The organism is Actinomyces respiraculi, from assembly GCF_014595995.2.
Classification (GTDB): Bacteria; Actinomycetota; Actinomycetes; order Actinomycetales; family Actinomycetaceae; genus Actinomyces; species Actinomyces respiraculi.
In genome coordinates this window covers 2,015,234-2,072,016 of sequence record NZ_CP063989.1, presented here as the reverse complement: position 1 = coordinate 2,072,016, position 56,783 = coordinate 2,015,234, and the positions used below count along the sequence as shown (strand labels likewise).

49 protein-coding genes, 6 tRNA genes and 2 pseudogenes (2 of these 57 running past the window's edge) are annotated in these 56,783 nt (G+C 70.2%); 43 read left to right on the top strand and 14 right to left on the bottom strand.

The window, feature by feature from the left end; translation table 11 throughout:
- Together ID810_RS08655 and ID810_RS08650 are read right to left on the bottom strand one after the other, a co-directional pair.
- Positions 1-1,309, bottom strand: the 5' portion of a protein-coding gene (locus ID810_RS08655) for a VaFE repeat-containing surface-anchored protein (protein WP_195858778.1). It extends 947 nt beyond the left edge of the window; 1,309 of the gene's 2,256 nt are visible here — the first part of the coding sequence; its start codon is at positions 1,307-1,309; its stop codon lies off the left edge, out of view.
- Positions 1,310-1,942: 633 nt separating this feature from the next.
- On the bottom strand, positions 1,943-2,200 hold the full coding sequence (locus ID810_RS08650; RefSeq protein ID WP_166856637.1) for a hypothetical protein: 258 nt from the start codon (positions 2,198-2,200) through the stop codon (positions 1,943-1,945).
- Positions 2,201-3,093: 893 nt separating this feature from the next.
- On the opposite strand from ID810_RS08650, the gene ID810_RS08645 reads away from it, so the two are divergent.
- Both ID810_RS08645 and ID810_RS08640 read left to right on the top strand, forming a co-directional pair.
- Positions 3,094-3,360 (top strand): helix-turn-helix domain-containing protein, encoded by a 267-nt coding sequence (locus ID810_RS08645; protein ID WP_166856639.1) that lies wholly within the window; start codon positions 3,094-3,096, stop codon positions 3,358-3,360.
- Positions 3,341-4,570 (top strand): type II toxin-antitoxin system HipA family toxin, encoded by a 1,230-nt coding sequence (locus tag ID810_RS08640; protein ID WP_243856610.1) that lies wholly within the window; start codon positions 3,341-3,343, stop codon positions 4,568-4,570. Before ID810_RS08645 ends, ID810_RS08640 begins: the two co-directional genes overlap by 20 nt.
- Positions 4,571-4,699: 129 nt before the next feature.
- Here the strand turns inward: ID810_RS08640 and ID810_RS08635 are convergent, their stop codons facing one another.
- The gene (locus tag ID810_RS08635) at positions 4,700-5,434 is read right to left on the bottom strand and encodes a FadR/GntR family transcriptional regulator (protein WP_166856641.1); all 735 of its coding nucleotides are present in this window, start codon (positions 5,432-5,434) and stop codon (positions 4,700-4,702) included.
- Between the two features lie 226 nt (positions 5,435-5,660).
- Between ID810_RS08635 and ID810_RS08630 the strand changes: the two genes are divergently transcribed.
- The 17 genes from ID810_RS08630 (at position 5,661) to ID810_RS08550 (ending at position 26,998) form a co-directional block, all read left to right on the top strand.
- Positions 5,661-7,295, top strand: a complete 1,635-nt coding sequence (locus tag ID810_RS08630) for an ABC transporter substrate-binding protein (RefSeq protein ID WP_166856643.1) — start codon at positions 5,661-5,663, stop codon at positions 7,293-7,295.
- A gap of 213 nt (positions 7,296-7,508) precedes the next feature.
- The gene (locus ID810_RS08625; RefSeq protein WP_166856648.1) at positions 7,509-8,474 is read left to right on the top strand and encodes an ABC transporter permease; all 966 of its coding nucleotides are present in this window, start codon (positions 7,509-7,511) and stop codon (positions 8,472-8,474) included.
- Positions 8,474-10,615 (top strand): dipeptide/oligopeptide/nickel ABC transporter permease/ATP-binding protein, encoded by a 2,142-nt coding sequence (locus ID810_RS08620; RefSeq protein ID WP_166856650.1) that lies wholly within the window; start codon positions 8,474-8,476, stop codon positions 10,613-10,615. Before ID810_RS08625 ends, ID810_RS08620 begins: the two co-directional genes overlap by 1 nt.
- Complete coding sequence (locus tag ID810_RS08615; protein WP_166856653.1) at positions 10,615-11,439, top strand: ATP-binding cassette domain-containing protein; 825 nt, start codon at positions 10,615-10,617, stop codon at positions 11,437-11,439. The genes ID810_RS08620 and ID810_RS08615 overlap by 1 nt, the downstream gene beginning before the upstream one ends.
- 618 nt (positions 11,440-12,057) lie before the next feature.
- Positions 12,058-14,367, top strand: a complete 2,310-nt coding sequence (locus tag ID810_RS08610) for a sialidase family protein (RefSeq protein ID WP_166856654.1) — start codon at positions 12,058-12,060, stop codon at positions 14,365-14,367.
- A 65-nt stretch (positions 14,368-14,432) separates the two neighbouring features.
- Positions 14,433-15,815 (top strand): ABC transporter substrate-binding protein, encoded by a 1,383-nt coding sequence (locus ID810_RS08605; protein ID WP_166856656.1) that lies wholly within the window; start codon positions 14,433-14,435, stop codon positions 15,813-15,815.
- Between the two features lie 55 nt (positions 15,816-15,870).
- On the top strand, positions 15,871-16,758 hold the full coding sequence (locus ID810_RS08600) for a carbohydrate ABC transporter permease (protein WP_166856658.1): 888 nt from the start codon (positions 15,871-15,873) through the stop codon (positions 16,756-16,758).
- Positions 16,759-16,762: 4 nt separating this feature from the next.
- Entirely contained in the window at positions 16,763-17,599 is an 837-nt protein-coding gene (locus ID810_RS08595; protein WP_166856660.1) for a carbohydrate ABC transporter permease, read from the top strand.
- Positions 17,600-17,751: 152 nt separating this feature from the next.
- Positions 17,752-18,669: a dihydrodipicolinate synthase family protein gene (locus tag ID810_RS08590; protein WP_166856662.1), complete on the top strand. Its 918-nt coding sequence runs from the start codon at positions 17,752-17,754 to the stop codon at positions 18,667-18,669.
- Between the two features lies 1 nt (position 18,670).
- A complete protein-coding gene (locus ID810_RS08585; RefSeq protein ID WP_166856664.1) occupies positions 18,671-19,702 on the top strand; it encodes an ROK family protein in 1,032 nt (343 codons plus the stop codon).
- 124 nt (positions 19,703-19,826) lie between these two features.
- Complete coding sequence (locus ID810_RS08580; RefSeq protein ID WP_166856666.1) at positions 19,827-20,516, top strand: N-acetylmannosamine-6-phosphate 2-epimerase; 690 nt, start codon at positions 19,827-19,829, stop codon at positions 20,514-20,516.
- Between the two features lie 170 nt (positions 20,517-20,686).
- Positions 20,687-20,968 (top strand): HU family DNA-binding protein, encoded by a 282-nt coding sequence (locus tag ID810_RS08575; RefSeq protein WP_166856668.1) that lies wholly within the window; start codon positions 20,687-20,689, stop codon positions 20,966-20,968.
- 219 nt (positions 20,969-21,187) lie between these two features.
- Positions 21,188-22,012 carry an ABC transporter ATP-binding protein gene (locus ID810_RS08570; RefSeq protein WP_166856670.1) on the top strand — a complete coding sequence of 275 codons (825 nt, stop codon included), beginning with the start codon at positions 21,188-21,190 and terminating at the stop codon, positions 22,010-22,012.
- Positions 21,988-23,700, top strand: coding sequence for a transporter (locus tag ID810_RS08565; protein ID WP_166856672.1), 1,713 nt, complete (start codon positions 21,988-21,990; stop codon positions 23,698-23,700). Before ID810_RS08570 ends, ID810_RS08565 begins: the two co-directional genes overlap by 25 nt.
- Before the next feature lie 131 nt (positions 23,701-23,831).
- The gene (nagB, locus tag ID810_RS08560) at positions 23,832-24,569 is read left to right on the top strand and encodes a glucosamine-6-phosphate deaminase (protein ID WP_166856674.1); all 738 of its coding nucleotides are present in this window, start codon (positions 23,832-23,834) and stop codon (positions 24,567-24,569) included.
- A gap of 228 nt (positions 24,570-24,797) precedes the next feature.
- Complete coding sequence (locus ID810_RS08555) at positions 24,798-25,184, top strand: DUF3039 domain-containing protein (RefSeq protein WP_166856676.1); 387 nt, start codon at positions 24,798-24,800, stop codon at positions 25,182-25,184.
- Positions 25,181-26,998: a DEAD/DEAH box helicase gene (locus ID810_RS08550; protein ID WP_166856678.1), complete on the top strand. Its 1,818-nt coding sequence runs from the start codon at positions 25,181-25,183 to the stop codon at positions 26,996-26,998. The genes ID810_RS08555 and ID810_RS08550 overlap by 4 nt, the downstream gene beginning before the upstream one ends.
- 15 nt (positions 26,999-27,013) lie before the next feature.
- Here the strand turns inward: ID810_RS08550 and ID810_RS08545 are convergent, their stop codons facing one another.
- Positions 27,014-28,423, bottom strand: a complete 1,410-nt coding sequence (locus ID810_RS08545) for a nicotinate phosphoribosyltransferase (RefSeq protein WP_166856679.1) — start codon at positions 28,421-28,423, stop codon at positions 27,014-27,016.
- Positions 28,424-28,461: 38 nt separating this feature from the next.
- On the opposite strand from ID810_RS08545, the gene clpS reads away from it, so the two are divergent.
- The 5 genes from clpS to ID810_RS08520 are packed head-to-tail and all read left to right on the top strand — an operon-like array spanning position 28,462 to position 31,763.
- Positions 28,462-28,773, top strand: a complete 312-nt coding sequence (gene clpS / locus ID810_RS08540) for an ATP-dependent Clp protease adapter ClpS (protein WP_166856882.1) — start codon at positions 28,462-28,464, stop codon at positions 28,771-28,773.
- Entirely contained in the window at positions 28,770-29,465 is a 696-nt protein-coding gene (locus ID810_RS08535) for a DUF2017 family protein (RefSeq protein ID WP_166856681.1), read from the top strand. The genes clpS and ID810_RS08535 overlap by 4 nt, the downstream gene beginning before the upstream one ends.
- Positions 29,466-29,496: 31 nt before the next feature.
- A complete protein-coding gene (gene murI, locus ID810_RS08530; protein WP_218958477.1) occupies positions 29,497-30,297 on the top strand; it encodes a glutamate racemase in 801 nt (266 codons plus the stop codon).
- A gap of 48 nt (positions 30,298-30,345) precedes the next feature.
- Positions 30,346-31,176: an MBL fold metallo-hydrolase gene (locus ID810_RS08525; protein ID WP_166856684.1), complete on the top strand. Its 831-nt coding sequence runs from the start codon at positions 30,346-30,348 to the stop codon at positions 31,174-31,176.
- Between the two features lie 2 nt (positions 31,177-31,178).
- On the top strand, positions 31,179-31,763 hold the full coding sequence (locus tag ID810_RS08520; protein ID WP_243856612.1) for a DUF3054 domain-containing protein: 585 nt from the start codon (positions 31,179-31,181) through the stop codon (positions 31,761-31,763).
- Here the strand turns inward: ID810_RS08520 and rdgB are convergent.
- From rdgB to ID810_RS08505, 3 genes are all read right to left on the bottom strand, one after another.
- A complete protein-coding gene (gene rdgB, locus ID810_RS08515) occupies positions 31,753-32,439 on the bottom strand; it encodes an RdgB/HAM1 family non-canonical purine NTP pyrophosphatase (protein WP_166856686.1) in 687 nt (228 codons plus the stop codon). The two genes, ID810_RS08520 and rdgB, sit on opposite strands and share 11 nt — an antisense overlap.
- A 1-nt stretch (position 32,440) precedes the next feature.
- Positions 32,441-33,232, bottom strand: a complete 792-nt coding sequence (gene rph / locus ID810_RS08510) for a ribonuclease PH (protein WP_268916220.1) — start codon at positions 33,230-33,232, stop codon at positions 32,441-32,443.
- A 90-nt stretch (positions 33,233-33,322) separates the two neighbouring features.
- Positions 33,323-33,407 (bottom strand) — tRNA-Leu (locus tag ID810_RS08505).
- A gap of 81 nt (positions 33,408-33,488) precedes the next feature.
- Here ID810_RS08505 and ID810_RS08500 point away from each other — a divergent pair.
- On the top strand, positions 33,489-34,616 hold the full coding sequence (locus ID810_RS08500; RefSeq protein WP_166856690.1) for a Gfo/Idh/MocA family protein: 1,128 nt from the start codon (positions 33,489-33,491) through the stop codon (positions 34,614-34,616).
- 90 nt (positions 34,617-34,706) lie between these two features.
- On the opposite strand, the gene bcp is transcribed toward ID810_RS08500, so the two are convergent.
- The 4 genes from bcp to ID810_RS08480 form a co-directional block, all read right to left on the bottom strand.
- The gene (gene bcp / locus ID810_RS08495) at positions 34,707-35,183 is read right to left on the bottom strand and encodes a thioredoxin-dependent thiol peroxidase (RefSeq protein ID WP_166856692.1); all 477 of its coding nucleotides are present in this window, start codon (positions 35,181-35,183) and stop codon (positions 34,707-34,709) included.
- Between the two features lie 213 nt (positions 35,184-35,396).
- Positions 35,397-35,561, bottom strand: coding sequence for a hypothetical protein (locus ID810_RS08490; RefSeq protein ID WP_166856647.1), 165 nt, complete (start codon positions 35,559-35,561; stop codon positions 35,397-35,399).
- Positions 35,562-35,901: 340 nt separating this feature from the next.
- Positions 35,902-35,978, bottom strand: a tRNA-Lys gene (locus tag ID810_RS08485).
- Positions 35,979-36,014: 36 nt separating this feature from the next.
- A tRNA-Lys gene (locus ID810_RS08480) sits at positions 36,015-36,091 on the bottom strand.
- 205 nt (positions 36,092-36,296) lie between these two features.
- Between ID810_RS08480 and ID810_RS08475 the strand changes: the two genes are divergently transcribed.
- The 6 genes and pseudogenes from ID810_RS08475 to ID810_RS12710 all read left to right on the top strand — a co-directional run bounded on the left by ID810_RS08475 (position 36,297) and on the right by ID810_RS12710 (position 39,971).
- The gene (locus tag ID810_RS08475) at positions 36,297-37,223 is read left to right on the top strand and encodes an ATP-grasp domain-containing protein (RefSeq protein WP_166856694.1); all 927 of its coding nucleotides are present in this window, start codon (positions 36,297-36,299) and stop codon (positions 37,221-37,223) included.
- 87 nt (positions 37,224-37,310) lie between these two features.
- Positions 37,311-37,943, top strand: coding sequence for a hypothetical protein (locus ID810_RS08470; protein ID WP_166856696.1), 633 nt, complete (start codon positions 37,311-37,313; stop codon positions 37,941-37,943).
- The gene (locus tag ID810_RS08465) at positions 37,940-38,356 is read left to right on the top strand and encodes a hypothetical protein (protein WP_166856698.1); all 417 of its coding nucleotides are present in this window, start codon (positions 37,940-37,942) and stop codon (positions 38,354-38,356) included. The genes ID810_RS08470 and ID810_RS08465 overlap by 4 nt, the downstream gene beginning before the upstream one ends.
- A 115-nt stretch (positions 38,357-38,471) precedes the next feature.
- A complete protein-coding gene (locus ID810_RS08460; protein WP_166856700.1) occupies positions 38,472-38,855 on the top strand; it encodes a YccF domain-containing protein in 384 nt (127 codons plus the stop codon).
- 163 nt (positions 38,856-39,018) lie between these two features.
- Positions 39,019-39,171, top strand: a pseudogene (locus tag ID810_RS12715) (hypothetical protein); the annotation flags it as partial.
- 170 nt (positions 39,172-39,341) lie between these two features.
- Positions 39,342-39,971: a GNAT family N-acetyltransferase gene (locus ID810_RS12710; RefSeq protein WP_342355791.1), complete on the top strand. Its 630-nt coding sequence runs from the start codon at positions 39,342-39,344 to the stop codon at positions 39,969-39,971.
- Positions 39,972-39,987: 16 nt separating this feature from the next.
- Here the strand turns inward: ID810_RS12710 and ID810_RS08445 are convergent, their stop codons facing one another.
- Positions 39,988-42,684 (bottom strand): DEAD/DEAH box helicase, encoded by a 2,697-nt coding sequence (locus ID810_RS08445; RefSeq protein WP_243856614.1) that lies wholly within the window; start codon positions 42,682-42,684, stop codon positions 39,988-39,990.
- A 125-nt stretch (positions 42,685-42,809) separates the two neighbouring features.
- Between ID810_RS08445 and ID810_RS08440 the strand changes: the two genes are divergently transcribed.
- From ID810_RS08440 to ID810_RS08420, 5 genes are all read left to right on the top strand, one after another.
- Positions 42,810-44,303: an alanine/glycine:cation symporter family protein gene (locus ID810_RS08440; protein WP_166856702.1), complete on the top strand. Its 1,494-nt coding sequence runs from the start codon at positions 42,810-42,812 to the stop codon at positions 44,301-44,303.
- A gap of 53 nt (positions 44,304-44,356) precedes the next feature.
- Positions 44,357-45,799 carry an alanine/glycine:cation symporter family protein gene (locus ID810_RS08435; RefSeq protein ID WP_166856888.1) on the top strand — a complete coding sequence of 481 codons (1,443 nt, stop codon included), beginning with the start codon at positions 44,357-44,359 and terminating at the stop codon, positions 45,797-45,799.
- Between the two features lie 3 nt (positions 45,800-45,802).
- Positions 45,803-47,290 (top strand): alanine/glycine:cation symporter family protein, encoded by a 1,488-nt coding sequence (locus ID810_RS08430; RefSeq protein ID WP_166856704.1) that lies wholly within the window; start codon positions 45,803-45,805, stop codon positions 47,288-47,290.
- A 67-nt stretch (positions 47,291-47,357) separates the two neighbouring features.
- Positions 47,358-48,890 carry an alanine/glycine:cation symporter family protein gene (locus ID810_RS08425; protein ID WP_166856706.1) on the top strand — a complete coding sequence of 511 codons (1,533 nt, stop codon included), beginning with the start codon at positions 47,358-47,360 and terminating at the stop codon, positions 48,888-48,890.
- 9 nt (positions 48,891-48,899) lie between these two features.
- Positions 48,900-49,733 (top strand): fumarylacetoacetate hydrolase family protein, encoded by an 834-nt coding sequence (locus tag ID810_RS08420; RefSeq protein WP_166856708.1) that lies wholly within the window; start codon positions 48,900-48,902, stop codon positions 49,731-49,733.
- 70 nt (positions 49,734-49,803) lie between these two features.
- Here the strand turns inward: ID810_RS08420 and ID810_RS08415 are convergent, their stop codons facing one another.
- Complete coding sequence (locus tag ID810_RS08415) at positions 49,804-51,012, bottom strand: MalY/PatB family protein (RefSeq protein ID WP_243856615.1); 1,209 nt, start codon at positions 51,010-51,012, stop codon at positions 49,804-49,806.
- Between the two features lie 89 nt (positions 51,013-51,101).
- On the opposite strand from ID810_RS08415, the gene gltX reads away from it, so the two are divergent.
- A complete protein-coding gene (gene gltX / locus ID810_RS08410; protein WP_166856709.1) occupies positions 51,102-52,670 on the top strand; it encodes a glutamate--tRNA ligase in 1,569 nt (522 codons plus the stop codon).
- 16 nt (positions 52,671-52,686) lie between these two features.
- Here gltX and ID810_RS08405 read toward each other — a convergent pair whose 3' ends face one another.
- Positions 52,687-53,496 (bottom strand): hypothetical protein, encoded by an 810-nt coding sequence (locus ID810_RS08405; RefSeq protein ID WP_166856711.1) that lies wholly within the window; start codon positions 53,494-53,496, stop codon positions 52,687-52,689.
- A gap of 281 nt (positions 53,497-53,777) precedes the next feature.
- On the opposite strand from ID810_RS08405, the gene ID810_RS08400 reads away from it, so the two are divergent.
- From ID810_RS08400 to ID810_RS08375, 6 genes and pseudogenes are all read left to right on the top strand, one after another.
- Positions 53,778-53,849: transfer RNA gene (locus tag ID810_RS08400), tRNA-Gln, on the top strand.
- Between the two features lie 72 nt (positions 53,850-53,921).
- Positions 53,922-53,994 (top strand) — tRNA-Glu (locus ID810_RS08395).
- Between the two features lie 33 nt (positions 53,995-54,027).
- Positions 54,028-54,100, top strand: a tRNA-Glu gene (locus ID810_RS08390).
- A 182-nt stretch (positions 54,101-54,282) separates the two neighbouring features.
- A pseudogene (locus ID810_RS08385) lies at positions 54,283-54,408 on the top strand (ATP-binding cassette domain-containing protein); the annotation flags it as partial.
- A 113-nt stretch (positions 54,409-54,521) separates the two neighbouring features.
- Positions 54,522-56,156 carry a ribonuclease J gene (locus tag ID810_RS08380; protein WP_166856894.1) on the top strand — a complete coding sequence of 545 codons (1,635 nt, stop codon included), beginning with the start codon at positions 54,522-54,524 and terminating at the stop codon, positions 56,154-56,156.
- A 9-nt stretch (positions 56,157-56,165) separates the two neighbouring features.
- Positions 56,166-56,783, top strand: the 5' portion of a protein-coding gene (locus tag ID810_RS08375) for a PfkB family carbohydrate kinase (RefSeq protein WP_166856713.1). The gene runs 300 nt beyond the window's last position; 618 of the gene's 918 nt are visible here — the first part of the coding sequence; the start codon lies at positions 56,166-56,168; its stop codon lies beyond the right edge, outside the window.

Here is a 56,783-nt window from a genome sequence, read left to right as displayed (position 1 = left end):
CCTTGCCGTTGTGGGCGACGGACTCGAACATGACCACCGAGGAGCCGGCCAGGGCCTCGCCGGGCAGGGTCACGTCGACGACCGCGCAGTCGGCGGGGCCGGTGGGTGTGAAGGTGGCGGTGCCGGTGTAGGGGTTGCCGTCGGCGTCGGTGTAGGGCTCGCCGGTGGCGGGGTCCACGGCCGTGGCGGTCAGTGTGTACTCACGGCCGGGCACCAGGGGTGCGTCGGGGTCCTGGCAGACCTTGTCGGAGATGGTCACGGGGCCGCCGGGCTCGAGGACCTTGTCCCCGTCGGCCTTGTCGGTGGCGGTGGTGCCGATGCGGGCAGGACCGTAGATGACCTCGATGCGGCCCCGGGGACCCTCGACCCACTCGGAGTCGCTCTCGGGACGGTTGCCGTAGGTGATGGTGTCCTGCGTCTTGTGATCAGTGGCGCTGAGCAGGGTCAGCGTCTTGCGGGAGGTCTTGAACCACTGCTTGATGGTGACCTCGCCCTCGCCGGTGCCGGTCCAGGAGGCGGACAGGGCCTCGGCCGTGGTGGTGCCGGTCCAGGTGTTGGTGCCGGTGGCGTCGAAGACGGCCGGGCCCTCGAGGGTGATCTGGAAGGGGACCCCGGCGACGTTCTCGCCGGCCTCATTGGTCACGCGCACGCCCGTGATGTTGCCGTGACGGGTCTTGTCGCCCTCCACGACCATGGCCGTGAAGCCCTGCACGTTCGAGGCGCGGGCGGCCTCGACCATGACGCGGGCCTGCTCATAGATGTCGGGCGCGCCCGCCTTGACGTCGGCGATGAGCTGCGGGACGTAGTTCGACGGGTCGCCGTACTTGTCCGCCCCGGGGTCGCGCTCGAAGTTGGCGTGGATGAGCAGGGCGATCGCGGCGTTGTTGAGCGAGCGCACGTCGCCGGACTCACCTGTCGCCTCCACGTTGTAGGTCTTGAGGATCCAGGCCATCTGGGGCGTGGTCACGCTCATGGCCGTGTCAGTGTTGTAGCCCGTGGTCTCCTCCAGGGTGATGGGCGAGACCACGTCGTCGGCCGCGAGGTTTGATTTCCACATGTGCGCGCACCACACGTCGAAGCCCTGCTCGACGCCGCTGGGCGGCAGGTAGGGGCCCAGCCAGTAGCGGTTCGCACTCATAGAAGTGTGCACGTAGCGGCCGTAGGAGCCTTGGTAGTTCTGGTCGGCGTGGGCCTGAGGAGCCAGCACGGCAGAGACGGCGGTCACGGCGAAGGTGACGGCCAGCAGAACAAGAACGGTGAGCGTCTTACTTATCTGTGCGGGGTGGGGTGTGGTTGAGGTTGAGTTCAAGGTGGCTTCCTTTTGTCATGGGAGTGGTGTCAGTCGCAGGCGCCCCGCAGGCGTTGCCCTGTGCCAGCCTCCCAGCGGGTGTCCATCTCCTCAGTCACGACCCAAGCTCCTGTCGCCGTGGCTCTCGTCGAGCCCAACGTCACTCGTGTCGGCGTCGGTGGTAGGACGTCCTGCCTCAGGCTCAGCGGGAACTGCTGCTCCCGAGTAAGTATAGCCAGCCGGAGGTGTCTCCGGTGTTCGTGCCCGCACCACAGGTGCGAGAACCGTCACTGGGATGCGACCAGCTCGGGCCGGCGGGCCGGTCCGGGGCGTTGGCCTGCCCGGCCGAACCAATGGTGACCGACGCCGACGGGGCGCGGCGGGATCAGCGGTTGTCGAAGTGGGAGTCGAAGGCGGCGTCGGGCAGTCGTAGACGTGGCTCCGAGCGTACGCGAGGGCGAGGGGGCGCCGGTCAGGCGCTGGGCGCCGGTGCGCAGGATCGCGCGGATGGCGCAAGAGCGGCTCGCTCTTGGGCCCGCGCCGGGGCGTGGGTCTGCTGGGGCACGCGGCGGCGGGGCTCGTCGAGGGCCTGGGTGGCGAGCCTTGACGACATGGAAGGCGTCGAGCACCGCGGTAGCGTCGTCGAGCTGGTCGTCAGTCATCAATGGCGTTCTTGCAGCCCTGGAACGCTTCGAGGGCGGCGACCTTGACCCCGGAGCGAAAGTCCTGGCCACGCCCGGCCAGCCAGCTGCTGGCCTTGCCCGAGCCGCCGGGCACCAGACCCAGCCACCTGTCCCGCACGACGCCGTCAGCGCCAGGGGTCAGATCGACCATCCCGGCCAGGTGCTGGGGGCCAGGACCACCACGCTCCAGCGACAGCTCACGCACGTGGTGCCACACCTGCTCGTCCACACCCAGACGCTGCACACCGGCCAACCCCGGCCAACCGGCTCTCAATCGTCACCCATCACCACCAGCACAGGCTCGAGTGACCGACCACAGCGTGCTCCCCGTCGTGCCCAGCCACCCGGCCACGCCCGCCACCGAGGGCTGCCCGCGACGGATCTGGTCGACCGCCCACCAGCACGCCCGCACCGTCAGCAGCGCACACGGCCGGGCCACCCGCTCGTCCTGCTCAGCAAACACACCCGTCGCGCACCCCGGCCCAGCACACCTCCGGGTCCTCGTGCGCCACACCAGCCGCACCGGCCCGCCCAAGCACGGCGCGTCGACAAGCACCACCTCACAGCGCCCATGGCAGCAACCACACCACACCGCACACAACCCACCAACGAGCGCGCTGGCTCCACGCCCACAACCAGCACCCCAGCACCGTCACCGACCTCCCCCCCCCTCACCCCACAACCACGCCCACACCGGCACGCCGCCCACCCCCACCACAACTCGAAAGAGCCGGGATTCCGCGGAATCTGACAGACGCCGGGGAGTCTGAGCGTGCATGAGCCTGCGACCCGGACCGAACGAGCAGGTCCTCGTGGGAACCTCCAAGACACCGCGGGAGTCGCCCCGTACGGCCGAATTGGAGCAGAGTAGGGTGGTGTAGCACCCGGGTGGCCGTGGTTGCAGGTCCGACGGCCTCGGACGATCTCGTGGGGCTGGGTGTCGGGCGGGTGAGCGTCGTGCGCTACCGGAGAGCATGTGCGCGAAACCTGGACAGCACCGGTCCTCACGGGGGCTGCCGCGCGGCGTGCCCGCCCTTGTGACGTCACTATCGGAGTCAGGTAGGATGACTTCGATATCGAAGTCGATTCTCCCGTGGTCGGCACAGTGAGGCGAGGTGTCGTATGCAGTACCAAGGCAAGGTGTCGGGGCCGGAGTCGCTTGGGCGTATTTTGCAGCAGGCGCGCTTGCTGGCCGGGCTGACGCAGCGTGAGCTGGCCAACCAGCTGGGCACCACTCAGAAGTACATCTGGGAGATGGAGGCCGGCAAGCCGTCCATCTTCACGGACCGCTTGTTCGCAGCCATGGAGGCGACCGGCATGGAGCTCACGGCCACTATCACCGTCCCCGATGATGAGGATGTTGCGCGTGATGAGGCTGACCATGGGTGACCTCGTCGTCGAGCTCTACGGCCACCGGCTCGGTGTGCTGCGCGGCGACTGGCGCACCTTCGACCTGGTGCCGGATCCTGCTGCTGCGCTTCACTTCGGTCTTGATTCGACGGTGATGTCGATCGCCGTTCCCCTGCAGGCGCGGTCGAGCCGTTCGCGGGCGCCCATCCGACGCAACTTCTTCGCTGAGCTGCTGCCCGAAGGGCGGATGCGAACGAGGCTGGCACAGACCGCCGGAGTGCAGGAGCATGACGTTATCGGTCTGCTCCGCCAGTTCGGGCGCGACGTGGCAGGCGCCTTGCAGATCTGGGATCCGCAGCTGCCCGGCGAGCCCAAGAGCCCTCGGTATGAGCCCCTGGAGCAAGGCGACGTGGCTCGCATGCTGGCAGCCGTATCGGAGGAGCCGCTGGGGAACAAACCGATCGGCGGCAAGACGTCGCTGGCCGGCGTCCAGGACAAGATCGTCCTGGCTCGCAGGACTGACAACGGGTGGAGCCGAGTGGTCGACGGCGCCCCGTCGACCCACATTCTCAAGCCCCTTCAGACTCGATATCCGACGCTCATCTACGACGAGGAATACGGTGCCCGACTGGCGCGAGCCGTCGGATTGACCAGTTACGCCACCTGGGTCGAGGAGTTCGAGGGGATCCCGGCCGTGGTGATCGAACGCTACGACCGTGACCCTCTGGCACCTCAAGGGCGTGTGCACCAAGAGGACGGTAACCAAGTGCTCGGGGCTTCCGGCGTGCAGAAGTACCAACGAGAGGGTGGGGTCGTCACTCTGGAGCGACTGGCGCGCGCCTTCCAGGGGGCAGGCGGCATCCGGATGGTGGAGGCCCTGTTCGGACAACTCGTGGTGGCGGTGGCCGTCGGGAACCTTGACATGCATGCCAAGAACGTGTCTGTCCTTCATCCGCCGGACGGCACCTGTCGACTCGCCCCCGTCTACGACATGGTGCCGCAGACTCACCTGCCCACCGACGGGGAGCTGGCGCTGGCGGTCAACGGCGTGTACCGGCATGCCTCGGTGACGGGCGCGGACCTGGCGGCTGAGGGGGAGCGGTGGGGGATCGCCGACGCGGCTGCGTGTGCCGAGGCGATCCTTGCCGACCTGTCCGCAGCACTCGACACCGAAGCGCCGCTGCCGGGGGCGCACCCTGGCCTGGTGGATGACATCGGAGGCTTCATTGAGCGGCTTCGCCAGGGCTGATCGGAACGGGAAGCGCTTCTCCCAGTGTCGCGCCTCAACAACTGGCTCGTCACAGCTGAGGCTGTAGCGGGCCAGGAGGGCGATGAGCGTGAGCAGGGCCGAGGCAGGCGTGGCGCCGGGCCCTGCGCCCTACGCCTCGCGGTTGGCCTCGAGGGCCTGCAGGAGCGGTGCGTAGTGGTCGGTGATCGCGCTGCGGTAGGCCTCGACGTCGCCGGCGCGGGCGGCCTCGAGCATGGCGCGGTGAGCCTTGGCGGTGCGCTGGATGTCCTCGGGGGTCGGGGCATCCAGCAGCGGCACGGTGAGGGTGTGGACGGCCCAGAAGGCGTTGATGAGGTGGTGGAAGAGCTGGTTGGGCAGCGGCTCCAGAAGCATGGAGTGGAACTGGTGGTCCTGCTCGGTGAAGGTGCTGTTGGTGGCGGCGAGCTCCTCCATCTCCTCGACGACGGCGTCGATCATGGAGTCCTCGCGGCCCTTCCAGACGGTGATCACCTCCTCGGCGAGGGCGGAGTCCAGGGTGGCGCGGACCTCGACGATGTCGCGCAGGGACCGAAAGTCGTCCCCAGGCTTGAGCAGCCCGCGGAAGACGAGGGACTCGACCATGGGGCGCATGGAGACCTGGCCCACGAAGGTGCCGTGCCCGTGGCGCACGGTGACGATGTCCAGGGCCACGAGCGTGCGCACGGCCTCGCGGACGGAGGAGCGCGACACGCCCAGGTCCGCACAGAGCTGGGACTCCGTGGGCAGGGGGTCGCCCGGTTGCAGGTGCTTGGCGAGGATGTAGTCCTTGATCGCCGTGATGGCTGTGGAGGACTGCGTCGTGTTGTCCTCGGACAGGGAGACGTAGGTGCCGCGCGTGGATGCCATGGGCTTCATTGTCCTCGGTGCTCCGCTCGTTCTTGAGTATTAGGTCCTGCCGCGCATCTCGCCCGTGGGTGTGATGGCGTGTTCTCGCTCACGAAAAGCGTGTTGGTGGGCCGTTACGTGCCGCACAATGTGACTTGGCACGTGACGGGCGACGACGCGTCGTCATATGTGCTACAGTGATCCTACCAACGTCAGACAACAGACGTCCGACTTCAGGAGACCATCAATGGCGATCTCAACCCCCCACGCTTCCCGACGCGACTTCATCCGCATCAGCTCCACCCTCGGTCTGGCTGCCGGCATCGCCGCCACCCTGGCCGCCTGTGGTGGCGGCGACGGCGGCTCGGGCACCTCGGCCACCACTGGTGCGACCGGGGACTCGATGATGGAGGCTCCCGCCAGCTCTGACGGCACCATCACCGCGGGCATTTCCTACGAGCTGGGCACCAACGGCTACGACCCGATGACGACGACGGCCGCCCTGACGGTCGCCGCCAACTGGCACACGATGGAGGGTCTGACCGAGCTCGACCCTGCCTCCCGCGAGGTCTACGCGGCCCTGGGCGCCGAGCTGCCGACCGCGATTGACGACACGACCTACGAGGTCACCCTGCGTGAGGGTGCCGTCTTCTCCGACGGTACGCCCGTGACCACCGACGACGTCGTCTTCTCCTTCGATCGCGTGCGTGACCCTGCCAACAAGTCGCTCTACGCGCAGTTCATCACCTTCGTCGACACCGTCACCGCCAAGGATGACACGACGGTGACGATCACCACGAAGTACCCCTTCTCGCTGATCGCCGAGCGCCTGAGCGTCGTTAAGATCGTCCCCCGCGCCGCTGCCGAGGCCGACCCGGCCGCCTTCGACCTCAACCCGGTCGGCACGGGTCCCTACACGATGACCGACAACGGGGCGGGTTCCCAGAAGGTCGTCTTCGAGCGCAACGAGGGCTACACCGGTCCCAAGCCCGCTCTGGCCAAGGACATGGTCTGGCAGATCCTGCCCGACGACACGACGCGCACGAACGCCATCACCTCCAACACGGTCCAGGCGATCGACGCCGTGCCGGTGGCCAACCTGACCTCCATGCAGGACCCGATCAAGGTCGCGGCGCAGCAGGGCTTCGGTCTGCTGTTCATCATGTTCAACAACTCGGTCCTCACTGACGTCAAGGCGCGCCAGGCGGTCCTCTACGCGCTCGACTACGCCTCCATCTGCGAGACGGGTCTGGGCACGCTGGCCACGCCGGCCTCCTGCTTCGTCCACGAGGACCACCCGGCCTACAAGAAGGCCTCGACGGTCTACACCTACGACGTTGAGAAGGCCAAGAGCCTCCTCGCCGAGGCCGGTGTCACCGAGATCAACCTCCTGTGCACCGACCACGGCTGGTTCTCCAACGTCCGCCCGATCGTGCGTCAGAACCTCGAGGCTCTGGGTGTCACGGTCAACTACCAGGAGAAGAAGTCCTCCGAGGTCTACGGCTACATCGACTCCAACGAGGGTGCGTGGGACGTCATGCTCGCCCCGGGTGACCCCTCGGTCTTCGGCTCCGACGCTGACCTGCTCCTGCGCTGGTGGTACGGCGGCGACGTGTGGACCGACACCCGTATGCACTGGAAGGGTACGGAGGCCTACACGAAGGTCCAGGAGATGCTCGACGAGGCCGTCAAGCTCACCGGTGACAAGCAGATCGCCAAGTGGCAGGAGGTCTTCAACCTCCTGTCCGACGAGGTTCCGCTCTACCCGCTGCTGCACCGCAAGACGCCCACGGCGTACAACGGCGAGACCCTCCAGGGCTTCAAGCCGATCGCGCTGACCGGCCTGTCCTTCGCCGGGGTCGGTACGACGGCCACGGCCTGAGGCATAGTGTCGGTGCCGGGGGTTGCAGCACGTGCTGCAACCCCCGGCACCGACCGTCTTCGCGTCCGGGCCGCGCGCTCGAAACGTGACACACCGCCACTTGCCATCTGACGTCAGACATCAGACAATACGAGTGGCGGCGATGCCGTCATCACCTCCTCGTCCGCCCGTCGTGTGCGGGTGGCGATGGACACCGAAGCAAAGGAGCACCCAGTGTCCAACCTCCTCCGCCTGATCGGTCGGCGCCTCGTCGCACTGCCGCTCATGGTGCTGGGCGTGACGCTGCTCGTCTTCGTCGTCATGTCGTTCTCGAACGCCGACCCCGCGCGCCTGGCGCTCGGCGAGTCCGCATCGGCAGACGCCCTCGAGCAGTACCGCGAAGTCCACCACCTCAACGACCCGCTCTTGACCCGCTACGGGGCCTACATGATGTCGCTCCTGCACGGCGACCTCGGTCAGAGCTTCACGGGCGTGAGGATCACGGATCTTGTGTCCACGGCCTTCCCCATCACCCTCCAGCTGACCTTCATCGGTATCTTCCTCGCGGTCATCATCGCCCTCGTCCTGGGCGTCGTCGCCGCCCTCTACCGTGACCAGTGGCCAGACCAGGTCATCCGCATCATCTCCATTCTCTCCCTGGCGACCCCCTCCTTCTGGCTGGCACTGCTGCTCATTCAGTGGCTCGGCGACGTGCCGGGCGGAGCGGGCTTCTTCCCCTCGCTCGTGACCGACTGGGTGGGCTTCACGGATGACCCGGGTGCCTACCTGCGTCAGATCGCCCTGCCGGCCTTCGCCATCGCCGTGCCCAACTCCGGCACCCTCACTCGCATCGTGCGCACCGCCATGGTTGAGGAGCTCGACCGCGACTACGTGCGCACCGCCATCGGTGCCGGCATCCCCAAGCGCACGGTCATCGCCCGCAACGTCCTGCGCAACGCCCTCATCACGCCGCTGACCGTCCTCGGCCTGCGCCTGGGCTACGCCATGGGTGGCGCCGTCGTCATCGAGATCATCTTCAACATCCAGGGCATGGGCCAGCTGATCTTCCAGGGTGTGACCCGCAACGACGTCAACATCGTCCAGGGCGTGTCGATCACCGTTGCCGCAGCGTTCATCATCATCAACATCGTGGTGGACATGCTCTACGTGCTCGTCAACCCGCGAATTAGGAGCATCTGATGCTGCACCGCCGCACGCTAGACAAGGTTGCCGCACCCGGCACCCGGTTCCAGGGCTGGAAGGCGCTGCCCCTGGGCTCGAAGGTCGCCGTCATCGTCCTGACGGCCCTCGTCCTCGTCGCCCTGCTCGCCCCCGTCATCGCCCCCTACTCGCCTCGAGCGACGGGTCTGGCCTCCACGGAGGTCGTCACCCAGATCGAGGGCGTCGGAGAGGTCGTCTCCTCCGATCCTGCCGTCGCCCCCTCGGCTGACCACCTCTTCGGCACCGACGCCTCCGGGCGTGACATCTTCTCGCGGGCCATCTACGGCGCCCGCGTCTCCCTGATCGTCGGCCTGTCCGCCACCGGTCTGGCACTCGCGGTCGCCTCGGTGCTCGGCGCCATCGCCGCCACCAGCCGCAAGTGGATCGCCGAGACGCTCATGCGCGTGCTCGACGTCGTCATGTCCTTCCCGGGCATCGCTCTCGCGGCCGTGCTCGTGCTGGCCCTGAGCCACTACATGCCGGTGGTCCCCGTCATCGTCACGGCCACCGCCGTCATCTACACCCCACAGTTGACGCGCGTCGTGCGCGCCAACATCCTCGCCCAGTTCGGTGAGGACTACGTCGCCGCCTCCAAGGTCATGGGTGCCCGCGTGCCCTCGATCCTCGTCAAGCACGTGGTGCGCAACTGCGTGGCGCCGATCATGGTCTACGCCACCGTCCTCGTCGCCGACGCCATCGTCTTCGAGGCCTCCCTGTCCTTCATCGGCACCGGTATCCAGGCCGTCAACACGCCCACCTGGGGCAATATGCTCTCCGAGGGCAAGGCCCTGGTCCTGTCCGGCCACTGGTGGCCGACCTTCTTCCCCGGCCTCATGATCCTCATCGCCACCCTGTCCCTCAACGTCCTGTCCGAGGGCCTGACCGACGCCATGGCTTCGCCCAGGATCCGCAAGAAGGTCGACGTCCAGGCCGACGAGGAGGCCCTGGAGACGGAGGAGGCGTGGAACGAGGCCGGCGACGCCGTGCGTGACAACGCCGAGCTGCCCGCCGACGCCATTGCCGGTGGACAAGCCTCCGGGCTCACCGGTCTCGTCGAGCCCGCCGCCGAGGAGGTCCCGCTGTCCGCACGCCTGGCTCTGCTGCGCGACGCCGAGCTGGCCCGCCACGACCGGCTGATCTACCCGACCCCCGAGGCCACGCCCGTGCTGGAGGTCACGAACCTCTCCATCGCCTTCCCGCAGCAGCACGGCGAGGTCAATATCGTCGACAACGTGTCCTTCTCGGTCCGCCCGGGCGAGACCATGGGTCTCGTGGGCGAGTCCGGCTGCGGCAAGTCGATCACCTCGATGGCCATCATGGGCCTGCTGCCCCCGACCGCCCGCATCACCGGCGAGATCCTGTTCAACGGTAAGAACATCCTCGAGATGACCCCCGCAGAGCACAACACGCTGCGCGGTCACGAGATGGCGATGATCTACCAGGACGCCCTGTCCTCGCTCAACCCGTCAATGCTCGTCTCCGCGCAGATGAAGCAGCTGACCTCCCGTGGTGGCACCCGCACCGCCGAGGATCTCCTCGAGCTCGTCGGCCTGGACCCGGAGCGCACCCTCAAGAGCTACCCGCACGAGCTGTCCGGCGGACAGCGTCAGCGTGTGCTCATCGCCATGGCCCTGACCCGCGACCCGAGCCTTGTCATCGCCGACGAGCCCACCACGGCTCTTGACGTGACGGTCCAGAAGCAGGTCATCGACCTGCTCAACGACCTGCGCGAGAAGCTCGGCTTCGCCATGGTCTTCGTCAGCCACGACCTGGCACTCGTGGCCAAGGTCGCCCACCGCATCACGGTGATGTACGCCGGACAGGTTGTGGAGCAGGCGGGCACCTCCGAGCTCATGAGCAACCCGGTCCACGAGTACACCCGTGGCCTGCTGGGCGCGGTGCTGTCCATCGAGGCCGGCTCCAAGCGCCTGCACCAGGTGCGCGGTACCGTCCCCAGCCCCTCCGAGTTCGTCTCGGGAGACCGCTTCGCTCCCCGTTCGGACCATCCGACGGTGGGCCTCGAGACCCGTCCCGTGCTCAAGCTGGTGCCCGGAACGCATGAGCACTACCACGCCATCACGCCCGAGCTCGAGGCGATCCTCGCGAAGGAGGCCAACTGATGTCCGCTGACAAATACGCCGGGTGGAACCCGGAGACGGACCCGGTCGTCGAGCTGCGCCACGCGCACGTCATCCACAAGTCCCGCACGGGCAAGCTCTTCCGGCCCGACACGGTCCACGCCGTCAACGACGTCTCCATCTCGGTGCGTCGCGGCGAGACCCTGGGCCTCGTGGGCGAGTCCGGTTGCGGCAAGTCCACCACCGCCCGTGTCATGGTCGGCCTGCAGAAGCTGACCAGGGGTGAGGTCCTGTTCAAGGGCAGTCCCCTCGGTCACAGCGCTGCGGACCGGCGCAAGCTGGGCCGTGCGGTCTCCGTGGTCTTCCAGGACCCGGCGACGGCGCTCAACCCGCGCATGATCGTCCACGACACCCTCATCGACCCGCTCAACGTCCACGGCATCGGCTCCCCGGCCGAGCGTGAGGCCAAGGTCAAGGACCTCCTCCACCTCGTCGGCCTGCCGCCGAGCGCCATGGACGTCCTGCCCCGCCAGATCTCCGGCGGTCAGCGTCAGCGCGTCGCCATCGCGCGCGCCCTGGCGCTGGACCCGGACATCATCGTGGCTGACGAGCCCACCAGCGCTCTCGACGTGTCGGTACGCGCCCAGGTGCTCAACCTGCTCCAGGACCTCAAGGCCGCCCTTGGCCTGGGCCTGGTGTTCATCAGCCACGACATCAACACGGTCCGCTACGTCTCGGACCGCATCGCGGTGATGTACTTCGGGGAGATCCTCGAGCTCAACACCACCGAGGAGATCTTCGCCAACCCGCAGCAGGAGTACACGCGCACCCTCCTGGGCGCCGTGCCCTCGCTACTTGAGGTCTGACCCGCCGCCCCGCCGGGCACCCCAGTCACCGGCAGCCGGCCCCACCCTTGTGTGGGGTCGGCTGCCTGCGTTTGTGATGCCTCCGACGACGGCTCGGCGCGTGTCGTCCTGAGGCGCCGCCGCGAGGTCCAAAATCGCTCCACATATGTTAAGCAAACGTCTTGACGTCCGAATGAGGCCGGGATAGATTGGCTGATGTCGGCAGGTCAAGGATGACCTCAGCGGGGCGTGAGAGCCCCGGATAATTCGACGGTGAATGACAAGGAGGGGCTCATGCACACGGCATCAAGTTGGCGTATCACCACGAGCACCCGTCGTCGTCGGTCTGCTGTCCGCCAGGGACGCGGCCCCTCCGTCCTCGCCGCCTGAGGCGGTGCAGGAGTCAGGCTCCTTCACTTCTCCGCCATCGTGCGGGTACTGCCGCCCTTGAGGTGAACCTCGGGTCCCACCCGTCCTCCCGGCCCCGCCGGGTGCCGTCCTTCCCCTGACGTCGCCGTCGCGACGCGGGAGGACCGGCTGACCGTCATTTCTTGAGAACAATAACCTCTCGGTGACGCGCCATTTCTTACATGCATTTTCCGGGGAGAAGTGCGCCCATTTTCGGGAAAGGAGAAAGACATGCAGGAGAAACTCATCCTGCCGGATCTCAACCACGAGCCACGGTTCTGCCGGGAAGGCAGCATCGTCCTCGACTTCGTCTCCCGCAGCGACGGCGACCTCGTGCGGATCACCGACGAGGCCCACCACAGCCTGTCCCTGCGGATCAACGGCGGCTACGCCGTCTACGAGGCCGACGCCCTCGACACGTGGAACACGCTCGAGGCGGAGGACGCCCGCGCCCTCAACGACGGCCACCGCCACAGCGCTGTCCTCACCGTCACCGCACGGGGGACCCGCCTCTACATCGACGGCTACCAGGTGTTCAGCGGCACCTCGACCGCCTTCCTCGCGGCCCTCGAGGGTGCCCTCACGCTCCAGGTGGGCGGTGACGGCGGCCCCCACGTCCTGTCATTCGACGTCCTCGGCCGCGCCCTGACCTCACGCGAGGTCCTCGGCCGCGCTCACGTTGCGCAGCCCACGGTCGAGTTCGCCGCCAACCGCCTCAACGCCCTCGACGTCGCCCGCCTGGCCACCTGGCGGCGCGGCTCCATCGACCTGCGCTTCCGCGTGCGCGGCCGCATGCAGGAGGGCGCGCTCCTGGCCGTGGGCGGCGGCGGGCGCGAAGGCCTGAACCTGCGGGTCACCCCGCACGGGCTGGTCTACCGGGCCCTGGCCGCCGACGGCACCGTCCTGCGGGAGGTAGCGGCAGTGGGGCAGTGGAGCGATGGCCAGTGGCACCGCGTCGCGATCTCCTGCGGGCACGGCGCCGTCGACCTCTACGTGGACGGCTTCCGCGAGGTCCACGCCCCCGGCGAGTTCTTCCTCGGCGACGTCGAAGGCCTGGACGAGATCGTCATCGGCCAGGACTGCCACGGCGTACGCCTGTCAGGGGAGGTCCAGAGCGCCGGACTGTACGAGCAGGTGCTGAGCAACGAGCAGGTCAAGCGGCTGCACGGTGTCGCCCCCGTCGAGACCGACGCCGTCTTCGACCGCGGCTTCCACGGCGCAGCGTCCTACCGCATCCCCTCCCTCCTCACGCTGAGCTCGGGCACCGTGCTGGCAGGCGCCGACCAGCGGGTCTCCAGCCCCAACGACTCGCCCAACGACATCAACTTCGTCGTCCGACGCTCGACCGACGGCGGCCGGACCTGGGGCCCGCTCCAGACCGTCATCGACTGCCCCGGCACCGGCCAGGACGCGGCCTCCGTCATCGACTCCTGCATGGTCCAGGACCCGGCCACCGGTCGCGTGCACGTGCTCATCGACCACTTCCCGGGCGGGCTGGGCCAGCCCAACTGCGTGGCGGGCACGGGCTTCGACGAGCAGGGCAGGCGACTGCTGCGGGACCTCGATGGCGCCCTCTACCGGATCGAGGCCGACGGCTCAGTGAGCACCGAGGACGGCTGGGCCACCGGCTACCGGGTCGATGAGGCCCTCAACCTCACCCTCGAGGGCGAGCCGGCGGGCAACATCGAGCTCGCGCCGGGCGCCTGGCCCGGACAGAGCCTGTTCGCCGTGCCCACCTGCTACCTCCAGCACGTCTACTCCGACGACGACGGCCTGAGCTGGTCCGAGCCCCGCGACCTCAACCCCTCCCTCAAGGAGCCGTGGATGAGGTTCCTGGGCACCTGCCCCGGCACCGGCATCATCCTGCGCCACGGCCCGCGCGCCGGCCGGATCATCGTCCCGATCTACTACAACAACGACGAGAACTGGCTCGCCATGTGCGCCGCCGTCATCTACTCCGATGACCACGGCGAGACCTGGACCCTGGGGGCCAGCCCCAACCAGGACCGCCCCACCGCCGTCGGACCCCTGGACCCGCGGACCTTCACCGACGAGACCTGGTCACTGCACGAGGCGACCGTCGTCGAGCGCGAGGACGGCAGCATCCTCATGCTCATGCGCAACCAGCACCCTCGCGCACGCGTGGCCACGGCCGTCTCGGGCGACGGCGGCGAGAGCTGGGGCGAGATCGGTTTCGACGACGCGTTGCCCGAGATCTGGTGCCAGCCCAACGCCCTGTCGCTGAGCGGCCCCGCGGGCGAGGACCGGATGGTCTTCGCCAACGCCTCCCTCATGCTGCCCTACCGGGGCTGCGGCGTCGTGCGCCTGAGCCTCGACGGCGGCAGGAGCTGGGCGAGCTCGCGGACCTTCAACCCCGCCCACTACGTCTACCAGTGCCTGTGCGAGCTGCCCGACGGCGACATTGGCCTGCTGTGGGAGAACGAGTGCCAGGGCCTGTACTTCTCGCGGCTGCCGCTGAGCTTCTTCGGCCTGCCGCTCGAGGCCGCCACGGCGGACGAACAGAGCGTCCCCACTCGCTGAGCGGCTCCCACCGACTGTCCGATTCACCACCATCACCCACCACACCTGTTCATAGGAGAACGCCCATGTCCCGTACCACCGTCCCCGCCCTCCACGGCCCCTCACGCCGCGGCTTCGTCACCGCCACCGGCGTCGGACTGCTCGGCCTGCTCGCCGCCTGCGGCTCAGGCGGTTCCGACGACGCCGAGGCCGAGGCGACCGGCCCGCTGTCCGGCACCGTCACCATGTGGTCCTCGTTCACCCAGGGCCCGCGCGCCGAGTGGATGCAGAAGATGGCCGACGCCTTCCACGCCGAGAACCCCGAGGTCACCGTCAACATCGAGCTGTTCTCATGGGGCGAGTTCAACACCAAGTGGACCACCGGCCTGACCGCCGGCCAGGTCCCCGACATCTCCACCGCCCTGCCCAACAATGTCGTCGAGATGATCAACGCCGAGGCGCTCATCCCGCTGGACGACGTCATCGACTCCATCGGCAGGGACAGGTTCCCCGAGGCGGCCCTGCGCGAGGGCCGGCTCGAGGACGTCTCCTACTCCGTGCCGATCTACTCCCACGCCCAGGTCATGTGGTACCGCAAGGACCTGCTCGAGGCTCACGGCCTGGGCGTGCCCCAGACCTGGGAGGAGCTCGCCCACGCCGCCAAGACCATCGGGCGCAGCAACGACCTCTACGGCCTGTCCGTGCCGCTGGGCACGGGGGACATGATGGGGGCGCGCTACCTCAACTTCTACGTCCGCTCGGCGGGCGAGCGCCTGCTCAAGGCCGACGGCTCCGCCAACCTCACCTCCGCCGCGGCGCTGGAAGGCGTCACATACTGGGTGGACCTGTACAAGGAGGTTTCGCCCGAGGGCTCCCTCGAGTACGCGGTGCTCGACCAGGCGACCCTCTTCTACCAGGGCAAGACCGCCTTCGACTTCAACTCCGGCTTCCATATCTCCGGTGTCGAGGCCAACAGCCCTGACCTCCTCGGCTCCATCGCCGCGGCACCCCTGCCCCGCCTCAAGGCCTCCGACCCGGTGAACTACCCCGCCGAGACCTCCACCATCCCGCTGGTCGTCTGGCAGGCCTCCGAGGTCCGGCGCGAGGCCAAGGCCTTCCTCGAGTTCCTCTACTCCACGGACGAGTACATCGAGTTCCTCCGCGCGGTGCCCGGCGGCATGCTGCCCGTCCTCAGTGACGTCGCCGAGGACCCGGCCTTCCTCGACAACGAGACGATCTCCACCTTCGCCGACTCGATCGAGGTGATCCAGGACCAGGTCGGCGTCGGCAGCGCCATCGGTATGGAGGAGGGACCGGTCGTCCAGGCCGGCGTCCTGACCAGCCAGGGCCTGATCGAGAAGATGTTCCACTCCGTCATCATCGACGGCACGGACATCGAGGCGGCCGCCAAGGACTGCGACGACAAGCTCAACGCGGCCTTCAAGGCCGCCGGGGCTCAGATCGGCTGACCCCCGCCGAAGCGCCGGTGACGTCGCATGACGCCACCGGCGCCGGGAGTACGACATGTCTCGTGTCAAGCAACTCAACTGGACCGGCATCGCCTTCGTCGCCCCCTCGATCGTGGTGGTGCTCGCGCTGCTCATCTACCCGGTGCTCTCCAGCATCTGGTTCTCCTTCACCAACAAGCACCTGCTGCGTACCGACTACGACGTCATCGGGCTCGACAACTACACCGACCTGCTCACGTCCCCGGAGTACTGGAACGCCTTCGGCGTCTCCGTGCGGTGGACCGCCGTGTCCATCATCCTGCAGCTGCTGGCGGGCCTCGTCCTGGCCCTCGCCCTGGACCGGGTGCCCCGGGGCTCGGCGGTGTTCCGCACGCTGCTCATCGTCCCCTGGGCCTTCCCGGCCATCATCACGGCCTTCGCCTGGAAGTGGATCCTCAACGACGTCTACGGCATCCTGCCCAACCTGCTGACCCGCAGCGGGCTGACCGAGTCGAACATCGCGCTGCTGGGCAACCCGGTGCTCACCTTCTGGGTGGTGCTGGGGGTCAACGTCTGGTTCGGTGCGCCCCTGTTCATGGTCAACATCCTCTCGGCGCTCAAGACGATCCCTCAGGAGCAGTACGAGGCGGCGATGGTCGACGGGGCCAGCGGCTGGCAGCGCTTCCGCTTCATCACCCTCACGCACATCCGCGAGGTCGTCGGCCTGCTCGTGGTCCTGCGCGTGATCTGGGTCTTCAACAACTTCGACATGCTCTTCCTGCTCACGGGCGGTGGTCCGGGCACGCGCACGACGACGCTGCCGATCTACGCCTACCAGGAGGGCTGGAACCTGCGTCAGCTCGGGGTGGCCTCCACCGTCACCGTCCTGCTGCTGCTGTTCCTGCTGGCCATCGCCATGGTGGCCTTCCGGGTCATGAACCGCTGGGACAAGGAAAGGGGCTGACGCCATGCGCCGTGTCGGTCAGAGCCGCTTGGGCACCGTCGGTGTCTACCTCCTGCTCATCATCGCCTCGTTCATCGCGGTCTTCCCCCTGCTGTGGGTCGTCGCCTCGTCCTTCAAGACCTCCACGGAGCTGGCGCAGAACCCGCTGCAGCTCCTGTCGTCCGCGCCCACGCTCGAGCACTACCGCAAGGTGGTCACGGAGATCGGCTTCCTGGGCAACCTCAGGAACTCGCTGCTCATCGCGACCTGCTCGACGGTCATCGCGGTGCTCGTCTCACTGCTGGGCGCCTATGGCATTGTCCGCTTCTTCCCCCGGGTGGGGCGCCAGCTGACGAAGCTGCTCATCAGCACCTACATGTTCCCGCCGATCCTCCTGGCGATCCCGTACACGATCACCATGGTCAAGCTCGGGCTCATGAACAGCTATGTGGGACTGGTCATCGCCTACCTGTCCTTCTCGATCCCGTACGCGATCTGGATGCTCATCGGCTTCTTCCAGACGGTGCCGATCGGCATTGAGGAGGCGGCGGCGGTCGACGGCGCCAGCCGGCTGCGCGTGTTCTGGCAGATAGCGGTTCCCATCATCCTGCCGGGGATCGTGGCGACGGCGGTCTACACCTTCATCAACACCTTCAACGAGTTTCTGTACGCGTTGCTGTTCATCACCGACTCCGACAAGATGCCGGTGGCGGTGGGGCTGTACTCCCTGCAGGGCTCGGAGGTGCTGGACTGGGGTGCGATGATGGCGGCCTCCGTCATCGTCATCGTGCCGTCCGTCGTGTTCTTCATGCTCATCCAGCGCCATATCGCTGGTGGGCTGTCGGAGGGGTCGGTGAAGTAGCCGCCCCCTCAACGCTCTCACCCACGCCGCCCCGCCCGGGGTCGGGAATGATCGCCATCGATCCCGTGTAGGGGTGGCGTGGGTGGGCCGCGTCTGGCACACTTAGGCCTAGACGTCAGACGTCTGATCAACTGTCAAAGAAGAGAGTACTCATGGACACCCGCTTTACCGGCGTCATCCCCCCCGTCGTCACGCCCTTCAAGGATGGTGAGATCGACTTCGAGTCCGTCGACAAGGTCGTGGACTTCCTCATCGACAACGGCATGAACGGCCTCTTCGTCGGTGGCTCCTCCGGCGAGGTCGCCTACCTTACCGACGCCCAGCGCGACGCCGTCGCCGAGCGCGTCATCAAGCACACCGCAGGCCGGGTCCCGGTCCTCGTCGGCGTTATCGAGACCACCAGCGCCCGCGTCATCGAGCAGGCCAAGCGCGCCGAGGCCCTCGGGGCCGACGCCATCGTCGCCACCTGCCCCTTCTACGCCATCAACGACATGGCGGAGATTGAGGACCACTTCCGCGCCATCGCCGCCGCCACCAGCCTGCCCCTCTTCGCCTACGACGTCCCCGTGCGCCTCAACGGCACGAAGCTCGCCGCCGAGATGCTCGTCAAGCTCGGCACCGAGGGCGTCGTCACCGGCATCAAGGACTCCTCCGGCGACGACGTCGCCTTCCGCCGCCTCGTCCAGCTCAACGACAAGGCCGGCCACCCGCTCGTCCTGCTCACCGGCCACGAGTGCGTCGTCGACGGCATGCTCCTGGGTGGCGGCGACGGCGTCGTTCCCGGCTACGGCAACGTCGAGCCCCGCGCCTACGCCGACATGTGGGCCGCCGCCCAGGCCAAGGACTGGGACGAGGTTCGCCGCATCCAGGACGGCATCAACGAGGGCTTCGAGATCGTCTTCGTCCCGCAGGGCCGCTCCGGCGACGCCAGGGGCATCGGCGCCTTCAAGACCGCCATGGAGGCCCAGGGCACCATCGCCACCAACGAGATGGCGTACCCGGTCAAGGCCCTCGAGGGCGAGACCAAGGAGGGCGTCGTCGCCATCGCCCGCAGCCGGGGCCTGGTCTGACATGACCGCGCCGGTCCCCACCGCCACGACGCCCCGACCCGGCACCGACGACGTCCTCGTCGGGGTCGACCTGGGCGGGACGAAGATCGCCGCTGCCCTGGTCGGCATCGACGGCACCGTCCTCAGTGACGTCCTCGAGGTGCCGACGCCGGCCCACGATGGCCCTGAACGCATGCTCGACGCCATCGCCGGGCTCGTGACGGACGTCGTGGCGGCGGGGACCCGCACCCGCCCCGGCGAGACGGCCACCCCGCTCGCCGTCGGCATCGGCTCCGCCGGCGTCATTGACGCCGACCGCGGTGTCGTCACCTCCGCCACCGACGCCATCACCGACTGGCCCGGCACGGACATCGTCTCCGGCGTCGGCGCCCGGCTGCGGGCCGCAGGCGTCACAGGTCCCGACGGCGAGGCCCCACTCGTCCACGTCGACAACGACGTCAACGCCTACGCCGCGGGCGAGGCCTGGATCGGTGCCGGCGCAGGCGCGCGCACCGCCCTCGTCGTCGCTGTCGGCACCGGTGTGGGGGGCGCCGTCATCCTCGGCGGCAGCGTCCACCACGGAGCCCACTACGTCGCCGGTGAGATGGGCCACATGCCCAGTGGGCTGGCCGGGCAGGAGATGTGCACCTGCGGGCGCTCCGGCCACCTTGAGGCCGTCGGCGCAGGTCCCCAGATCGCCCGACGCTACCGGGAGGCCACTGGCGCCACCGACGTTACCACCGCTCTCGCCGTCGAACGTCTGGCCGACGACGGCGACGCCACCGCCCAGCGGGTCTACCGGGAGGCGGCCATCGCCCTGGGCCAGGCCATCGCCCAGGTGGTCACCGTCCTCGACCCCGACACGGTCATCATCTCCGGAGGCCTCGCCCGCTCGGGAGAGCTGTGGTGGGGGCCCCTGCGTGAGACCGTCGCGGCCGAGCTCATCGACCTCGTCGCCCGGGACACTGAGCTGCTGCCGGCCACCCTGGGCACCACGGCACCCATCATCGGGGCTGCGCACGAGGCGCACCTGCGCCTGTCCCGCACCTCGTGACACGATGCTCCGGCGCCGCGGACACCGGTCGCGGCGCCGGAGCGCGCGCACTGCCCGGTCCCGCGCCCGCCGGGCCCACGCCGCCCACCAGCCACGAGCCCACCGAACACGTAAGGAAGCACATATGAGTACCCTCAACCCCGTCCTCGAGAAGCTGCGCGGCGGTCTCATCGCCTCCGCCCAGGCCTACCCCGGTGAGCCCATGCGCGACCCGCGCACCATGGACGAGGTTGCCCAGGCCTGCGTGGCCGGCGGCGCCGTCGGCATCCGCGCCCAGGGCCTGGCCGACCTCGCCCTCATCACCCAGCACGTCGACGTGCCGGTCATCGGCCTGTGGAAGGACGGCCACGACGGCGTCTTCATCACCCCCACCCTCACGCACGCCATCGCGGTGGCCTCCACCGGTGCCGAGATCGTCGCCATCGACGCCACCCGCCGCCCCCGCCCCGACACCCTCACCTTCGCCCAGACCGTCGAGGGCCTCAAGCAGGCCCGTCCGGGCATCCTCGTCATGGCCGACTGCGGCAGCCTCGACGACGCCAAGGCGGCCCAGGACGGCGGTGCCGACATCCTGGGCACCACCCTGGCGGGCTACACCGGCGAGCGTCCCACGACGGACGGCCCCGACGTCGAGCTCATCGACCAGGTTGCCGCCATCGCCCGGGTGCCGCTCGTGGTCGAGGGACGTGTCCACACCCCGGCCCAGGCCGCGCTCGCCATGCAGCACGGGGCCTTCGCCGTCGTCGTCGGCACCGCCATCACGCACCCGACCACCATCACCTCCTGGTTCGCCGACGCCGTGAGGAACGCCTGACCCCCTGCCGATCGCGTGGTCCGTGTGACACGTGTGACGAGTGGGAACGTGGGGGTCTCCACGCCACGCGAAACGCCGCGATATCTGACAAAACGGCCCGCTTACGCATAGCGTTACGGCCAGCGGCACCGAACCGACCCGGTGCCCACCTACGACTGAGAGGCAGATACATGTCCGTCAACCGCACCGAGCTCATCGCCGCCATCGCCGAGAAGGCCGACCTCACCAAGGTTCAGGCCGACGCCTTCCTCGGCGCCTTCCAGGAGGTTCTCGTCGAGAACGTCGCCAAGGGCGAGGCTGTCAAGATCACGGGCCTCATGGGCGTCGAGCGCGTCGAGCGCGCCGCCCGCACCGGCCGCAACCCCCGCACGGGCGAGGAGATCCAGATCCCGGCCGGCTACGGCGTCAGGCTGACCGTCGGCTCCGCCCTGAAGAAGGCCGTCGCCAAGTGACGACCCTCTGAGGCAGCGTGCGGCGCGAGCCGCACGAGCACCCAGCACACGCGGGGGCGCACCACACGACGTGGTGCGCCCCCGCGGCGTCTGTGCCCCGCTGAGTCTGTGCCCCGCGCAGAGTCAGTGCGGCCAGGTCCGGCCTCTCCTCCGCCAGGAGTGCCCCGATTCCTTCTGGCGGATGAGGTGCTCGCGGCCCCCTCTCCCTAGGATGAGGCCATGTCCAGCACCGACACCTCGTCGTCTGTCTTCCGCCCGCCGTCAGCACCCGACGCCCCCGGGAACGTGCCTGCCCTCCTGTGCCAGGACCTGAGCAAGGCCTTCGGTCAGAAGATCGCCGTCAACACCCTGACGATGGCCGTGCCCACGGGCTCCATCTACGGCGTCGTCGGCCCCAACGGTGCGGGCAAGACCACCACCCTGTCCATGGCCACGGGGCTGCTGGTGCCCGACGGCGGACGCGTCCTCGTCCACGGCATCGACGTCTGGGCCGAGCCCGCCCGCGCCAAGGCCCAGCTCGGCGTCCTGCCCGACGGGCTGCGCACCTTCGACCGCCTCTCCGGCCTCGACCTCGTCACCTACGCCGGGCTCCTGAGGGGTCTGGACCGCGAGACCGTCATCGAGCGCGCCACCCAGCTCCTGCACGTCCTGGGCCTGTGGGAGGCCGGCACCACCCTCGTCACCGACTACTCCGCCGGTATGCGCAAGAAGGTCCACCTCGCCTGCGCCCTCGTCCACTCACCCGCTGTGCTCGTCCTCGACGAGCCCTTCGAGGCCGTCGACCCCGTCTCCGCCCAGACCATCCAGGCGCTGCTCACCGACTTCGCCGCCTCCGGGGGAACCGTCGTCATCTCCAGCCACGTCATGGCCACCGTCCAGCGCTTCTGCACCCACGTGGCCGTCATCCACAACGGGCGCGTCCTGGCCGCGGGCACCACCGGGGAGGTAGCCGCCGGCATGGACCTCGACACCCGCTTCGCCCAGCTCGTGGGAGCCCCCGCCACCCGGGAGGAGCTGTCGTGGTTGCGACCCTCGTCCGTCTGAGGTGGCGCCTGACCCTCAACGCGCTCTCGCGCAACGTGTGGGCGCTCATCGCTACCGTCATCGGCGCCATCTACGGGATCGGGTTCCTGGGGCTGCTCCTGTTCGGCACCGTCGCCCTGGGGCAGGCGCCCGTCGACGTCATCGCCCAGGTTCTCGCCGGCGTCGGAGCGCTGACGGTCCTGGGCTGGACCCTCGTCCCACTCCTGTTCACCGGTGTGGACGCCACGCTCGACCCGCGCGCCATGGCCGCCTGGATCGCGCCCTCGCGCTCGCTGTCGCGGGGACTGGCCGTGGCCGCGGCCTGTGGCATCACTGGCGTCCTGACCGCCCTGGGGACGCTGCTGCCGGCGCTCGTGTGGGCGCTCGCCGGCGAGGTGGGCGCCGCCCTGCTCTCCCTCGTGCTCGCGCCCGCCCTGCTCGCCACCTGCGTCCTGCTCGGCCGCGTCATCGTCATCGGGGCGGGTGTGTCCCAGTCCCGCCGCGGACGCGAGCTGGCGGGTGTCGTCGGCATGCTCGCGATCCTCGCCATCGCCACGCTGCCCTCGCTGCTGTCCAACCTGAGCCTCGACGACCCGGACGGCCTGCTGGCCGCGCTGCGCACGGGCGCGGTCGGGGTGGGCCTGACCCCCGTCGGCTGGGCGGCTGCGGCCCCCGGCTACCTCGCCCAGGGGCATGTGCTGCCCGCCGTGGCCCTGGCCCTCGGGTCCGTCATCGTGCCCCTCGCGCTCCTGCCCGCCTGGGAGCGGGTGACCCGGCGCGTAATGACGGGGCCCGCCCGCGCCTCGGCCCGGGCTCGCTCCTACGAGAGCGCCGGGCAGCGCAGCACCGGGGCGGTGCGAGCCCTGGCGTGGCACGCGCGCCTCGCACGGTTCATGCCCTCTGCCGCGGCCGCCGTCGCCACCCGGTGCCTGCGCTACTGGCGCTCCGACCCCCGCTACCTGGCCCAGGCGGTCGCGCTGGTCTTCGTCCCGGCCATCCTGACCGTCGCCTTCCTCGGCAGCCGGCAGGCCGCCCTGAGTGGGGGCGGCACCACGATCTCCTTCGGGCGCGTCCTGTCCTGGGGCGAGGCGCCACCGGCCGTGCTCGCCGGGGCCGTCTTCCTCGCGCTCATGTGCGGCTGGGGTCTGCACAACGACCTCGCCTTCGACTCCACTGCCCTGTGGCAGCACGTGTCGGCCGGGCTGAGCGGGCGCAACGACCGCTTGGGGCGTGTGGTCGCCGCGGCCCTGTGGCAGGTGCCCCTGGTGGTGGTCGTGGCCTGCCTCGGTGCCGGGGCGAGTGGACGGTGGGACATCCTGCCGGCTGTGCTGGGGCTCAGCGTCGCCGTCATGGGCTGCGCCTACGCCTGGTCGAGCGTCATGAGCGTGCTCGTGCTCTACGAGATGAACGCGCCGGGGGAGAGCCTGATGAAGTCGCGCACCTCCGGCACGGCCTTCATTGCCGCCCTGGTCCAGATCGTCGGCTTCGTCATCATCGGCTTCATGACTGCCCCCGTCGTCGCGGGCTTTGCCGTCACGGCGGTGAGCGGGATGTGGGCGTGGGGGTGGCTCGTCCTCGCGGGCGGCCTGCTGTGGGCAGCGGGCGCCACCTGGGGCGGCATCGTCCTGGGAGGCCGGTACCTCGATGAGCGGGGGCCGCGGGTGCTCACCACGATCCGCTCCTGGCCCGGGCACGAGGAGGTCCGCTGAGGCGGTCCGGGCCACACGAGGACGACCCTACAGACGTCAGATGTCTCACGCGTACGGTGGGTATGCTGGACCTGCGCACCGAGGCGCACCGGCGCACGCCGCCATGGACCCGAACCCCCAAGGGAGAACAGATGGAGCTTATCGTCCTGGACACCGCCGAGCAGATCGCCGAGCGGGCCGCTGACGCCATCGAGGAGCTGCTCACCACTAAGCCCGATGCCGTCCTGGGGACCGCCACCGGCTCCAGCCCGCTGCCGCTCTACGACGAGCTCACGCGCCGCTGCGAGGCGGGCCGGATCTCCTTCAAGGACGTCACCGGCTTCATGCTCGACGAGTACGTCGGCCTGCCCGAGGGCCACCCCGAGCGCTACGCCACCTTCATGGAGCGCAACCTGCGCTCGCGCGTCGACATGCGCCCCGGCGCCCTCCACGGCCCCGACGCCCTCAACCCCGACCTCCAGGCCGCCTGCGACGAGTACGAGGCCACGATGGCCGCCGCCGGCTACTGCGACCTGCAGATCCTGGGCATCGGCGCCGACGGCCACATCGGCTTCAACGAGCCCGGTGGGCCCCTCGACTCCTCCACCCACATCGACGTCCTGACTGAGCAGACCCGCCGCGACAACGCCCGCTTCTTCGACGGCGACATCGACGCCGTCCCCACGCACTGCATCACCCAGGGGCTGGGCACCATCATGAAGGCCCGCACGCTCGTCCTCATCGCCACCGGTGAGAACAAGGCCGAGGCCGTGCGCCAGCTCGTCGAGGGCGAGGTCAGCGCCGAGTGGCCCGCCACCGTCATGCAGAACCACGCGGACGCCCTCGTCCTCGTCGACCCGGCGGCCGCCGGCCTGCTGAGCACGCACTGATCCGACGGCGTCGCGCCCGCCCCGCTCAGGGACCCGCGGGCCCCCGTCCACCCGCCAGGGGTCGCCTCCCAACCGGAGGTGGCCCCTCGCCGTCGTCGGACTCCATGCCGGGTCTTGTGGATGGGCAAGCGGGCTCGGCGGGACCGGCGGGGGCGGCGTCGTCGGCGGGAGAAGAACCACAGCACCCGCCCGGGGGCACCCCCAGCGCCCCGGCCTACACTGGAACGTATGCGCCAGCACCTCACGACGCCCCCCGTGGCCAGTACGGACGCCCCCAGCGGCCCCAGCGAGCCCGGCCGCCCGCTCTCGGACCCCTCCACCGGGGCCTCCACCGGCACCGCCGTCCTCGAGCGTGAGGAGCTGCTCAGCACCGACGACGGCGACGCCGACCGCTTCGCCCACTACGTGCGCAAGGACCGCATCGCCGCAGCAGCAGCCACCGGACGCCCCGTCGTCGCCCTGTGCGGCAAGGTGTGGACCCCCGGCCACGACCCGTCGCGCTACCCCGTGTGCCCCACCTGCAAGCAGATCTACGAGAAGATGAAGGACGGCGGCTCCGACGGCTCCAAGGGCCCGCGTCGACCCCACTTCCCCTTCGGCCGGGGTGGTCAGTGAGTCCCGCGCGCGGCTCCAAGGCAGCAGGACACCCCACCCAGCCCTCGATCTTCGCCGCCGAGAACCTCTCGCCGGCCTACCCGCGGCGTGCCGCCTGGGGCACGGCGGGGTCGTTGCGCGCCTGGCAGGCCGAAGCCCTGGACGCCTACCTGTCCTCCATGCCCGAGGACTTCCTCGCCGTCGCCACCCCCGGCGCAGGCAAGACGACCTTCGCCCTGCGCATCGCCACCGAGCTGCTCAGCCGCGGCGACGTCCACCAGGTCACCGTCGTCGCCCCCACCGAGCACCTGAAGTACCAGTGGGCCGAGGCCGCCGCCCGAGTCGGCATCCACCTCGACCCCTCCTACACCAACTCCCAGGGGGCGCTCGGCTCCCGTTTCGACGGCGTGGCCCTGACCTACGCGCAGGTGGCCGCCAACGCCAACCTTCACCGCGCCCGCACCGACGCCCGCCGCACCCTCGTCATCCTCGACGAGATCCACCACGGCGGTGATGCCAGGAGCTGGGGCGACGCCGTGCGCGAGGCCTTCACCCCTGCCCGCCGACGCCTGGCCCTGACCGGCACCCCCTTCCGCTCCGACGAGTCCCCGATCCCCTTCGTGCGCTACGACGAGGAGCCCGGCGGCATCAAGCGCTCCCACGCCGACTACTCCTACGGCTACGCCGAGGCCCTGCGCGACGGCGTCGTGCGGCCGGTGATGTTCATGACCTACTCCGGGCAGATGCGCTGGCGCACCCGGGCCGGCGACGAGGTCGCCGCACGCCTGGGCGAGCCGCTGACCAAGGACCTTGAGGCCCAGGCCTGGCGCACCGCCCTCGACCCCGCCGGGCAGTGGATCCCGGCCGTGCTCGCCGCCGCCGACCAGCGCCTGAGCGAGGTGCGCCGCCAGGTGCCCGACGCCGGCGGCCTCGTCATCGCCACCGACCAGGCGCGCGCCCGCGCCTACGCCGCACAGCTGCGGGCCATCACCGGCCAGGCCCCCACCGTCGTCCTGTCCGACGACTCCGGCGCCTCCAGCCGCATCGAGGCCTTCTCCGCCTCGCGTGATCGCTGGCTCGTGGCGGTGCGCATGGTCTCCGAGGGCGTGGACGTGCCCCGCCTGGCCGTTGGCGTCTACGCCACCTCCACCTCCACGCCGCTGTTCTTCGCCCAGGCCGTGGGACGCTTCGTGCGCGCACGTGCCCGGGGCGAGACCGCCAGCGTCTTCCTGCCCTCCGTCACGCCCCTGCTGGGACTGGCCAACGAGATGGAGGTTGCCCGCGACCACGTCCTGGGCCGCCCCCGCTCGAACGAGGACGACCTCTTGCGCTACCCCGAGGACCGCCTGATTGCCGAGGCGAATCGGGAGGAGAAGGCCGCCGACGACCTCTTCGGCGCCTTCGAGGCCATGGAGTCCACCGCCGAGTTCGACCGGGTCCTCTTCGATGGCGGCGAGTTCGGCACCGGCGCCGTCGTCGGCAGTGTCGAGGAGCAGGAGTACCTCGGGCTGCCCGGCCTGCTCGAGCCCGAGCAGGTCACCGCCCTGCTGCGCCAGCGCCAGGACAAGCAGATCCGGGCGCAGAAGCAGCAGTCGGCCGCCGCTGCCCAGCGCCGGGCCAACTCCGGGGTCGACGACGCCCGCAGGCGCCAGGCCGCCCGCAAGGAGCTCTCCCAGCTCGTCGCCGCCTGGGCGCGCCGCTCCGGCCAGCCCCACGGCGTTGTCCACAACGACCTGCGCCGCGTGTGCGGCGGCCCCGAGGTGGCCCAGGCCTCCACGGAGGAGATTGAGAAGCGGGTGCAGACCCTGCGCCGCTGGTTCGTCGGCAAACGCTGAGGCCCGGCGGGCGTGTCAGCCGCGCAGGACCTGACGGCCGTCCAGGTCGAGGTGACGCGTGGGCACCGCCGGCTCACCCTCGCTCAGGCGCCACGCCTCGTAAGGCAGCTCGGCCCGCGAGACCCGGTGACGCTCAGCCGCCGCCGCCAGCCCCTCAGGGCCGCGGTGCTCCTCCTGGATGACGCCGTCGACCACGAGGTCCACCTGCAGCGGACGGGCCCCCGCCGCCCCCAGGGCCGCCAGCGCCTCGGTGCTCTCACGCGCCGAGACGATGAGCTCCTCAGCCGCTCGGCCCGAGGCGTCCACGACGCGACCGGCCCACTTGCGCCCGCCGACCGTCGCCTTGCCGCCCTGGGAGAACTTGGCGACCTCCTGCATGACGCCGTCGTCATCCGCCCGCTCCACCAGCTTGTACACCAGGGCCGCCGTGGGCCGCCCCGAGCCGGTGACGAGCTTGGTGCCCACGCCGTAGGAGTCCACCGGGGCGGCGCCCAGCGCCGCGATCGCGTACTCGTCCAGGTCGTTGGTCACCGTGATCCGCGTCGAGGTCGCCCCCAGGGCGTCCAGCTGGGCGCGGGCCTTGAAGGCCTCCGCCACCAGGTCACCCGAGTCCAGGCGCACCGCGCCCAGCTCGCCGCCGACCGCGCGCGCCGCCCTCACGGCCCTCTCGATGCCCTGGGCGATGTCGTAGGTGTCCACGAGGATCGTCGTGCCCGGCCCCAGCGCCGCCACCTGAGCGGCGAAGGCCTCCTCCTCCGTGTCGTGCAGCAGGGTGAAGGAGTGCGCCGAGGTCCCCACGGTGGGGATGCCATAGCGCAGGCCCGCCTCCAGGTTGCTCGTGGCCGTGAAGCCTCCGACGACGGCGGCACGGGCCGCGGAGACCGCCGCCCGCTCGTGGGCCCGGCGCGCACCGAAGTCCGCGCAGGGGCGCCCGTGGGCGGCGATCGTCATCCGCGAGGCGGCCGAGGCCACCGCGCAGTCGTAGTTGTAGATCGACAGTGCCAGCGTCTCCAGGATGCAGGCCTGGGCGAAGGTTCCCTCCACCGTCAGCAGCGGTGAGCCGGAGAAGTAGCACTCTCCCTCGGCGTAGCCGCGGATCGTGCCCGTGAAGCGGAAGTCGCGCAGGAAGTCGAGGGTGTCGTCGTCCACCACCTTCTGGGCGTGCAGGAAGTCGATCTGCTGCGCCGTGAAGGTGAAGCGCTTGATGGCGTCGAGCAGGCGCCCGGTGCCGGCCACGACGCCGAAGCGCCGCGAGGCGGGCAGGGTGCGCCCGAAGAGCTCGAAGACGCTGCGCCGCTCGGCCGTACCCGAGTGCAGCGCGCCCTGGAGCATGGTGAGTTCGTACATGTCCGTCAGTAGCGACGTCGTGGGGGAGGCCGTGGGGGTGGTGCGCGCAGCGTTCGCTTGCGCGGGCTGAGTGGTCATGACACCAACCTAGCGTGAGCGCCATTACGCTGGGAACCATGTGCCTCACCGCGCCCGTCGTCTCACCGGACACGCGCCAGGACGCGCGCACCGTGCCCCTGCACCTGTGGCGCACCGTCGTCCACGACGATCCGGTCAACACGATGGACTACGTCGTGTGGGTCTTCCGCACCTACTTCGCCCTGCCCACCGCCCTCGCCGAGCACCGCATGATGCAGGTGCACACCACCGGGCGCGCCGTTGTCTCCACGGGGCCGCGCGAGCGCATGGAGGTGGACGTCGCCGCGATGCACTCCTACGGGCTGCGTGCCACCATCGAGCCGGCCGCCCCCGACGAGGCCGTGCAGTGAGGGGCTTTGAGACGGCCGAGCGCGGCTGGCAGAGCCGGCTGTCGATCTGGGAGCGCGAGTACCTGGCCGGCCTGTTCGAGCAGGTCGGCGCCGTCCTCGCCGCCGAGGGCCCGCTCGAGACCACGGCCGTCGGCGGCACCGGTCAGGAGGGTGGGAGCAGCGCCGACGACGAGGCCGTCCTCGCCGCCCTCGACTTCGACACCCCGCCGCACGGCCCCGCCACCCCGGTCTTAGACGGCGACGCCCCACCGGAGACGAGGCACCTGCACGTGGACATCGCCACCCTGCTGGAGGTCCTGCTGCCGGAGGCGAGTGAGGACCCCGAGGTCGCCGTCGAGGTCTCGGCCATGAACCGCCAGCGCCTGCGCACTCTCAAACACAGCCGGCTGGCCGACGTCGTCTCCGAGCTCCTGGAGCCCACCGGGACCGACGGGGAGGTTCTCGTGCGCCGGGGAGGCGAGGGCGAGTGGTTGGCAGCCGTCAACGATGTGCGCCTTGTCATTGCCCAACGGCTCGGCATCGAGGACGCCGACGGCGCCCAGGACATTCAGGACCTCGCCTGGCAGCCGGTGCCCGACGACGAGGCAGACGAGGCCCGCCGCCGACGCAGCCTGGCCATGTCCTACGACATGCTCACCTGGTGGCAGGAATCACTGTTGGCCGTGCTGCTGGTGGGTGAGGGCCCCGCCTAGTCTCGGGAGCGTGGAAAACGCGTCCATCGGGATCTTCGACTCAGGCGTCGGCGGACTGACCGTGGCACGCGCCGTCATCGACCAGCTCCCCGGGGAGCAGATCCTCTACATCGGGGATACCGCGCACACCCCCTACGGGCCGCGCCCCATTGAGGAGGTCCGCGAGCTCGCCCTGGACGTCATGGACGAGCTCGTCGACTCCGGCGTCAAGATGCTCGTCATCGCCTGCAACACTGCCACCGCCGCCGTCCTGCACGACGCCCGCGCCCGCTACACGCGCGGGCGCGGCGTGCCCGTCGTCGAGGTCATCCACCCCGCGGCCCGGGCCGCCGTCCGCGTGACCCGCAACGGCCGCGTCGGGCTCATCGCCACCCAGGGCACCGTCGACTCACGCGCCTACGACGACGCCCTGTCCTCCGTGCCGGGCGTCGAGCTGCTGTCAACCGCCTGCCCGCGCTTCGTCGAGCTCGCCGAGCGCGGCACGACCACCGGGCCGGAGGTCTTGGAGGTCGCCCACGGCTACCTCGACCCGCTGCGCGCCGCCGAGGTCGACACCCTCATCCTGGGCTGCACGCACTACCCGCTGCTGTCCGGCGCCATCTCCTACGTCATGGGGGAGGACGTGACCCTGGTCACCTCCTCCGAGGAGACCGCCAAGGACGTCTACCGCGAGCTGGCCAGGCGTGACCTTCTGCGTGACGCCACGGCATCCGCCCCCGTCCACGAGTTCCGGGCGACGGGCGACCCGGACGCCTTCGCCGTCCTCGCCCGCCGTTTCCTCGGCCCTGAGGTTGCTCGCGTCACGCGCGCCTGCGCGCCCGAAGCCGGCTGAGTCCCCGCCCCTTCTTCTGTTCCCGCGCCCCGGCAGCAAGGACCACCTATGAAGCTCACCGTCATCGGATGCACCGGAAGCATGTCCGGTCCGACAGCCGCGGCCTCGTCCTACCTCGTGCAGGCGAGCGAGGTCGGCCAGGACGGCGAGGAGCTCATCTACTCGGTGGTCCTTGACCTTGGCGCCGGCTCCATGGGGCAGCTGCTGCGCTACCTCGACCCGGCGGACCTCGATGCCCTGCTCATCTCCCACTGCCACGCCGACCACATGGCCGACATGGTCGGGATGCATGTCTACCGGCGCTGGCACCCCGCCGGCGCGCTGGGCCCCGTGCTGACCGTGGGCCCCAGCGAGCTGCTGCACCGGCTGAGCGGCGTGGACGGCACGGATGAGACGGAGACCTACGCCTCCGAGTTCGACTTCCGCACCGCCGTGGCGGGCGAGTCCTTCCAGGTGGGCCCCATGATGATCACCCCCTACACCGCGATGCACCCGGTGGAGGCCTACGGCTACCGGATCGAGGGGCCGAGCGAGCAGGTGGGGCCCGAGGGGGAGCGCCGGACGGTCTCGCTGGCCTTCACGGGGGACACGGACCTGTGCGAGTCGATCTGCGCGATGGCCGACGGCGTCGACCTCCTGCTCTCCGAGGCGGCCTTCGTCGAGGGCCGTGACACGGTGCGGGGCATGCACCTGACGGGCAAGCGGGCGGGCCAGCTCGCTGCGGGGACGGCCGGCGAGGTGCCCCGGCGTCCCGTCGGCCAGCTGGTCCTCACCCACATCCAGCCGTGGACCGAGCACCGCATCCCGCTGCGCAATGCGGCCCTCGCCTACGAGGGGCCGCTCGAGGCGGCGACGGCGGGCGCGACCTGGGAGATCTGAGCATGGCGGGCCGGGCACCACGCCGCATCTCCTTCACACCGCCGGTTCCGGACGGCCCGGACCGTCCGTGGACGCGCGGGCGCCGCACACGCTGGTGGCTGGTGCCCCCGGCGGACCTTGTGAGCGTGGTGCTTGTCGCGGCCTTCGTGGCGGCCTCCGTGCACGACCTGTCCTTGCTGCCCGAGATGATGGTGCACGGCGTCGTGGCGACGGTGGTCGCCTGGCTGGTGGCGTGGGGCATGGTGCGCCCGCAGGACCACCTGGAGGCCGCCGACCGTGACGGGTTGACGGTGGTGGGCGTCACCTGGCTCGTGTGGCTGGGCCTGCGGCTGCTGGCGGGTGGGGGCGTGGCGGGCGTGTGGCTGGTGCTGGCCGTGTTCCTGCTCGTTGCCCAGGGCGGCTGGCGCTGGGTGTACGGCTACGTCAAGGCCCAGGAGTCGCTGGTCCCGAAGCCCATCCAGCGCAGGCTGGACGCCCAGGCCGCCCGGGATGCTCAGGAGGCGCAGGCCGGCCAGGCTGCCAAGGAGGCGCCGGGGCCCGACGGCGAGCCACCTGAGGCGGTGACCAACCCCGGGCTCAGCGGGTGAGCAGGGCGGCAAGGACGGGGGACAGGTCCCTGAAGGCCCGCCCCCGGTGAGAGATCGTGTTCTTCTCCACCGCACTCATCTGCGCCGTCGTGCGACCCAGGGCGCCCGGCGCATCCTCCTGCACCGGCACGAAGATCGGGTCGTAGCCGAAGCCGCCGTCGCCGACGGGCTCGCGCAGCAGACGACCCTCCATCGTGCGCTCGACGACTGTCACGGCGCCGTCGGCCTTGCCGTCGGGCACCACCAGGACGGCCGCGCAGGTGAAGTGCGCCGTGCGGTGGGGGTCGGCGACGTCGCTGATCTGGTCCAGCAGGAGCCTGAGGTTGGCCGCGTCCTCGCCGTGGCGGCCGCACCAGCGTGCGGAGAAGATCCCGGGCGCGCCACCGAGCACATCGACGCACAGACCCGAGTCGTCGGCGACGGCCGGAAGCCCCGTGGCCTCGGCCAGTGCCCGAGCCTTGATCTCGGCGTTGGCGGCAAAGGTCAGGCCGTCCTCCACCGGTTCGGGCACGTCGAGCTCAGCGGCCGAGATGATCTGCTCGGGGGCGAGTCCGGGCACCAGCGGCGCAAGGACGGCGCGCAGCTCGGAGAGCTTGCCCCGGTTATGCGTGGCCAGGACGAGGCGGGCACCCTCGGGCACCGCGCCGACGGCGGGACGGGGGGAGGCGGTGGTCATCTCAGGCCTGCGGGTCGGTGGAGCGGACCGTGAACGGATGGTCGGCGGGCCCGTCGAGCACACGGCGCTGAAGCTCGGCGAGCCGGGCGTTGCCGGTGGTGGCCAGGTCGAGGAGCGCGTCGAGCTCGTCACGGCTGAAGGGGGCGTGCTCGGCGGTGCCCTGGACCTCGATGAAGCGCCCGGCACCGGTCTGCAGGACGTTCATGTCCGTGTGGGCGCGCACGTCCTCCTCGTAAGGAAGGTCGAGGCAGGGCACGGAGTCGATGACGCCGACGCTGACGGCGGACAGGGAGTCGGCGAGCACGGGCCGCCCGGCTCGGGGCTTGATGAGGCCTCGCTCGGTGCCCCAGGCGACGGCGTCGGCCAGGGCGACGTAGGCGCCGGTGACGGCGGCGGTGCGGGTGCCGCCGTCGGCCTGGAGGACGTCGCAGTCCAGGGCGATGGTGTTCTCCCCGAGGGCGGCGACGTCGATGACACCGCGCATGCCCCGGCCGATGAGGCGGGAGATCTCGTGGGTGCGCCCGCCGACCCTGCCGCGCACGGACTCGCGGCCGCTGCGCTCGCTGCCGGCCCGGGGCAGCATGGCGTACTCGGCGGTCACCCAGCCCTCGCCGCTGCCCTTGCGCCAGCGAGGCACGCCCTCGGTGAAGGAGGCGACGCACAGGACGCGCGTGCGGCCGAACTCCACGAGGACGCTGCCCTCCCCGTGCTCCTGCCAGCGTCGGGTGATGGTGACGGGGCGCATCTCATCGGTGGCGCGCCCGTCCTTGCGGGTGAAATCGGTGGTGGTCACCGGCTCAGGGTACCGGCTGCCAGGTGGCCTCATGTGGGGCGGTGCGCGCCGGGGTCGGACTGCCGACGGCGGGTTGCCCGGCGGCCGTCCTGGTGCGCGAGAAGGGACTCGAACCCTCACGCCCGAAGGCACCAGAACCTAAATCTGGGGCGTCTACCAATTCCGCCACTCGCGCTCGGCGCCCCACCCTACCGTCTGCGCATCGACGACGGCGTTCAGCCCGCGCCCACGTACATTGGCCGCCTACGCTGGCGCCATGGCACGCACCGATGCACCCGGCACCCGCACCACCGAGCTCCTTCCGTCCGTGCCCGCGGCCTTCACCGAGGCGCTGGACGCCGTCGGCGCCTCCTTCGACCTGACCACCGACGTCCCCGAACCCCAGGACGCCCCGCCCCTGCGCTGGGGGATCCTCGGTGCCGGCACCATCGCCGGCACCTTCGCCACCGACGTCCCCAACTTCTCCTCCGGCATCATCGCCGCCGTCGGCTCGCGCGATCGCGACAAGGCCCAGGCCTTCATCGACGCCCGCCCCGCCACCGCCAAGGGCGGCACCGCCCGGGCCCACGGCTCCTACGAGGAGCTGGTCACCAACGACGAGGTCGAGGCGGTCTACGTCGCCACCCCGCACGCCTTTCACGCCGAGCACGCCCTCATGGCCCTCGAAGCCGGTAAGCCCGTCCTCGTCGAGAAGCCCTTCACCGTCAACACCGCTCAGGCCCGGCGCGTCCTCGAGACGGCACGCGAGCGCGGCCTGTTCGCCATGGAGGCCATGTGGACGCGCTTCCTGCCCGGCCACCGTCTGACTCATAGGCTCGTGACCTCAGGCGCCCTGGGCCAGATCCGCCACGTGCGTGCCGACCACTTCCAGTCCCTCCTCCACCTCGAGCGCATGGCGAGCCCCGAGCTCGCCGGCGGCGCGCTGCTGGACCTGGGCGTCTACCCGCTCAGCTTCATCCACTCCATGCTCGGCGTGCCCCTGAACCAGAGCGTCACCGGCCGCCTCAACGCCCAGGGCCTGGACCTGGAGGAGGTCAGCGTCATGGGCTACGACGGCCTCATCGCCGTCGCCTCCTCGGGCATGGACGCCGCGGGCCAGAACACAGCGGAGGTCATCGGCTCGACGGCCCGGCTCACCCTCGATTCGTGGTTCTACCGCCCCGCTCCGGTGAGCCTGTCGCGTTGTGGAGCCGACGGCGTGGACACGGTCGCGTGGGACGCCACCGTTCCCGGCGGCTTCCAGTTCGAGGTGGCGGAGGTCGCTCGCTGTGTCAAGGGTGGGCGCACCGAGTCGAGCGTCATGCCCTGGTTCGCGACCGCTGAGGTCATGATGATGATGGACGACGTGCGCGAGGCGCTCGGCGTCGTCTTCCCAGGGGAGTGAGCCGCCCGCTGCGCCAGGACACGGCAGGACAACAGCGTGGCGAGGCCCCGGGGGCGTACCCCGGGGCCTCGCCACACCATGATGGTCGGCTCAGTCGACCGCCAGCTGGGTGCGCAGGCGCTCGACGTGCCCGGTGGCCTTGACGTTGTAGGAGGCGAGCGTCACCGTGCCCTCGACGTCGACGACGACGGTGGAGCGGATGACTCCGGTGACCACGCGCCCGTAGTTCTTCTTCTCGCCCCAGGCGCCCCATGCCTCCATGACGACGTGGTCGGGGTCCGACAGCAGTGGGAAGGGCAGTGACTCCTTCTCGGCGAAGCGGGCCAGCGCCGCCTGCGAGTCGGGTGAGATGCCGACGACCTCGTAGCCTGCGGCGCGCCACGCGGCCAGGGAGTCGCGGAAGTCGCAGGCCTCCTTCGTACAGCCGGGGGTGGAGGCGCGCGGATAGAAGTAGACGACGACGCCGCGGTCGGCCTTCTCGCGCAGGGCCGCCAGGCGGACCTCGGAGCCGGTGGCGTCGGTCAGAGTGAAGTCAGGGGCGGTGTCGCCGACGGCGAGCCTGGGCATCTCGGTCTCCTCCAGCTAAGCGGTCTGTGGGTGGGGCAGAGGCTGTGGGCAGTTGAGTGGCGGTGGGCAGGGCGGTGGCTTCAGACGATAACCCGTTCGTCGCCGTCGGCACGCTGTGCCCGACGGTGGGGCGGGACGGAGCGCGGGTCCCCGCTCCCGGTGGGAGCGGGGACCCGCTGCGTGTGCGTGGTTGGGCGTTGTGCCCACCCGTCCTCAGGCGGCCAGGGCCAGGGCGTTACGCGCCGCCTTCACGCGCTCCAGGGCGCGCTCCAGGCGGGAGGGGGAGGCGGTAGCGTCCAGAGAGGACAGCTCGGCCTGGGCCGCGCTCAGCTCGCGCTCGGCAGCCTGGCGGGGGACCTCAGTGTTCTTCGTGTTCATCATCATTCCTTCTTCTTCCTCGTGGCCCCGAGGGGCCCTTCGTACGCCGGGTGTGTGTGCAGGTCGGTCCTGCGGCCCGGCGGGCTGTGGGGGGCGACCCGGTGGTGCTGCGTGGTGAGCGCCGGGTGCTGGTGGTCGGGAGGGTTGCGCGGTGTGAGTGCGCGGCCCGTCGACCGACGCAAGGATTAACGCTCACGGTGAGCGCGGGTATTCCGGCAGGCGACGTGTCCGTGAACGGTCTCACGGTGTGCCAGCGGCGGGTGGGGGAGGAGCAGAGCTCCAATCGACGTCGTGACGCGGATCAGGATCCTTCCCGACTATTCGCACGACGACCCTTGCGTGGTACCCCCTCAGGGACTCGAACCCTGGACACCCTGATTAAGAGTCAGGTGCTCTAACCAACTGAGCTAAGGAGGCGTTGGTTGTGGGAACCACTCCGGGGAGTGGAACCCGTGGTACCCCCTCAGGGACTCGAACCCTGGACACCCTGATTAAGAGTCAGGTGCTCTAACCAACTGAGCTAAGGAGGCATGTCCTTCCAGGCGCGAGCGCCCGGCGACGGAGAAAGACTTTACGGTGCCCGCGGCGCCGAGTCCAATCCCGAGAGCCGACAACCGCTCAAGTGTGCGAGAAGTCTCAAGCCCCCGGGGGTGGGATGGTGGCCGGATGCGACTGGTGGCGGGACAGGGCTCTGACTATGGCTCACGCGCCCCCGTGGCACGGTACGGTGGTGCGGTGACCCAACCGATCGTGACCCTCGCGACCAGTGCCGATTATCCCCACCTCGACGCCGATGACCAGGGGCTGCCCGACGCCCTGCGTGAGCGTGGGATTGAGCCGCGCGTCGCCGTCTGGAATGACCCCGACGTCGACTGGGATGAGGCCGGCATCGTCGTCCTGCGTTCCGTGCGCGACTACGCCAAGCGCCGTCACTACGCCTCCTTCCTCGAGTGGAGCCGGTCGGTGCCGCGACTGCTCAACCACCCCTCCGTGGTCGGCTGGAACTCCGACAAGCACTACCTCCAGCGCATGGCCGCCTACGGCGTGCCCATGATCCCCACGACCTGGCTCGAGCCCGAGCAGCAGCTGTCCAAGCACCAGCTCCACACCCGCTTCCCGGCCTACGGCGACTTCGTCGTCAAGCCCGCGGTGTCCTCCGGGGGGCGTGGCACGGGGCGCTACACGGCTATGGACGCCGGCTCGCGCGCCGACGCCATCAATGACGCCGTGCACCACCTGCACCGCGGGCGCACTGTCATGGTCCAGCGCTACCTCGAGGAGGTCGACCGCAAGGGCGAGCTCTCCCTGGTCTATTTCAACGGCGTCCTGTCCCACGCCGTGGAGAAGGCCCCCATGCTGCATCCCTCCTTCCGCTCCACGGACGAGGAGGAGGCACACGAGGAGATTGTGCGCGCCCGTGAGCCCAGCGAGCAGGAGTGGCTGTGGGGTGAGCGCGTGCGCAAGGCCATCCACGGCGTCATCAAGGAGACCGCCAGGCGTGACATCCAGCTGCTGTTCAACCGCGTCGACGTCGTGTCCGACGGCGAGGGCGGCTTCTACCTCATGGAGGTCTCGCTCATCGACGCCGGCCTCTACCTCACCTCCTCGCCTCAGGCGATGACCAACTTCGCCGACGCCATCGCCCAGCGCGTCTTCTGGTGACAAGGGTGCCTCAACCTTCTGAGGTTGATTGGTCCGCCGTCAACCGTAAAAGGTTGATTCGTGTTGGGGGTGGGGGATTCTCACGCCATGTACGTCCTCACCATCGATCAGATCGGGTCGCGCAGCAGTGCCGACCGGGTCCCCGAGATCCTTGGGGCGCTCGCGGACCTGCCCGTTCTGGCCGCCTTCGAGCGGACCGTCGGTGACGAGCTCCAGGGCGTCGTTCCCGACGCCGTCACGGCCGTGACCGCTGCCCGCCGTGCCCTGGCCGCCGGCGGCTGGCACATAGGCCTCGGCGTCGGGCGGGGTGCGCTCGGCGACGGCGGCTCGCGCACGGGCTCGGGTCCCGCCTTCCTTGCCGCCCGCGAGGCCGTCGAGGCGTCCAAGCGCGCGCGGGTCTCCCTGGCGGTGCGCGCCGTGGCCGCGGCAGCCAGCGGGGCACGGGCGGCTGCCGAGGCCGCCGCCGACGCCCAGGCCGTGCTCCGCCTGCTCGGCGCCGTCATCACCGCCCGCACCCCCGCCCAGCAGGCCGTTGTGGCCCTCCTCGACGACGGGCTCACCGGCAAGGACGCCGCTGCCCGGCTCGGGGTCAGCGGACAGGCCGTCTCCAAGCACCGCATCGGAGCCGGTTACGACGAGGAGATCGACGTGCTGCCCGCCGTCGCTCACCTTGTGGCGAGGGCCGAGGCCCTCGCCGTGGCCGAGGAACCGCACGCATGAGCCCCGCCGTCGTGACCGTGCTCGTCACCTGCGCGGCGCTCATCGTGTCCGTCCTGGGCGGGTGGGGCGTGGTCTCCCTCGTCCTGCGGTGGGCGCGCGTGCCCGAGACTCCGGGACAGCGGGGCACGACACCAGCGGGCCGGAGCGCCCCCGTCCTGTCCCCGCCGGACGGGGCCGTCTCCCCGGTGCTGCGCGGAGGTACCTGGATCGGTGTGCTGGAGCGGCTGGCGACCACCGGTGCGATCCTCGCCGGTCATGCCGCGCCCATCGGCGTCGTCGTCGCCGTCAAGGGCTTGGGCCGGTGGGCGGCCCTGCGCGACAACCCCGGTTCGACAGAACGCTTCATCATCGGCACGCTCGCCTCACTCACCTGGGCGGGAGCGTGTGGGCTCCTCGCCGTGGTGTGGATGTGACGGGGGCGCGGCCCGCGCCATTCGCCGACGCCGTCGCCCAGCGCGTCCTCGGGCGAACCCGCCCTCCTCCCCTGGGACGAGGCGGCCGACGGCGCCGTCGGGTAGACATGGCGACGTGAACACACTGCTCAACATCATCTGGGTCATCTTCGGCGGCTTCTGGCTGTTCCTGGGGTACCTGTTCTTCGGCGTCGTCGCCTGCCTGTTCATCATCACGATCCCCGCCGGCGTCGCCTGCTTCCGCATCGCCGGCTACGCGCTGTGGCCCTTCGGCAAGGAGGTCGTTCCCGTCCCCGGGGCCGGCGCCATGAGTGAGGTCAGCAACATCATCTGGTTCCTCGTCGCCGGGCTGTGGCTGGCCATCGGTCACATCACGACGGCCGCCGCGCAGGCGGTCACCATCATCGGCATCCCGCTGGCGATCGCCAACATCAAGATGATCCCCGTCACCTGCTTCCCCTTCGGCAAGCAGATCGTGTCCGGTCGCGGCGTTCTCTGACCCCCGTGCGGGCCCCGGTGCGTCGTCGCGGCGAGGCCTTCCTCGAGGCCGGAGACTCGCAGGAGGCGGCCCGTGAGGCGATCGGCGCGTCGGCCAGGCTCGCCCGGCGGGCCGCCGAGGCGTGGACGGCCGCCCACCCCGGTGAGCGCGTCGTCGTCGCCGGATCGCGGGCCCGCTCGGCGCCTTCCTCGCCGACGGCTCGGAGTACACGGGCGACTACCGGGTCTCCGACCCGCTCGACCCGTCGGTCGCGGCGCGTTTCGACGCCGTCCACCGCCCGCGCGTCGAGGTCCTCGCCGCGGAGGGGATCGGCGTCTTCGCCCTCGAGACCCAGCCCCGCCTCGACGAGGCCCGCGCGCTGCTCGCCATCGTGCGCGAGGCCCCCGAGACCGTGGCCCCCGCCCTGGGCGTCCTCAACGCCGTCACCTCCAAGCCGCTCGTCGTCTACCCGAACGCCGGCGACGTCTACGACCCCGTGTCGAAGACCTGGACGGCGGCCGCGGGACGCGAGCGCTTCACCGCGCTCGCCGGGGCCTGGCTCGACGCCGGGCCCGGCTCATCGGCGGCTGCTGCCGCACGACGCCCGCCGACACGGCGGCGCTGCGCGGCCTCATCGGTACCCGCACACCCGCCGTCAGCAGTCGCGACAACCTGCCGATCATCGAACTCGGCGTCAAGGACGCGGGCGAGATCCTCACCCTCCAGCGGGCGGCCTACCTCACCGAGGCCGCGGCGCACGAGGACATCAGCCTTCCGCCACTTACGCAGACTCTCACGGAGCTCGTCGACGAGCTCGGCGACCCCGACGTGACGGCGCTCGGTATCCGCGATCACGGACGCCTCATCGCGGCCGTGCGCCTGCGGCGCAACGGAGGCGCGGTAGAGCTCGGGCGGCTCGTCGTCGCTCCCGAGCGTCAGGGCCAGGGCGTGGGAACCCGCCTCCTGCGTCATGCCGAGTCCGTGCACCCCCGTGCGCAGGAGATCCGGTTGTTCACCGGCGAGCGCAGCGCCGCCAACATCCGTCTCTACACGCGCAACGGCTACCGTGAGACCGGCAGGACCACGGCGGGCGCCTACCAGATCGTCCACTTCGTCAAGTCGCTGCGGGAGACCTGACCCGCGCACGCGGGGCTCAGCCCTGCGGCCCGACGCTCAGCAGGCGGATGACGGCGTGCTCGGCCTCGTCCGAGGCCTCCAGGTCCACCAGGGCGGTCAGCCGCCAGTCGTGGTCGCCGTCCGGGTCCTCCAGGACTTGCCCGGCCAGCCACACCCGACGGCCCGACCGGTCCAGCGCCTCAATGAGCCGCTCGGAGACCCCGGCGACGGCCAGGGTCTGCTCGTCCGGCGCCTCGTCCAGCGGCGCCAGGGCGACGGCGCGCGCCGCCGTGTCCGTCCCGAGCCAGTCGTACTCGTCCCAGTAACGGGCCAGCACCTCGTCCCAGCGCTGCGCGTCCCATCCGGAGGCCCCGTCCAGGCGCCCCAGGCCCTCGACGTCGTCACGGGCCATGAGCTCAACCCGCCGGAACATTTCCCGGCGCACCGCTACCCGGAAGGCATGCAGGTTGCGGGTGAAGGCGACCTTGCCGTCCGCGTCCGCGCCGAAGGCCCGCTCCACCCCGCTCGAGTCGTCCGCATCGGGCCGGTCGCCGTCGAGCAGGGCCGCGCCCTCAACAGCCCGCCCGGCCTGGGCCGCGCCCAGGGCCTCCCACTCGTCCAGCAGGGAGGAGTCCACCGCTCGCACGAGGGTGCCGAGCCAGTCGATGACGGCGACGACTTCCTCCGTGCGGTGCTCCTCGGGCACCACCTGACGCAGGGCCCGGTAGGCGTCCGTGAGGTAGCGCAGGATGACGCCCTCGCTGCGGCCCAGCTCGTAGCGCGAGACGAGGTCCGAGAAGGTCATGGCGTTCTCCACCATGTCGCGCACGACGCTCTTGGGGCTCAGCTCGTACGGGGTGACCCACGGGTTGGCCTGCCGGTACATCTCCAGCGCTGGGGCCAACAGCTCGGCCAGCGGCCGCGGCCAGGTGACCTCCTCCAGGGCCGCCATCCGCTCGTCGTAGTCCAGGCCCTCGGCCTTCATCGCTGCCACCGCCTCGCCGCGGGCCTGACGCTGCTGGGCGTACAGCAGCGGGCGCGGGTCGTCCAGGGTCGCCTCGACGACGCTGACGACGTCGAGCGTGTGCGTGGGGGAGTCCACCCCCAGCAGATCCATGGCGGCCAGGGCGAAGGGTGCCAGCGGCTGATGCAGCGCGAAGTCGTCGGGCAGGTCCACCGCCAGACGCAGGCGGGGACGCCCGTCCCGGGCCGCCTGGGCGCTCGAGACGTGCTCGAGCACGCCGGCGGTGCGCAGTGACACGTAGATCGCCACCGCCTGGCGCACATTGGCGCGACTGTCCGACGCCGTCGAGTGCACCCGCTCCAACAGGCGGGCCATGTGGGCCACCGGGTCCCCGGGACGCTCCATGAGGCTGAGCACCATCGTCGTCGTCACCTGGAACTGGCTCGTGAGTGTCTCAGGGGCGCTGTCGCGCAGCCGCTCAAAAGTCTTGTCCGTCCAGTTCACCCGCCCCTCGGGCGCCTTCTTGCGCACGATCTTGCGGCGCTTGCGCTCGTCGTCACCCGCCTTGGCCAGGGCCTTGGCGTTCTCAATGACATGCTCGGGTGCCTGCACGCTGACGTAGCCGCGCGTGTCGAAGCCCGCCCGGCCCGCCCGCCCTGCGATCTGGTGGAACTCGCGGGCCGTGAGGTGACGCTCCTTGGCTCCGTCGAACTTCACCAGGCTCGTGAGCACGACGCTGCGGATGGGCACGTTGATGCCCACACCGAGCGTGTCCGTGCCGCAGATGACGCTGAGCAGGCCCTTGCGAGCCAGACGCTCCACCAGCCGCCGGTAGCGCGGCAGCATCCCGGCATGGTGCACGCCGATGCCCGAGCGCAGCAGCCGCGAGAGCGTGGCGCCGAAACCGGGACCGAAGCGGAAGGACCCCAGGGCCGCCGCCACCGCCGCCTTGCGCTCCTTGGGCACAAGGTCCACGCCCAGCAGCGCCGTCGCCCTCTCGATCGCCTCCTTCTGGGAGAAGTGGACGACGTAGACCGGTGCCTTGCCCTGCTGCACGAGCCGCTGGAGGAGCTCACCGATGGACTCCACGACGTACTCCATCTCCAGCGGCACGGGCCGCTCGGCGTCGTCGACGACGGCGACCTCCCGCCCGGTGCGCTGCTCCATGTCACGTACGAGGAAGGACACGTCCCCCAGCGTCGCCGACAGCAGCACCATCTGGGCCTGAGGCAGCTCCAGCAGCGGCACCTGCCAGGCCCAGCCGCGCTGCGGGTCCGCGTAGTAGTGGAACTCGTCCATCACCACCGTGTCGACGTCGAGCTGCGCGCCCTCGCGCAGCGCCTGCATCGCCAGGATCTCCGCCGTGCAGCAGATGATCGGTGCGGCTGCGTTGACCGCGGTGTCCCCGGTGACCATGCCGACGTTGTCGGCGCCGAACAGGCGCACGAGCTCGAAGAACTTCTCACTGACCAGCGCCTTGAGCGGCGCCGTGTAGTAGGAGCGACCACCGCGCGCCAGTGAGGCCGTGTGCGCCGCCAGCGCGATCATCGACTTGCCCGAGCCCGTCGGCGTGGCGGCAATGACGTGGCGGCCGTCGAGGATCTGGCTCAGCGCCTCGTCCTGGTGGGGGTAGAGCGGTCGGCCCGTCGACTCGGCCCACTCGGTGAAGGCAAGGTAGGTCTCCTCCGCCTCGGGCACGCGCTCGGGGTCATCGGCCGGGATGAGGGAGTCGAGCATGACGTTGAGCGCGGGCGCGGCGGGCGAGGACATGCGGTCATGCTCCCACACGGCCCCCCGCCCGGCCCCTGACGACTATTCGGACGGCGAGGAGGGCACTCGCCCGGGTGTGAGAACATGCGCCGGACAGCCCCCACCCCCTGCCGAAGGCTCACCCCATGGATGCGCTCGCCCACGAGCTTCTCGTCATCGCCGACTGGATCACCTCCCACGTGACCATGTGGGTGCTCATCGCCACCGGCCTGTTCCTCACCGTTGTCACCCGCGCCGTTCAGGTGCGCCACCTGCCCGGCATGCTGCGCGCCGTCGCCGGCTCACGCACCGGCGCTGAGGGCGGCATCTCCTCCTTCCAGGCCTTTGCCATCTCCCTGGCCGCCCGCGTGGGCATCGGCAACGTCTTCGGCGTCGCTGCAGCCCTGCTCATGGGAGGCCCCGGTGCCGTCTTCTGGATGTGGGTCGTCGCCCTGGTCGGCATGTCCACCGCCTTCTTCGAGGCCACCCTCGCCCAGATCTTCAAGGTCCGCTCCGACGACGGCTCCTACCGGGGTGGGCCCGCCTTCTACATGGCCCGCGGCATGCGCTCCAAGCCCATGGCCGTCGTCTTCTCCATCATCTCCATCGTGACCTGCGGCTTCATCATCACCTCGGTGCAGGCCAACGCCGTCGCCGGCACCCTCGTGGCCGCCTTCGGCGGCACCGACTCCGCCCTGCCCGGCTTCGGTGGGCTCAGCGCCGCGCAGCTCGTCGTTGCCGCCCTCGTCTTCGTGCTCACCGCGATGGTCGTCTTCGGTGGCATTCGCGCCGTCGCCCGCGTCACCGAGTGGCTGGCCCCCGTCATGGCCCTGGTCTACATCGTCCTGGTCGCCATCATCTGCCTGCGCAACATCCACCTGCTCGGCGAGGTCATCGGCTGGATCCTCACCTCCGCCTTCGCGCCCGAGCCTCTCGTCGGCGGCCTGGGCGGAGGCATCCTGGCCGCCGTCATCAACGGCACCAAGCGCGGCCTGTTCTCCAACGAGGCCGGTCAGGGCACCGCCCCCAACGCCGCCGCCACCGCCACCGTCTCCCACCCCGTCCAGCAGGGCCTCATCCAGTCCCTCGGCGTCTTCGTCGACACCGTCATCGTGTGCACTGCCACCGCCTTCGTCATCCTCATCTCAGGGCCCGCCACCTGGGGCGCCGAGGGGGCCAACCCCTCCACCCTCACCACCCTCGCCGTCGCCCACGGCCTGGGCGGCTGGACCGTGCTGCCGATGGCCGTGCTCATCTTCGTCCTGGCCTACTCCTCGATCATCGCCGCCTACGTCTACTCCGACGTCAACATGGACTACATCACCGGCGGCAAGCGCTGGGCCTCCTGGACGGTGCGCGTCATCTCCGTCCTGTCCGCCACCGCCGGAGCGGTCCTGAGCCTCGACGTCGTGTGGAACGCCGTCGACATCGCCATGGCTGTCATGACCCTGAGCAACCTCATCGCGCTCGTCTGGCTGTTCCGCTGGGGCACCGGCGCCCTGCGCGACTACGAGGCCCAGCGCCATGACGGCATCGCCGAGCCCGTCTTCGTTGGCACCGACAACCCCTACCTGCCTGCGGACGTCCCCGGTGACGTCTGGACCCGCGTCCCCTCCACGACCGCCACCAAGGAGTCCTGATCCCCATGTCCACAGCCGCCGCCTCGGCCGTCACCCACGCCACCACCGCGCTCATGCCCGCGCTGAGCGCTCACGACCTCGCCACCCGCCTGAGCACCTTCTCCGACACCTTCTACACCTATGTCCTGGCCGTCCTGCTCGTCGCCGTCGGCCTGTACCTGACCGCCCGCACCCGCGCCGTCCAGGTGCGCCACTTCGGCGCGATGGTCCGCACGATCACCTCCTCGCGCTCGGGCGCTGAGGGCGGCATCTCCTCCTTCCAGGCCTTCGCCGTCGGCCTGGCCGCCCGCGTGGGCATCGGCAACGTCGCCGGTGTCGCCATCGCCATCGTCGCCGGCGGGCCCGGCGCCCTGTTCTGGATGTGGGTCGTGGCCCTCATCGGCATGGCCACCTCCTTCACCGAGTCCACCCTCGCCCAGGTCTTCAAGGAGCGCGGACGCGACCTCACCTTCCACGGCGGGCCCGCCTTCTACATCAAGAACGGCCTGGGCTCGCGGGCCTGGGGTGCCGTCTTCGCCGCCATCTGCATCGTCAGCGTCGGCATCACCGTCGTCATGGTCCAGACCAACGCGCTGGCCGGCGTCGTGCACGCCACCGTCGAGACCGTGTCCCCCTGGATGGTCGGCGTCGCCCTCGTCCTGCTCGTCCTGCCCGTCGTGCTCGGCGGGCTCAAGGGCGTTGCCCGCGTCACCGAGGTCGTCGCCCCGCTCATGGCGCTGGTCTACGTGCTCGTCACGCTCGTCGTCATGGCCATGAACGTCACCGAGCTGCCCACCGTCCTCGCCCAGATCATCAAGGGCGCCCTCGGCCTCGACTCCGCGCTCTTCGGCATCGCCGGGGGCCTGGTCGCCGCCGTCCTCAACGGTGTGCGCCGCGGCCTGTTCTCCAACGAGGCCGGTCTGGGCACCGTCCCCAACGCCGCCGGCACCGCGACCGTGGCCCACCCCGTCCAGCAAGGGCTCATCCAGGCCTTCGGGGTCTTCGTCGACACGATCCTCGTGTGCTCCGCCACCGGATTCCTCATCCTGCTCGCCACCGACACCTACCAGCCCGGCGAGGAGGGGCTGGTCGGCGCGGTCCTCACCCAGCAGGCCGTCGTCGAGCATCTGGGGGCATGGGCCCTGTGGCCCATGGTCGTGCTCATCTTCGTCCTCGTCTTCTCCACGGTCCTGGGCTGCTACTCCTACTCCCAGGTCAACGTCAACTTCCTGGGCGGCGAGCGCCGCGCCGAGCAGGCCCTGGGCCTGATGCTCACCGCCGCCGCCTTCGCCGGCACCGTCCTCGACCTGCCGGTCGTGTGGGCCCTGACGGACATCGCCCTCGGGTTCCTGGGCCTGATGAACCTCATCGTCGTTGTCCTGCTCTCGCGCTGGGTCCTCGGTGCCCTGAAGGACTGGGAGGCCCAGCGGGCCGCCGGTACCGAGCTGCCCGTCTTCCACGGTCACGGCAACCCCCTCCTGCCCGGTGACACCGTCGACGGCGTCTGGGAGGACTGAACCGTGGCGCTGCTCAACGATCTCCTTGGCACACTGTCGAACTGGCTGTTTGGAACCATCCTCGTCTGGCTCCTCATCGGCGCAGGCCTGCTACTGACCATCCGCAGCCGTGGCGTCCAGCTGCGCCACCTCGGCGCCATCCTGCGCTCCGTCTCCGGCTCGCGCTCCGGCGCTGAGGGTGGTATCTCCTCCTTCCAGGCCTTCGCCGTCGGCCTGGCCTGCCGGGTGGGCACCGGCAACATCGTCGGCGTCGCCCTCGCCCTGGTCCTGGGAGGGCCGGGCGCCGTCTTCTGGATGTGGGTCGTCGCTCTGGTCGGCACCGCCACCGCCTTCACCGAGGCGACCCTGGGACAGGTGTTCAAGGTGCGGCGCGGTGACGGCTCCTACCGTGGGGGGCCCGCCTTCTACATCGCCAGCGGGCTGGGCCTGCCTACCGTTGGCGGCATCTTCGCCGTCCTGTTCATGGTCGCCAACGGCCTGGCCATGCCCATGGTCCAGGCCAACGCCATGACCGCCACCCTCGGCTCCTCGGTCTCCTCCACCTTCGGCGCCAACGTGAGCCCCTGGGTGTGGGCCGCGCTCGTCGCCCTCCTCGTCGCCCCGGTGCTCCTGGGCGGCCTGCGCTCCATCGCCCGCGTCACCGAGCTCATGGCCCCGCTCATGGCCGGTGTCTACCTCGTGCTCGTCGCCGCCATCATCCTCACCCACCCCGCCCAGACCATCAGCGCGCTCGGCGAGATCGTCTCCGGGGCCTTCGGCCTGCGCCAGGGCCTGGCGGGAGTCGCCGGAGGCGTGTCCGCCGCCATCCTCAACGGTGTGCGCCGCGGCCTGTTCTCCAACGAGGCCGGGCTGGGAGGAGCGGCCTGCGCCGCCGGCTCCGCCACCGTGCGCCACCCCGTCCAGCAGGGCTTCATCCAGTCCTTCGGGGTCCTTGTGGACACGCTGCTCATCTGCACGGCCACCGCTCTGGCCATCCTCGTCGCCGGGGCCGAGAACCCGTCCGTCTACCAGGCGGGCGTCACCGGGGCCGACGGCGCCGACCTGTCCGGCACACTCACCCAGACGGCGATCGCCTCCGTGCTGGGGGACTGGACCAGTTGGCCCATGACCATCCTCGTCCTCGTGCTCGCCTACTCCACCATCCTGGGGGCCTTCTCCTACGCCGAGGTCAGCCTCGACTACCTCACCCGCGCCCCCTGGGTGACCACCGCCCTGCGGGTGGGTGCCGTCGCCTGCGCCTTCATCGGCGGTGGGACCGCGCTGACCACCGTGTGGACCTTCGCCGACGTGCTCCTGGGACTGGGGGCCGTTATCAACCTCGTCGCCCTGGCCCTGCTGGGCACGTGGGCCGTGGGCGCCCTGCGCGACTGGGAGGCCCAGCGTCGCGCTCTCGCCGACGGCGAGGCTGAGGAGATCCGCTTCGTCGCCACCGACAACCCCCACCTGCCCGGGAACCTGCCCGGAGACGTCTGGGCCCCGGCACTGCGCTGAGCTCCGCTGCGCCCCACCGCGCCCACTGCGAAACGGGGGTGACATCGGCAGACCCTACGCTGGCGCCATGACCGCCCCCGTCCTTCTGAACGCAGCGGCCTCAGACGCCGCCCCCAGCATCATCGACGTCGCCACCGACCGGCTCTCCCTGGTCTCGGACTACCTCTACGGCTCCTTCCTCGCCTGGGTCCTCATCGCCGTCGGCCTCTACTTCACCGTCCGCACCCGCTTCGTCCAGGTGCGCCTGTTCGGTGCGATGCTCCGCACGGTCTTCACCTCGCGCTCCAGCGCCAAGCACCACGACGAGGGCATCAGCTCCTTCCAGGCCTTCGCCATCGGCCTGGCCTCTCGCATCGGCACCGGCAACATCATCGGCGTGGCCGTCGCCATCACCATGGGCGGGCCCGGCGCAGTGTTCTGGATGTGGCTCGTCGCCACGGTCGGCATGGCCACCGGCTTCATCGAGTCCACTCTCGCCCAGCTCTTCAAGGTCCGCCACCCCGACGGCACCTTCCGCGGCGGCCCCGCCTACTACATCGAGCGCGGACTGGGCTCGCGCACCTGGGGGGCCGTCTTCGCCGTCGTCATCACCTTCGTTTTCGGCTTCGCCTACGAGGCCACCCAGTCCTACGCCATCTCCTCAAGCCTGCAGGACACCTTCAACCTGTCCCCGTGGGCCAGCGCCGCCCTCCTCGTGGCCCTGACCGGCCCCGTCGTCTTCCGCGGCATCAAGCCCGTCGCCCGCGTGGCCGAGGTCATCGCCCCGGTCATGGCGCTCGTCTACGCCGGCATGGCCCTGCTCATCCTCGCGCTCAACATCGGTGCGGTCCCCGTGGCCCTCACGCAGATCATCCAGGGCGCCTTCGGTCTCAACCAGGCCTTCGCGGGCCTGTCCGGTGGCCTGTACGCCGCCGCCATCAACGGCATCAAGCGCGGCCTGTTCTCCAACGAGGCCGGCCAGGGCTCGGTCCCCAACGCGGCCGCGACCGCCACCACCTCCCACCCCGTCAAGCAGGGCTTCATCCAGTCCATGGGCGTGTTCGTCGACACCATCATCGTGTGCACGGCCACCGCCCTCATCATCCTGCTCTCGGGCGTCTACGAGCCGTCCACCGCCGTCGAGGGCGCCGCCGCCACGCTCACCAGCACTTCGGTGGCCTCCGCCCTGGGAGGATGGACGAAGTACCTCATGACCGCGGTGATCTTCGTCTTCGCCTACTCCTCGCTGCTGGGCAACTACACCTACGCCGAGATCAACATGGACTTCCTGCGCCCGGCCAGGGACGGCAAGGCCAAGCCGCACTACGGGCTGCGCTCCATCATCCTCGTCGCCACCGCCGTCGGTGCGGTCGCCTCCCTGGAGTTCGTCATCAACCTCTCCGACGTCGCCATGGGGGTCATGGCGGTCATTAACATCGTCGCCATCCTCGCCCTGGGCACGTGGGCCTTCGGCGCCCTGCGTGACTGGGAGTCCCAGAACCGGGCGCTCACAGCCGGCGAGATCGACCACATCCGCTTCGTCGCCCCGGGTAACCCGCACCTGCCCGGCGAGCTGCCCGGCGACGTGTGGACCGCCGACGCCGAGCACTCGGGCCGCTAGGCTCGGGCTATGAAGATCGCGCGTTTCTCCACCGGTGACGAGCTCCGCTACGGCATTGTCGAGGGGCTGCCCGACGGCGAGCGCTCGCCGTCGGGAGAGTCCCCGGGACACCTCATCGTCCTCACGGGCGACCCCCTCTACCAGGTCCCCGAAGCCACCGGAGAAGTCATCCCCCTGTCCGAGGCCCGCCTCGTCTCACCGGTGATTCCCCGCTCCAAGGTCATCGGCATCGGCAAGAACTACGCGGCCCACGCCGCTGAGATGGGCAGCGAGGCACCAGCCGAGCCCATCGTGTTCATCAAGCCCAACACCTCGGTCATCGGGCCCGATGCGCCCATCGTCCTGCCCCCCTGGACGCGGGAGGCCCACTACGAGGCCGAGCTCGCCGTCGTCATCAAGTCCCTGGCGAAGGACCTCAGCCCCGAGCAGGCCCCCCGGGTCATCCTGGGCTACACCGTCGCCAACGACGTCTCCGCCCGCGACGCCCAGCGCTCGGACACCACCTGGGCCAGGGCCAAGGGCTTCGACACCTCCTGCCCGTTGGGCCCCTGGATCGAGGTCCCCGAGCCCGGGCGGGCCCCCGGCGACGGCGTCTTCGACCCCGCCAACGCCCTCATCCGCACCCGCGTGGACGGCCGGGTGGTCCAGGAGGGCAGCACACGCGACATGATCACGGACGTCGCCCACCTCATCTCCTACGTCTCGCAGGTCTTCACCCTGCTGCCGGGTGACGTCCTGCTCACCGGCACCCCCGCCGGCGTCGGCGAGATCCGTGCCGGGCAGCGCGTCGAGGTCGAGGTCGAGGGCATCGGCTCCTTCTCCAACCCCGTCGTGCGCCGCTAACCTGCTCGTGGGCCGCTGGGCCGCTCGCGCCGCTGGGTCCGAGCCTGACTGGCGCACAGGTGAGTGCCGCTCAGGCCAACGCCTGGGCGATCCTTGACGCGGTCTCCAGGGCCAGCGGCCGCGGGGCCGCCAGGTTCAGGCGGGCGAAGGACTCAAAGCCGCGGCCGAAGGTCACGCCGTCGTTCACGGCCACCCGCGCCCGCTCCAGCAGGAAGCGGGCGGGGCTCGCGGCCGCCGCCGTCCCGCTCAGGTCCAGCCAGGCCAGGTACGTGCCCTCAGGGCGCGTGACGCCCACCCCGGCAGCGCTCAGCACCTGCTCGACCTCACCGGCGGTGGCGCGCACGTAGCGACGCACCGCCTCAATCCACTCCCGGCCCTCGTCATAGGCGGCGATCGTCGCCATAGCACCGATCCCGGCACCCTGGTTGGACAGGTTGCGCGACAGGGCCGACGACTCCCAGCTGCGGCGGGCCTCGCCGGAGACGACGAGCTGGGCGCACTTAAGGCCCGGGATGTTCCAGCCCTTCGAGGCCGCTGTCGCCGTAAACGTCAGGTCCGGGTCAGTCCCCGGGCGGCTGGCGTAGGGGGTGTGGGCCAGCGTCGGGTCCAGGACGAGGGGCCCGTGGATCTCGTCGGAGAACACGCTCACCCCGTAGCGGGTGGACAGTGCGGCGACGGCGTCGAGCTCCTCGTGCGTGAGTACCCGGCCCACCGGGTTCCACGGGTGGCACAGCACCAGCAGACCGGCGCCGGCCGCCATCGCAGCCTCGATGGCATCCAAGTCCAACGCCCAGCCCGCAGCGGCGTCGGCACTGACGCGCGTGCGCCGGGCCGGCACCGCGATGAGCTCGCGGTCCAGCTCTCCCGGGATCCGGAGGAAGGGCATGTAGGCGGGCGTCGGCACGATGACGGCACTGCCCTCGGGCGTGTGACGGGCGATGATGGCCCGCAGGGCCGACAGCACATCCGGCAGCGCCAGGACATCCTCGGCCTCAACCCGCCAGTCGTGGACCTCGCGCTGGTAGCGGGCCGTGGCCTCGCGCAGTGCCTGGTTGAGGACGGGGGAGGTGTAGCCGAAGGCGCTGTCGCGCACCGCGTGCTCAAGCACCGCCGTCACGGCGGGGGCGGTGCCCAGGTCCATCTCAGCGACCCAGGCGCCGATGACGCCAGGCTCGACCGTCCACTTCAGCGAGCCGCGTCGGCGCAGCTCCTCAGCGGTCAGGGCGTCCCAGGAGGCTTCGAGCTCGTGTGCGGTGGGGGACAGGTTCGCTGGTGTCACAGGGATGAGTCTAGGTGTGATCCGCTCCAGCGCACCATGGCGAAGCCGCGCCCGAGGGGTGGGGCGGTGGGCGCTAGTCTTGGCCCATCATGAGTGCCACCCACCTCCCGCTCACCGTTCCCGCCGTCGGCTCCTCGCCCATCCGCGTGCGTTTCTGCCCCTCCCCGACGGGCACCCCGCACGTCGGCATGGTCCGCACCTGCCTGTTCAACTGGGCCTACGCGCGCCACACGGGCGGCACCTTCGTCTTCCGCATCGAGGACACTGACGCCGCCCGCGACTCCGAGGAGTCCTTCCACGCGATCCTCGACTCCCTGTCCTGGCTCGGCCTGGACTGGGACGAGGGCGTCGGCAAGGGCGGGCCTCACAAGCCCTACCGCCAGTCCCAGCGCATGGACCTGTACCGGCAGGTCGCCGCCGAGCTGTTCGAGGCCGGCTACCTCTACGAGTCCTTCTCCACCCCCGAGGAGGTTGAGGAGCGCCACCGCGCGCGCGGGGAGGACCCCAAGCTCGGCTACGACGGCTTCGACCGGGACCTCAGCCAGGAGCAGAAGGCCGCTTTCCGTGCCCAGGGGCGCGAGCCGGTCCTGCGCCTGCGCATGCCCGACGAGGACATCACCTTTGACGATCTCGTGCGCGGCCCCATCACCTTCAAGGCCGGATCCGTGCCCGACTACGTCGTCGTGCGCGCCAACGGCGACCCTCTCTACACGCTCGTCAACCCCGTCGACGACGCCGCCATGGGCATCACCCACGTTCTGCGCGGCGAGGACCTGCTGTCCTCCACACCCCGCCAGGTGGTCCTCTACCGCGCCCTCATGGCGATCGGCCGGGCCCAGGTCATGCCCCGCTTCGGCCACCTGCCCTACGTCATGGGCGAGGGCAACAAGAAGCTGTCCAAGCGGGACCCGGAGTCCAACCTCCTCATCCACCGCTACCGGGGCATGGTCCCCGAGGGCCTGCTCAACTACCTGGCACTGCTGGGCTGGTCCCTGTCCAAGGACCGGGACGTCTTCAGCCCCGCCGAGCTCATCGCCTCCTTCGACGTTGCCGACGTCAACCCGAACCCCGCGCGCTTCGACCCGAAGAAGTGCGCGGCCATCAATGCCGAGCACGTGCGCCTGCTTGAGAGCGAGGACTTCCGCGACCGGCTCGTGCCCTACCTCGCGGATGCCTTCCCCGACCCGGCCGACCCGCAGTGGGTCAGCCGCCCGCTGGTCAGCGCCCCGGTCTTCGCCGAGCTCACCGAACGTGAGCAGACGGTGCTCTCGTCCGCCGCCCCCCTCATCCAGACCCGCGTGCAGCTGCTCGGCGAGGCCCGCGAGATGCTGGGCTTCCTGTTCACCAGCGACGACGCGCTCGAGCTGGACGCCACCGCCGTGTCCAAGCTCAAGGACTCCGCGCCCGCCGTCCTCGACGCCGCCCTGGCCGCGCTCGAGGGGCTGGGGGCGCACGAGTGGGGCACCACCCGCCTCGAGGAGGTCCTGCGCGAGGCCATCGTCGAGGGCCTGGGCATCAAGCCCCGCCTCGCCTTCGGCCCCCTGCGCGTGGCCGTCACCGGGCGGCAGGTCTCCCCGCCGCTGTTCGAGTCCATGGAGATCCTGGGCGCCGAGTCCTCACTCGCACGCCTGCGGGCGCTGCGCGCTCGCCTGGGCTGACGAGGCGAGCAGCGGCTCACTCGCCCATCGGGCCGCCGCTCACCCCCGTCAGGCGCATGCCGGCCAGCACCTCGTGCCACTGCTCGAGCGTCATCTCGTCGCCCGCCCGACATATAAGCATGACGACGAAGTTGAGCCCGGCGTTGCTCACGGTGCGTGCGAATCGGTAGCCGTGAATCTCCCCGGGGCCATCGGCCCACGTGTAGGTACCGGTGTAGGTGACGTTGTAGCCCTCAACGGTTCCGCCGTCATCCCTCACGACAGAGATGCGCTCGCGGGAGGTCTCGGTGAAGATGTCCATGTTGGTGGAGCCGTCGAGGAGGCTGGCACTGAGGACCTCGTCGCTCAGGCCCGATAAGTGGGTGGCCTCGTCGATGTCTCGGGTGGCGAATCCGATGCAGGTGCCCACGTGGGTGCGGTAGCCCTCGAAGTTGCCCTGAGACGTGATGGAGTTCTGGTTGGTGACGGAGTCGTCCTGGTACCAGTAGCTCCAGTTCTCGTTGTAGAAGTGCACCTCGGGTGGCGTCCAGGAGGCGGTGGGCTGGACCTTGGGTGCGTCGGTGGGGCGGGTGCCCAGTCCTCCGGACGCCGTGGAGGCTGTCGCGGTGGGGGAGGGCAGCCGCGTCTGCTCGATCGAGGGGCGCGCGGTGGCGGCGGACAGCACGCCTCCGTCCGCGGACGGGGCGGTGCCGACCTCGGTGCCGGAGTCGTCCCCGCCGCTTGAGCAGGCGGCCAGGCCCGTGAGGCAGCTGGTCAGGCACAGGCCGGTCGCGAGGGCGCGCAGGACCCGGGTGCGGGTGGGGCAGTGCGGGTCCAAGGTCATCATCCCTCCGTGCTGTGGAGAGCTATCGGGCAGTTGTGCGGGAACTAAGAGGCCGGTGAGGGCGGCGTCGGCGCAGCACCCTCACCTGGAGTTTACGGGCGTCGGGCGTCGGTGCGAGAGGAACCTGCCCGGGGAGCGCTCGCCATCCGGGTGAGCCGGTGGCGCGTTGCGGACGGACGTTGTGTCCGCACTCACGCGAGGAAGATTTGGTGGGCTGACGGGCGGCGTGTAGATTACTTCCCGCCGCCCCGAGCGGAAGACGCTTGGGAACGCACCATTTCTTTTGGGGTATGGTGTAATTGGCAACACAGGTGATTCTGGTTCATCCATTCTAGGTTCGAGTCCTGGTACCCCAGCGGAGAGCAGGGGAGTGGCTGCCGGTATCCTCCCGGGTCCGGTTGCTCCTGCGCCCACCACAAGTACATGAGGCCCCGTTCGTCTAGCGGCCCAGGACACCGCCCTCTCACGGCGGCAGCACCGGTTCAAATCCGGTACGGGGTACGAGTCAGGCGGCCGCAACGCCCCTGAATCAAGGCCCCGTTCGTCTAGCGGCCCAGGACACCGCCCTCTCACGGCGGCAGCACCGGTTCAAATCCGGTACGGGGTACTCCATATCGAAGCCATGAGGCCCGACCACCGCAGGTGGTCGGGCCTTCGCGACGGCTGCCACGGCTGCGGACCGCTGACCTGACTCCTGACACGTGTGGGGTGGGGGCGAGACGGACTCCTCGTTGGTAGGGCGGGGCAGGGCCAACGGCCCCGGGGGGCGCAGCCCCACCGGCCGTTGAGATTCACGGTCTGACAAGGCGCTTCGGCTCCCTCACCGCCGTCGACCACCTCGACCTGACAGTGTCCACCGGCACCGTCTGCGGCCTCCTCGGGCCCAACGGGGCAGGGAAGTCGACCGCCCTCCGGGCATGCCGGCGTCATGGGCCACGACCTCATCGCCGCCAGGACGGCTGCTCTAGACTGCGGCCGTGACGAACTTCCCCACGCTCAAGGCCCCCGGTCCGATCCCCGACGGCGCAATGCGCATCACCCCGCTCGGCGGGCTCGGCGAGGTCGGCCGCAACATGACCGTCTTCGAGCTCGCGGGCAAGCTCCTCATCGTCGACTGCGGTGTCCTCTTCCCCGAGGAGGACCAGCCCGGCGTCGACCTCATCCTCCCCGACTTCTCCTCCATCGAGGACCGGATGGACGACGTCGTCGCCCTGGTCCTGACCCACGGGCACGAGGACCACATCGGTGGCGTGCCCTACCTCCTGCGCCTGCGCGAGGACATCCCGCTGGTCGGCAGCGAGCTCACCCTCGCCTTCGTCGAGGCCAAGCTCAAGGAGCACCGCATCCGCCCCGTCCTCGACGTCGTCACCGAGCACGAGGAGGTCTCCTACGGCCCCTTCGACATGGAGTTCGTGGCCGTCAACCACTCCATCCCGGACGCCATGGCCGTGTTCATCCGCACCGAGGCCGGCAACGTCCTGGCCACCGGCGACTTCAAGGTCGACTCCCTGCCCATCGACGGGCGCATCACGGACCTGCGCTCCTTCGCCCGCTTCGCCGACGAGGGCGTCGACCTCTTCTGCGTCGACTCCACCAACGCCGAGGTCCCCGGGATGATCGGCCACGAGAACCAGATCGGCCCGGTCCTGGACAACGTCTTCGCCGAGTCCGACCAGCAGATCATCGTCGCCTCCTTCGCCAGCCACGTGCACCGCGTCCAGCAGGTGCTCGACGCCGCCGCCGACCACGGCCGCCGCGTCGCCCTCGTCGGGCGCTCCATGGTGCGCAACATGGGCATCGCCGCCGAACGCGGCTACCTCAAGGTTCCCGACGGCGTCCTCATCGACGCCCGCGACCTGCCCTCGCTGCCCGAGGACCAGCGCGTCCTCATGGTCACCGGCTCCCAGGGCGAGCCCATGGCGGCCCTGTCGCGCATGGCCCACGGCGAGCACCGCACCATCACCGTCGAGCCGGGCGACACGGTCATCTTCGCCTCCTCCCTCATCCCCGGCAATGAGAACTCGGTGTACAGGGTCATCAACCAGCTCATGCGCCTGGGTGCGCGCGTCGTCCACCAGGGCAACGCCAAGGTCCACGTCTCCGGCCACGCCTCCTCCGAGGAGCTGCTGCACATCTACAACATCGTCGGCCCGCGCAACGTCATGCCGATCCACGGCGAGATCCGTCACCTCGTCGCCAACGGCGCCCTGGCCGTCAAGACCGGCATCCCGCCCCAGAACGTCATGCTCTGTGAGGACGGCGTCGCCGTCGACCTCAAGGACGGCACCGCCCGCATCGCCGGGCAGGTGCCCTGCGGTTACATCTATGTCGACGGCTCCAGCGTCGGCGAGATCGACGAGACCGAGCTCAAGGACCGCCGCATCCTCGCCACCGAGGGCTTCGTCAGCGTCTACGCCGTCGTCGAGACCAAGACCGGCACCATCCTCGCCGGCCCAGACATCCAGGCCCGCGGCGTCGCCGAGGACGACGCCGTCTTCGGCGAGATCCTCCCCGACGTCACCAACGCCCTCCAGGAGGCCCTCGACAAGGGCAACCAGGACGCGCACTCCCTCCAGCAGGTCATGCGCCGCACCCTGGGACGCTTCGTCGGACGCCGGCTCAAGCGCCGCCCGATGATCGTGCCCGTCGTCATCGAGGCCTGAGAGCCGCCCGTGCTGCGCCCACCCTGCTTCATCTCGACCGGCTCGGTCCTCGTGGACCTGCCGCTGCGCGTCGAGCGCGTGCCCGCACCCGGCGGCGCCGTCACCGCCGTCTCCTCAGGGCCCGTCGTCGGCGGCGGCTACACGGTCGTCTCCACCGTCGCCCGCCAGGGCCTGCCAACCGCCCTCGCCGCGACCCTGGGCACCGGGCCGAACTCGGCCCAGGTGCGCCGCGAGATGCTCAGCGACGGCGTTGAGCTCGTCGTCGACGAGCTCGTCGGGGACATCGGCACCTGCACCACACTCATCGAGCCCTCAGGCAGGCGCACCTTCATCACCACCGAGGGCATCGAGGCCGAGCCCCAGGTCGAGGACCTCGAGCGCCTGGAGCTCATCGAGGGCGACTGGGTCTACTGCACCGGCTACGACCTCGCCCACGCCAGCTCCGCCAAACCCCTGTCCGACTGGCTCCTCACCCTGCCGCAGGGGGTTGGGCTCATCCTCGACCTCGGGCCCGCCCAGGCCGAGATCGGCGACGCCATCCTCATGCCCATCCTCGCCCGCACCACCCTGCTGACGGGCAACATGCTCGAGATCACCGAGATCATCGCCCGCCTGGGCAGCCCCGAC

What these genes read in the sequence shown, in the direction of transcription:
- ID810_RS08605 (WP_166856656.1), top strand. Translation starts at nt 14,433, where the DNA reads ATGTCCCGTACCACCGTCCCCGCCCTCCACGGCCCCTCACGCCGCGGC.
- ID810_RS08640 (WP_243856610.1), top strand. Translation starts at nt 3,341, where the DNA reads ATGAGGCTGACCATGGGTGACCTCGTCGTCGAGCTCTACGGCCACCGG.
- ID810_RS08635 (WP_166856641.1), bottom strand. Translation starts at nt 5,434, where the DNA reads ATGGCATCCACGCGCGGCACCTACGTCTCCCTGTCCGAGGACAACACG.
- ID810_RS08545 (WP_166856679.1), bottom strand. Translation starts at nt 28,423, where the DNA reads ATGACCACTCAGCCCGCGCAAGCGAACGCTGCGCGCACCACCCCCACG.
- ID810_RS08525 (WP_166856684.1), top strand. Translation starts at nt 30,346, where the DNA reads ATGAAGCTCACCGTCATCGGATGCACCGGAAGCATGTCCGGTCCGACA.
- ID810_RS08420 (WP_166856708.1), top strand. Translation starts at nt 48,900, where the DNA reads ATGAAGATCGCGCGTTTCTCCACCGGTGACGAGCTCCGCTACGGCATT.
- ID810_RS08380 (WP_166856894.1), top strand. Translation starts at nt 54,522, where the DNA reads ATGCGCATCACCCCGCTCGGCGGGCTCGGCGAGGTCGGCCGCAACATG.
- ID810_RS08555 (WP_166856676.1), top strand. Translation starts at nt 24,798, where the DNA reads ATGCGCCAGCACCTCACGACGCCCCCCGTGGCCAGTACGGACGCCCCC.
- ID810_RS08435 (WP_166856888.1), top strand. Translation starts at nt 44,357, where the DNA reads ATGCCCGCGCTGAGCGCTCACGACCTCGCCACCCGCCTGAGCACCTTC.
- ID810_RS08600 (WP_166856658.1), top strand. Translation starts at nt 15,871, where the DNA reads ATGTCTCGTGTCAAGCAACTCAACTGGACCGGCATCGCCTTCGTCGCC.
- ID810_RS08520 (WP_243856612.1), top strand. Translation starts at nt 31,179, where the DNA reads ATGGCGGGCCGGGCACCACGCCGCATCTCCTTCACACCGCCGGTTCCG.
- ID810_RS08470 (WP_166856696.1), top strand. Translation starts at nt 37,311, where the DNA reads ATGTACGTCCTCACCATCGATCAGATCGGGTCGCGCAGCAGTGCCGAC.
- gltX (WP_166856709.1), top strand. Translation starts at nt 51,102, where the DNA reads ATGAGTGCCACCCACCTCCCGCTCACCGTTCCCGCCGTCGGCTCCTCG.
- ID810_RS08405 (WP_166856711.1), bottom strand. Translation starts at nt 53,496, where the DNA reads ATGATGACCTTGGACCCGCACTGCCCCACCCGCACCCGGGTCCTGCGC.
- ID810_RS08585 (WP_166856664.1), top strand. Translation starts at nt 18,671, where the DNA reads ATGACCGCGCCGGTCCCCACCGCCACGACGCCCCGACCCGGCACCGAC.
- ID810_RS08580 (WP_166856666.1), top strand. Translation starts at nt 19,827, where the DNA reads ATGAGTACCCTCAACCCCGTCCTCGAGAAGCTGCGCGGCGGTCTCATC.
- ID810_RS08630 (WP_166856643.1), top strand. Translation starts at nt 5,661, where the DNA reads ATGGCGATCTCAACCCCCCACGCTTCCCGACGCGACTTCATCCGCATC.
- rdgB (WP_166856686.1), bottom strand. Translation starts at nt 32,439, where the DNA reads ATGACCACCGCCTCCCCCCGTCCCGCCGTCGGCGCGGTGCCCGAGGGT.
- ID810_RS08570 (WP_166856670.1), top strand. Translation starts at nt 21,188, where the DNA reads ATGTCCAGCACCGACACCTCGTCGTCTGTCTTCCGCCCGCCGTCAGCA.
- ID810_RS08575 (WP_166856668.1), top strand. Translation starts at nt 20,687, where the DNA reads ATGTCCGTCAACCGCACCGAGCTCATCGCCGCCATCGCCGAGAAGGCC.
- ID810_RS08620 (WP_166856650.1), top strand. Translation starts at nt 8,474, where the DNA reads ATGCTGCACCGCCGCACGCTAGACAAGGTTGCCGCACCCGGCACCCGG.
- ID810_RS08590 (WP_166856662.1), top strand. Translation starts at nt 17,752, where the DNA reads ATGGACACCCGCTTTACCGGCGTCATCCCCCCCGTCGTCACGCCCTTC.
- ID810_RS08610 (WP_166856654.1), top strand. Translation starts at nt 12,058, where the DNA reads ATGCAGGAGAAACTCATCCTGCCGGATCTCAACCACGAGCCACGGTTC.
- ID810_RS08615 (WP_166856653.1), top strand. Translation starts at nt 10,615, where the DNA reads ATGTCCGCTGACAAATACGCCGGGTGGAACCCGGAGACGGACCCGGTC.
- ID810_RS08425 (WP_166856706.1), top strand. Translation starts at nt 47,358, where the DNA reads ATGACCGCCCCCGTCCTTCTGAACGCAGCGGCCTCAGACGCCGCCCCC.
- ID810_RS08490 (WP_166856647.1), bottom strand. Translation starts at nt 35,561, where the DNA reads ATGAACACGAAGAACACTGAGGTCCCCCGCCAGGCTGCCGAGCGCGAG.
- clpS (WP_166856882.1), top strand. Translation starts at nt 28,462, where the DNA reads ATGTGCCTCACCGCGCCCGTCGTCTCACCGGACACGCGCCAGGACGCG.
- ID810_RS08465 (WP_166856698.1), top strand. Translation starts at nt 37,940, where the DNA reads ATGAGCCCCGCCGTCGTGACCGTGCTCGTCACCTGCGCGGCGCTCATC.
- ID810_RS08445 (WP_243856614.1), bottom strand. Translation starts at nt 42,684, where the DNA reads ATGTCCTCGCCCGCCGCGCCCGCGCTCAACGTCATGCTCGACTCCCTC.
- ID810_RS08645 (WP_166856639.1), top strand. Translation starts at nt 3,094, where the DNA reads ATGCAGTACCAAGGCAAGGTGTCGGGGCCGGAGTCGCTTGGGCGTATT.
- nagB (WP_166856674.1), top strand. Translation starts at nt 23,832, where the DNA reads ATGGAGCTTATCGTCCTGGACACCGCCGAGCAGATCGCCGAGCGGGCC.
- ID810_RS08440 (WP_166856702.1), top strand. Translation starts at nt 42,810, where the DNA reads ATGGATGCGCTCGCCCACGAGCTTCTCGTCATCGCCGACTGGATCACC.
- bcp (WP_166856692.1), bottom strand. Translation starts at nt 35,183, where the DNA reads ATGCCCAGGCTCGCCGTCGGCGACACCGCCCCTGACTTCACTCTGACC.
- ID810_RS08500 (WP_166856690.1), top strand. Translation starts at nt 33,489, where the DNA reads ATGGCACGCACCGATGCACCCGGCACCCGCACCACCGAGCTCCTTCCG.
- ID810_RS08595 (WP_166856660.1), top strand. Translation starts at nt 16,763, where the DNA reads ATGCGCCGTGTCGGTCAGAGCCGCTTGGGCACCGTCGGTGTCTACCTC.